The 54786-nt window shown below is 62.2% G+C and carries 53 protein-coding genes and 6 pseudogenes (2 of these 59 only partly in view); 24 read left to right on the top strand and 35 right to left on the bottom strand.

All coding sequences use genetic code 11. The features are described 5' to 3' along the window. From ACJ7Z0_RS10295 to ACJ7Z0_RS10285, 3 genes are all read left to right on the top strand, one after another. Positions 1 to 953, top strand: the 3' portion of a protein-coding gene (locus ACJ7Z0_RS10295) for an ATP-binding protein (RefSeq protein WP_434789782.1). Its footprint begins 775 nt before the window's first position; the window shows 953 of its 1728 coding nt (coding positions 776–1728); its start codon lies off the left edge, out of view; the stop codon is at positions 951 to 953. A 2-nt stretch (positions 954 to 955) separates the two neighbouring features. Beyond that, positions 956 to 2116 carry a TnsD family Tn7-like transposition protein gene (locus tag ACJ7Z0_RS10290; RefSeq protein WP_434792644.1) on the top strand — a complete coding sequence of 387 codons (1161 nt, stop codon included), beginning with the start codon at positions 956 to 958 and terminating at the stop codon, positions 2114 to 2116. Positions 2117 to 2270: 154 nt separating this feature from the next. Beyond that, positions 2271 to 5213: a trypsin-like peptidase domain-containing protein gene (locus ACJ7Z0_RS10285; protein WP_434789781.1), complete on the top strand. Its 2943-nt coding sequence runs from the start codon at positions 2271 to 2273 to the stop codon at positions 5211 to 5213. A 163-nt stretch (positions 5214 to 5376) separates the two neighbouring features. Here ACJ7Z0_RS10285 and ACJ7Z0_RS10280 read toward each other — a convergent pair whose 3' ends face one another. Further along, positions 5377 to 5580 carry a hypothetical protein gene (locus tag ACJ7Z0_RS10280; RefSeq protein ID WP_434789780.1) on the bottom strand — a complete coding sequence of 68 codons (204 nt, stop codon included), beginning with the start codon at positions 5578 to 5580 and terminating at the stop codon, positions 5377 to 5379. Positions 5581 to 5982: 402 nt separating this feature from the next. On the opposite strand from ACJ7Z0_RS10280, the gene ACJ7Z0_RS10275 reads away from it, so the two are divergent. Next, entirely contained in the window at positions 5983 to 6237 is a 255-nt protein-coding gene (locus ACJ7Z0_RS10275; RefSeq protein ID WP_434789779.1) for a hypothetical protein, read from the top strand. 86 nt (positions 6238 to 6323) lie between these two features. After that, entirely contained in the window at positions 6324 to 6797 is a 474-nt protein-coding gene (locus tag ACJ7Z0_RS10270; RefSeq protein ID WP_434789778.1) for a hypothetical protein, read from the top strand. Between the two features lie 322 nt (positions 6798 to 7119). On the opposite strand, the pseudogene ACJ7Z0_RS10265 reads toward ACJ7Z0_RS10270, so the two are convergent. The 6 genes and pseudogenes from ACJ7Z0_RS10265 to ACJ7Z0_RS10240 form a co-directional block, all read right to left on the bottom strand. Further along, a pseudogene (locus ACJ7Z0_RS10265) lies at positions 7120 to 7377 on the bottom strand (IS110 family transposase); the annotation flags it as partial. A 28-nt stretch (positions 7378 to 7405) separates the two neighbouring features. Continuing rightward, positions 7406 to 7909 carry a hypothetical protein gene (locus ACJ7Z0_RS10260; RefSeq protein WP_434789777.1) on the bottom strand — a complete coding sequence of 168 codons (504 nt, stop codon included), beginning with the start codon at positions 7907 to 7909 and terminating at the stop codon, positions 7406 to 7408. Further along, positions 7906 to 9579, bottom strand: a complete 1674-nt coding sequence (tnpC, locus tag ACJ7Z0_RS10255) for an IS66 family transposase (protein WP_434792643.1) — start codon at positions 9577 to 9579, stop codon at positions 7906 to 7908. Before tnpC ends, ACJ7Z0_RS10260 begins: the two co-directional genes overlap by 4 nt. Positions 9580 to 9660: 81 nt before the next feature. Next, positions 9661 to 9999 carry an IS66 family insertion sequence element accessory protein TnpB gene (tnpB, locus tag ACJ7Z0_RS10250; protein WP_434789776.1) on the bottom strand — a complete coding sequence of 113 codons (339 nt, stop codon included), beginning with the start codon at positions 9997 to 9999 and terminating at the stop codon, positions 9661 to 9663. Continuing rightward, the gene (gene tnpA / locus ACJ7Z0_RS10245) at positions 9996 to 10397 is read right to left on the bottom strand and encodes an IS66-like element accessory protein TnpA (protein WP_434789775.1); all 402 of its coding nucleotides are present in this window, start codon (positions 10395 to 10397) and stop codon (positions 9996 to 9998) included. The genes tnpB and tnpA overlap by 4 nt, the downstream gene beginning before the upstream one ends. A gap of 80 nt (positions 10398 to 10477) precedes the next feature. Next, positions 10478 to 11260, bottom strand: a pseudogene (locus tag ACJ7Z0_RS10240) (IS110 family RNA-guided transposase); the annotation flags it as partial. Between the two features lie 128 nt (positions 11261 to 11388). Between ACJ7Z0_RS10240 and ACJ7Z0_RS10235 the strand changes: the two are divergent. After that, positions 11389 to 11637 (top strand): annotated as a pseudogene (locus ACJ7Z0_RS10235) (transposase); the annotation flags it as partial. Between the two features lie 17 nt (positions 11638 to 11654). Beyond that, positions 11655 to 11915: pseudogene (locus ACJ7Z0_RS10230) on the top strand (integrase core domain-containing protein); the annotation flags it as partial. A 578-nt stretch (positions 11916 to 12493) separates the two neighbouring features. On the opposite strand, the gene ACJ7Z0_RS10225 reads toward ACJ7Z0_RS10230, so the two are convergent. Further along, a complete protein-coding gene (locus tag ACJ7Z0_RS10225; RefSeq protein WP_434789774.1) occupies positions 12494 to 13537 on the bottom strand; it encodes an AraC family transcriptional regulator in 1044 nt (347 codons plus the stop codon). Between the two features lie 179 nt (positions 13538 to 13716). Between ACJ7Z0_RS10225 and ACJ7Z0_RS10220 the strand changes: the two genes are divergently transcribed. From ACJ7Z0_RS10220 to ACJ7Z0_RS10190, 7 genes are all read left to right on the top strand, one after another. Beyond that, positions 13717 to 14514: an SDR family NAD(P)-dependent oxidoreductase gene (locus tag ACJ7Z0_RS10220; RefSeq protein WP_434789773.1), complete on the top strand. Its 798-nt coding sequence runs from the start codon at positions 13717 to 13719 to the stop codon at positions 14512 to 14514. A 388-nt stretch (positions 14515 to 14902) separates the two neighbouring features. Further along, positions 14903 to 16039: an amino acid deaminase/aldolase gene (locus tag ACJ7Z0_RS10215; protein WP_434789772.1), complete on the top strand. Its 1137-nt coding sequence runs from the start codon at positions 14903 to 14905 to the stop codon at positions 16037 to 16039. Continuing rightward, on the top strand, positions 16011 to 17513 hold the full coding sequence (locus ACJ7Z0_RS10210; protein WP_434792642.1) for a coniferyl aldehyde dehydrogenase: 1503 nt from the start codon (positions 16011 to 16013) through the stop codon (positions 17511 to 17513). The genes ACJ7Z0_RS10215 and ACJ7Z0_RS10210 overlap by 29 nt, the downstream gene beginning before the upstream one ends. Before the next feature lie 46 nt (positions 17514 to 17559). Beyond that, on the top strand, positions 17560 to 18774 hold the full coding sequence (locus tag ACJ7Z0_RS10205; protein WP_434789771.1) for an MFS transporter: 1215 nt from the start codon (positions 17560 to 17562) through the stop codon (positions 18772 to 18774). 87 nt (positions 18775 to 18861) lie between these two features. Further along, the gene (locus tag ACJ7Z0_RS10200) at positions 18862 to 20070 is read left to right on the top strand and encodes an NAD(P)/FAD-dependent oxidoreductase (RefSeq protein WP_434789770.1); all 1209 of its coding nucleotides are present in this window, start codon (positions 18862 to 18864) and stop codon (positions 20068 to 20070) included. Positions 20071 to 20108: 38 nt separating this feature from the next. Further along, positions 20109 to 20960, top strand: coding sequence for an SMP-30/gluconolactonase/LRE family protein (locus ACJ7Z0_RS10195; RefSeq protein WP_434789769.1), 852 nt, complete (start codon positions 20109 to 20111; stop codon positions 20958 to 20960). A gap of 52 nt (positions 20961 to 21012) precedes the next feature. After that, on the top strand, positions 21013 to 21831 hold the full coding sequence (locus ACJ7Z0_RS10190; protein WP_434789768.1) for an SDR family oxidoreductase: 819 nt from the start codon (positions 21013 to 21015) through the stop codon (positions 21829 to 21831). A gap of 92 nt (positions 21832 to 21923) precedes the next feature. Here the strand turns inward: ACJ7Z0_RS10190 and ACJ7Z0_RS10185 are convergent, their stop codons facing one another. Continuing rightward, positions 21924 to 22226 (bottom strand): SCP2 sterol-binding domain-containing protein, encoded by a 303-nt coding sequence (locus tag ACJ7Z0_RS10185; RefSeq protein ID WP_434789767.1) that lies wholly within the window; start codon positions 22224 to 22226, stop codon positions 21924 to 21926. Positions 22227 to 22281: 55 nt separating this feature from the next. Next, entirely contained in the window at positions 22282 to 23037 is a 756-nt protein-coding gene (locus ACJ7Z0_RS10180; protein ID WP_434789766.1) for a class II aldolase/adducin family protein, read from the bottom strand. Between the two features lie 50 nt (positions 23038 to 23087). Between ACJ7Z0_RS10180 and ACJ7Z0_RS10175 the strand changes: the two genes are divergently transcribed. Beyond that, complete coding sequence (locus tag ACJ7Z0_RS10175) at positions 23088 to 23855, top strand: Crp/Fnr family transcriptional regulator (protein WP_434789765.1); 768 nt, start codon at positions 23088 to 23090, stop codon at positions 23853 to 23855. A gap of 395 nt (positions 23856 to 24250) precedes the next feature. After that, positions 24251 to 24968: pseudogene (locus tag ACJ7Z0_RS10170) on the top strand (ATP-binding protein); the annotation flags it as partial. Between the two features lie 11 nt (positions 24969 to 24979). Here ACJ7Z0_RS10170 and ACJ7Z0_RS10165 read toward each other — a convergent pair. From ACJ7Z0_RS10165 to ACJ7Z0_RS10145, 5 genes are all read right to left on the bottom strand, one after another. Beyond that, on the bottom strand, positions 24980 to 26257 hold the full coding sequence (locus ACJ7Z0_RS10165; RefSeq protein ID WP_434789764.1) for a DSD1 family PLP-dependent enzyme: 1278 nt from the start codon (positions 26255 to 26257) through the stop codon (positions 24980 to 24982). Further along, positions 26254 to 27693 (bottom strand): D-arabinono-1,4-lactone oxidase, encoded by a 1440-nt coding sequence (locus ACJ7Z0_RS10160; RefSeq protein ID WP_434789763.1) that lies wholly within the window; start codon positions 27691 to 27693, stop codon positions 26254 to 26256. Before ACJ7Z0_RS10160 ends, ACJ7Z0_RS10165 begins: the two co-directional genes overlap by 4 nt. Continuing rightward, positions 27690 to 28106: a c-type cytochrome gene (locus ACJ7Z0_RS10155; protein WP_434789762.1), complete on the bottom strand. Its 417-nt coding sequence runs from the start codon at positions 28104 to 28106 to the stop codon at positions 27690 to 27692. The genes ACJ7Z0_RS10160 and ACJ7Z0_RS10155 overlap by 4 nt, the downstream gene beginning before the upstream one ends. After that, positions 28103 to 28426, bottom strand: a complete 324-nt coding sequence (locus tag ACJ7Z0_RS10150; RefSeq protein WP_434789761.1) for a hypothetical protein — start codon at positions 28424 to 28426, stop codon at positions 28103 to 28105. The genes ACJ7Z0_RS10155 and ACJ7Z0_RS10150 overlap by 4 nt, the downstream gene beginning before the upstream one ends. Positions 28427 to 28636: 210 nt before the next feature. Next, on the bottom strand, positions 28637 to 28885 hold the full coding sequence (locus ACJ7Z0_RS10145; RefSeq protein ID WP_434789760.1) for a hypothetical protein: 249 nt from the start codon (positions 28883 to 28885) through the stop codon (positions 28637 to 28639). On the opposite strand from ACJ7Z0_RS10145, the gene ACJ7Z0_RS10140 reads away from it, so the two are divergent. Further along, entirely contained in the window at positions 28794 to 29321 is a 528-nt protein-coding gene (locus tag ACJ7Z0_RS10140) for an efflux RND transporter permease subunit (RefSeq protein ID WP_434792641.1), read from the top strand. The two genes, ACJ7Z0_RS10145 and ACJ7Z0_RS10140, sit on opposite strands and share 92 nt — an antisense overlap. A gap of 163 nt (positions 29322 to 29484) precedes the next feature. Here ACJ7Z0_RS10140 and ACJ7Z0_RS10135 read toward each other — a convergent pair whose 3' ends face one another. After that, positions 29485 to 30180 carry a TetR/AcrR family transcriptional regulator gene (locus tag ACJ7Z0_RS10135; protein WP_434789759.1) on the bottom strand — a complete coding sequence of 232 codons (696 nt, stop codon included), beginning with the start codon at positions 30178 to 30180 and terminating at the stop codon, positions 29485 to 29487. A gap of 350 nt (positions 30181 to 30530) precedes the next feature. On the opposite strand from ACJ7Z0_RS10135, the gene ACJ7Z0_RS10130 reads away from it, so the two are divergent. The 4 genes from ACJ7Z0_RS10130 to ACJ7Z0_RS10115 all read left to right on the top strand — a co-directional run bounded on the left by ACJ7Z0_RS10130 (position 30531) and on the right by ACJ7Z0_RS10115 (position 34637). Continuing rightward, on the top strand, positions 30531 to 31847 hold the full coding sequence (locus ACJ7Z0_RS10130; protein WP_434789758.1) for an aminotransferase class III-fold pyridoxal phosphate-dependent enzyme: 1317 nt from the start codon (positions 30531 to 30533) through the stop codon (positions 31845 to 31847). Positions 31848 to 32041: 194 nt separating this feature from the next. Further along, positions 32042 to 32470: a DUF2147 domain-containing protein gene (locus ACJ7Z0_RS10125; RefSeq protein WP_434789757.1), complete on the top strand. Its 429-nt coding sequence runs from the start codon at positions 32042 to 32044 to the stop codon at positions 32468 to 32470. A 28-nt stretch (positions 32471 to 32498) separates the two neighbouring features. Beyond that, entirely contained in the window at positions 32499 to 33395 is an 897-nt protein-coding gene (locus ACJ7Z0_RS10120; RefSeq protein WP_434789756.1) for a TorF family putative porin, read from the top strand. 69 nt (positions 33396 to 33464) lie between these two features. Further along, positions 33465 to 34637 carry an MFS transporter gene (locus tag ACJ7Z0_RS10115; protein ID WP_434789755.1) on the top strand — a complete coding sequence of 391 codons (1173 nt, stop codon included), beginning with the start codon at positions 33465 to 33467 and terminating at the stop codon, positions 34635 to 34637. On the opposite strand, the gene ACJ7Z0_RS10110 is transcribed toward ACJ7Z0_RS10115, so the two are convergent. Then, positions 34606 to 36072: an FGGY family carbohydrate kinase gene (locus ACJ7Z0_RS10110; RefSeq protein ID WP_434789754.1), complete on the bottom strand. Its 1467-nt coding sequence runs from the start codon at positions 36070 to 36072 to the stop codon at positions 34606 to 34608. The two genes, ACJ7Z0_RS10115 and ACJ7Z0_RS10110, sit on opposite strands and share 32 nt — an antisense overlap. Before the next feature lie 187 nt (positions 36073 to 36259). Here ACJ7Z0_RS10110 and ACJ7Z0_RS10105 point away from each other — a divergent pair, with 187 nt between their 5' ends. Further along, on the top strand, positions 36260 to 36904 hold the full coding sequence (locus ACJ7Z0_RS10105) for a class II aldolase/adducin family protein (protein ID WP_434789753.1): 645 nt from the start codon (positions 36260 to 36262) through the stop codon (positions 36902 to 36904). Here ACJ7Z0_RS10105 and ACJ7Z0_RS10100 read toward each other — a convergent pair. The 12 genes and pseudogenes from ACJ7Z0_RS10100 to ACJ7Z0_RS10045 form a co-directional block, all read right to left on the bottom strand. Then, the gene (locus tag ACJ7Z0_RS10100; RefSeq protein WP_434789752.1) at positions 36901 to 37908 is read right to left on the bottom strand and encodes a helix-turn-helix transcriptional regulator; all 1008 of its coding nucleotides are present in this window, start codon (positions 37906 to 37908) and stop codon (positions 36901 to 36903) included. The genes ACJ7Z0_RS10105 and ACJ7Z0_RS10100 overlap by 4 nt on opposite strands. A 126-nt stretch (positions 37909 to 38034) precedes the next feature. Beyond that, on the bottom strand, positions 38035 to 39084 hold the full coding sequence (locus ACJ7Z0_RS10095) for an ABC transporter permease (RefSeq protein ID WP_434789751.1): 1050 nt from the start codon (positions 39082 to 39084) through the stop codon (positions 38035 to 38037). After that, positions 39081 to 40073: an ABC transporter permease gene (locus ACJ7Z0_RS10090; RefSeq protein WP_434789750.1), complete on the bottom strand. Its 993-nt coding sequence runs from the start codon at positions 40071 to 40073 to the stop codon at positions 39081 to 39083. The genes ACJ7Z0_RS10095 and ACJ7Z0_RS10090 overlap by 4 nt, the downstream gene beginning before the upstream one ends. Beyond that, a complete protein-coding gene (locus ACJ7Z0_RS10085) occupies positions 40066 to 41571 on the bottom strand; it encodes a sugar ABC transporter ATP-binding protein (protein WP_434789749.1) in 1506 nt (501 codons plus the stop codon). The genes ACJ7Z0_RS10090 and ACJ7Z0_RS10085 overlap by 8 nt, the downstream gene beginning before the upstream one ends. Positions 41572 to 41609: 38 nt before the next feature. Then, a complete protein-coding gene (locus ACJ7Z0_RS10080; RefSeq protein ID WP_434789748.1) occupies positions 41610 to 42599 on the bottom strand; it encodes a substrate-binding domain-containing protein in 990 nt (329 codons plus the stop codon). A gap of 122 nt (positions 42600 to 42721) precedes the next feature. Further along, positions 42722 to 42911, bottom strand: a pseudogene (locus tag ACJ7Z0_RS10075) (pyridine nucleotide-disulfide oxidoreductase); the annotation flags it as partial. Positions 42912 to 43170: 259 nt separating this feature from the next. Further along, positions 43171 to 43848 (bottom strand): hypothetical protein, encoded by a 678-nt coding sequence (locus ACJ7Z0_RS10070; protein ID WP_434789747.1) that lies wholly within the window; start codon positions 43846 to 43848, stop codon positions 43171 to 43173. Next, positions 43845 to 44630 carry a metallophosphoesterase family protein gene (locus ACJ7Z0_RS10065; RefSeq protein WP_434789746.1) on the bottom strand — a complete coding sequence of 262 codons (786 nt, stop codon included), beginning with the start codon at positions 44628 to 44630 and terminating at the stop codon, positions 43845 to 43847. The genes ACJ7Z0_RS10070 and ACJ7Z0_RS10065 overlap by 4 nt, the downstream gene beginning before the upstream one ends. Continuing rightward, a complete protein-coding gene (locus tag ACJ7Z0_RS10060; RefSeq protein WP_434789745.1) occupies positions 44627 to 44908 on the bottom strand; it encodes a hypothetical protein in 282 nt (93 codons plus the stop codon). The genes ACJ7Z0_RS10065 and ACJ7Z0_RS10060 overlap by 4 nt, the downstream gene beginning before the upstream one ends. Before the next feature lie 18 nt (positions 44909 to 44926). Further along, on the bottom strand, positions 44927 to 45193 hold the full coding sequence (locus tag ACJ7Z0_RS10055) for a hypothetical protein (protein WP_434789744.1): 267 nt from the start codon (positions 45191 to 45193) through the stop codon (positions 44927 to 44929). A gap of 234 nt (positions 45194 to 45427) precedes the next feature. Then, positions 45428 to 47659, bottom strand: a complete 2232-nt coding sequence (locus tag ACJ7Z0_RS10050) for a LamG-like jellyroll fold domain-containing protein (protein WP_434789743.1) — start codon at positions 47657 to 47659, stop codon at positions 45428 to 45430. 686 nt (positions 47660 to 48345) lie between these two features. After that, positions 48346 to 48744, bottom strand: coding sequence for an RraA family protein (locus ACJ7Z0_RS10045; protein WP_434789742.1), 399 nt, complete (start codon positions 48742 to 48744; stop codon positions 48346 to 48348). A 334-nt stretch (positions 48745 to 49078) separates the two neighbouring features. On the opposite strand from ACJ7Z0_RS10045, the gene ACJ7Z0_RS10040 reads away from it, so the two are divergent. Continuing rightward, complete coding sequence (locus ACJ7Z0_RS10040; protein ID WP_434789741.1) at positions 49079 to 49975, top strand: LysR family transcriptional regulator; 897 nt, start codon at positions 49079 to 49081, stop codon at positions 49973 to 49975. A 26-nt stretch (positions 49976 to 50001) separates the two neighbouring features. Here the strand turns inward: ACJ7Z0_RS10040 and ACJ7Z0_RS10035 are convergent, their stop codons facing one another. Genes ACJ7Z0_RS10035 through ACJ7Z0_RS10020 form a run of 4 tightly spaced genes read right to left on the bottom strand, consistent with a single transcriptional unit; the run spans position 50002 to position 52459 of the window. After that, entirely contained in the window at positions 50002 to 50403 is a 402-nt protein-coding gene (locus tag ACJ7Z0_RS10035; RefSeq protein WP_434789740.1) for a hypothetical protein, read from the bottom strand. A 33-nt stretch (positions 50404 to 50436) separates the two neighbouring features. After that, positions 50437 to 51663 (bottom strand): pyridoxal phosphate-dependent aminotransferase, encoded by a 1227-nt coding sequence (locus ACJ7Z0_RS10030; RefSeq protein ID WP_434789739.1) that lies wholly within the window; start codon positions 51661 to 51663, stop codon positions 50437 to 50439. Next, on the bottom strand, positions 51660 to 51797 hold the full coding sequence (locus ACJ7Z0_RS10025; RefSeq protein ID WP_434789738.1) for a hypothetical protein: 138 nt from the start codon (positions 51795 to 51797) through the stop codon (positions 51660 to 51662). The genes ACJ7Z0_RS10030 and ACJ7Z0_RS10025 overlap by 4 nt, the downstream gene beginning before the upstream one ends. Further along, a complete protein-coding gene (locus tag ACJ7Z0_RS10020) occupies positions 51794 to 52459 on the bottom strand; it encodes an RraA family protein (RefSeq protein ID WP_434789737.1) in 666 nt (221 codons plus the stop codon). Before ACJ7Z0_RS10020 ends, ACJ7Z0_RS10025 begins: the two co-directional genes overlap by 4 nt. A gap of 99 nt (positions 52460 to 52558) precedes the next feature. Here ACJ7Z0_RS10020 and ACJ7Z0_RS10015 point away from each other — a divergent pair, with 99 nt between their 5' ends. After that, complete coding sequence (locus tag ACJ7Z0_RS10015) at positions 52559 to 53482, top strand: LysR family transcriptional regulator (RefSeq protein WP_434789736.1); 924 nt, start codon at positions 52559 to 52561, stop codon at positions 53480 to 53482. On the opposite strand, the gene ACJ7Z0_RS10010 is transcribed toward ACJ7Z0_RS10015, so the two are convergent. Together ACJ7Z0_RS10010 and ACJ7Z0_RS10005 are read right to left on the bottom strand one after the other, a co-directional pair. Further along, positions 53455 to 54033, bottom strand: coding sequence for a DUF1569 domain-containing protein (locus tag ACJ7Z0_RS10010; RefSeq protein ID WP_434789735.1), 579 nt, complete (start codon positions 54031 to 54033; stop codon positions 53455 to 53457). The genes ACJ7Z0_RS10015 and ACJ7Z0_RS10010 overlap by 28 nt on opposite strands. A gap of 328 nt (positions 54034 to 54361) precedes the next feature. Continuing rightward, positions 54362 to 54786, bottom strand: partial view of an efflux RND transporter permease subunit gene (locus ACJ7Z0_RS10005; protein WP_434789734.1) — the 3' portion only. Its footprint extends 2650 nt past the window's final position; the window shows 425 of its 3075 coding nt (coding positions 2651–3075); the start codon falls outside the window, past its right edge — the gene reads right to left on this strand; the stop codon is at positions 54362 to 54364.

Below are 54786 nucleotides of genomic sequence, written 5' to 3'. Positions count from 1 at the left end.
TCGGCACGCCCAGTGCCGTCCAGGTTCTGCAGGGCAATTTCAGGCAGGGGCGCCGCTCCAGCGGCCTTGGCGCCTTGCATTGGGATCCGATGCCCAAGGATGAGGTGTGGGAGTACTTTCTGCAGAAGATGTGGACGTTCCAGTGGACGCGCAATGCGACGCCGCTGACGCAGGACCTCAGCAACGTGCTCCACGATGAATCGCAAGGCGTGACCGACCTGGTGGTCAAGATGTTCATGCTTGCGCAAATGCGTCTGATCTCGATCGGCGAGACGCGCCCCGACTCGAAGGAGATCATTACGCCCAATCTCATCCGGCGTGTTGCCAGGGAGGATTTCTGGTTGGTCGCACCGATGATCCAGGCGCTTCGTCTGAAGGACAGCAAGGCACTGGTGAAGTACGACGATCTTCAAACGTTTCAGATATACGTGGGCGGGGTATTGCAATCGGCCGCTTCGTCATCGCTGGTCGTGGGGGTGCAACCGGCATCAGACCAGGTCAAGCCCGCAGCGACTGGACCCGAGACGCCGGCTCAGAAGATGGTGAGCGCGCTTCAGGCGTTCGGAGTCTCCGAAGACATTGCAAAGGTTCTGGTCGAGAGCCTGGGCGCAGAGGTCGAGGGGGCCAATCCGTTGGATCTGCTGAAGCGGGTCGCCCAGCAGATCGAGGTGGGCACACCAGAAAAGGCGAAGACGGAAGCGGGGGGCCAAAGCACCCGGGCAGCCAAGGCGACCGCCAAGGTGAAGAGTACCAAATTGAAGTCGGTTAGCAACAAGGAGAAGGTCTCCGAAAAGGATCACGAGTCCCCTCAACCGCAGGAACTGCAGCCCACCGATCTGCGCTACATCGTCGCGCAAGGGGCGACTCGAGCCCTCTCTCCCTACCAAGCCCTGTGCGAGTCGAGGGTCGTCGTGTCCCCTGTGCTCGATCTGCAGCAGCAGCAGGCGCGTTGATCGTGCTGGCGTATTTTCCGAAACCCTATCCTGGCGAGATCCTCTACAGCGTGCTGGCTCGCTCGTGGGTTCACCTGGGACAACCAAAACCCAGACTCTTCATGGAGATGGTTTTTGGTCGGAAGAGCGCCAGGGCGGTGCTCGATCTGCCGGGGCACCTCGATCAACTCGCGATGCACGTGCCCTTTCACGCCGTGGAAGCAGACCGGGTGATCGACGAACTGACCCTGTTCCCCTACTTCACGGCCTTCGAGCCGCCAAAGATGCGCGAAGCGCTGAGGAAGGGGATGAAAACGGGACGCCTCAATACGATTCAAGCCCTCTCGGGATTGCAAGCGTACGCCGTGGGTCGCGTCGGGGAGCTACGTTACTGTCCGAACTGTGCCGCAGAGATGTATGAGAACTATGGGGAGCTCTACTGGCTGCGGGAGCACCAACTTCCCGGTGTGCTCATGTGCCATCGGCATCGCACAAGTCTCTGCCTGAGTGCGCAAAGGCGCCAGTCCCATTTCTTTCAGCCGGCTTCATGGAGCACATGCCCGGTCGAGGCGGAGCCGATCGTGCCTCCTGGCCACTGGGATGTGATGCCGCACTTGGAGCGGCTGGCGTTGCTGAGCAAGCGTCTGCTGGACGAGCCGCCACCGGCACGCACGTTGAAGGAGTGGCGCGCTCATTACTTCCAACTGCTGCATGAAACGGATCTTTCAAGGTCCGCGTTGATGATCGACCAGAAGTTGCTGAACGCCAGTTTGCGCCAGTTCTATGGTCGTGCGCTGGAACTATTGCCGGACGTCATGGACGGAGAGACGCTTCGCGGAAACTGGCTGACTCACATGGTGCGAAACGATCGGCGCTCTGTTCATCCGCTCTATCACGTGCTGCTGCAGGATTTCCTTGAGCAACGAGATCAGCACCGATCGCCGTTCGGACCTGGGCCCTGGGTGTGCGGTAGCGAGGTCTGTCCCGTCGAGGAGCGCTTGCCGATCACGACGTTCACCTGGCACCAGTTGCGCAATGCTCGGCGCATGGCTGTTTTCACCTGTGATTGTGGCTACAGTTACACGCGTTCCTTTGATGAGGCCACGGGGACCACCGGAAAACCGACCCTGCTTCTGTTCCATGCGCCCGTTGCCAAGGAACTGGAACCGCTACCGGCAACTTAGACAGGTAGGTGCGGATGTTCTTCGGTGGCCTCGACCCTGCGATCGTCACCGGCGCTCAGTCATACGCCGAGGGTTTCATGACGATGTCATGAACTTTGCGCCATGCTACGAACTACGGCCAGCTTGGCCGGAAACCCGAATGACGGAGGAACGCATGCTGATCGACCGCGACATCGTTGCCGATATCGAGCGGCGCTGGAAGACCTACGGCGGGGACAAGCTGCCGGCGCGCGACCACAGCGCGAAGGGAGATGCCACGCGATCGCCGGTCGGCGCCGAGGCGTCCTCGCCGTTCTGGGCTGCGCGCGGACTGCAGCCGAGCGCCGATGGCAAGGCCTTCAGCGCCATGGCCGCAGCGGTGCCTTCAGTGGCGGATGGCCTTTCCCTGCCGCCCGATACTCGCGCCGAGCGCATCCTCGGCTCGAGTGATCTGATGGAGATAGTGTTTCTCGAGGCAGCGCTGCGCGTGGCGGGCACGGTGGCGCGCGTGCGTGTCAACGGTTCAAGCGGCGCACTGCTCGGCTACGGCACCGGCTTCCTGGTCTCACCGCGTCTATTGCTGACGAATTGGCACGTGCTGAAGACGGCGGACATCGCCCGCGTGTCGATCGCCGAGTTTGGCTACCAGACTCAACTGGGCGATGGTGCGCCACGGCCTGGGCACGTGTTCAGGCTGGAGCCGCAGCGATTCTTCCTGTCCGACCAGACCCTGGACTTCGCGCTGGTCGCAGTGTCGGAGACGGCCACGGATGACCACAAGCTGGCATCGATCGGCTACAACCGCCTGGTCGATGACGACGAAACGTTGATCGCCAAGGGGCAGTTCTCCAACATCATTCAGCATCCTTCGGGTCAGCCCAAACAGATCGCGTTTCGGCAGAACGAGGTCATCGAAAAACCGGGTGACTTCCTGCACTATCGGACCGACACCGCGCCAGGTTCGTCCGGTGCTCCCGTCTACAACGATCAGTGGCAGGTCGTGGCGCTGCATCGGGCCGGCGTGTGGGCCACCAATGATGCGGGCCAGATTCTCGCTGTCGATGGCTCCGTGTGGCGCAACGGCATGCCCGAAGACCGCATTCGCTGGCTGGCCAATGAGGGCACGCGTGTGCCGCGTCTGCTCGCATGGTGGCGCAATCCCGGGCCGGCGCAAGGGGCCGGCGACTACCTCGATGAGCTCGTGGCACCGGACGTTCCCTCCGTCCTCGACAGGCGTGAGGCGCTGGCCGCACCCGTCACGACCCCGCCTGCGGCTGCCTTGTTCGCAACGCCGGCAGCCGCACCGGTCTACAGACGTTTGGCAGATCCATCAACAGACCCGCTCGGTTTGCGCGCCGAGGTCGCATCGGATGGCACCGCCACCTGGACCATTCCGCTGCGGGTGTCTGTCGCACTCGGCGACATCGCGGCGAACGCCAGAGCCGCAGTTCCTGATGGGCCAGCGGGACTTGCTGTCGTGCCCGCTCCCTCGTCGGCGCTTCCTGTAGCGCCCGCAGCAACCGACTTGGCCTCGGTCCTGGCGCGCGCCAAGGAGGCCCTGATGGCAGGTCGCAACGACGTGATCGGGGTCCGTGCGGGCTGGGTGTTCGACGAAAGCGGCATCACCGACCAGCGTGCACTGGTCGCAACCGTGCGGCGCAAACGCACGACGGCGGAACTGATGGCCGCTGGCGTGACAGAGCTGCCTCGCACCTTCGAGGGGTACCCAGTGGAAGTCATGGGGCCCAGCGTCGAAGACTTCCTGCGCATGAGTGTCGGGCCAGCGCGTACGGAAGCCCTGCTGGCGGCCCGGGTCACGCCAGAAGAGATTACCTACGTGCCACCGCCGGATTTGGACCTGGCATCGGTCACCGACACCATGCGTGTCAAGGCTCATGTGAGCCCCGACGCGGGCTGGCCCGTGCTGCGGGAGTTCATCCAGGCTGCCCGGACGCGATTGGTCGGGGCAATGTACGAATTCACTGCCGACCATATTCGGCTGGCTCTCACGGAGACTGCCCAGGCTCCGCAGTTCGAGGAACTGACCCTGGTGCTCGATTCAGCACGGGGAAGCATCCGTAACGCGCCGACCGTGCGCGACTCCGACGCGATGGTGCGCGACCTGCGCAACGCGCTCGGGGACAAGCTTCGTGTGGCCTGGGTCAAGCTCGGTTCGGTGCGCGGATGGGTTAATCACGACTATCACATCAAGGTACTGATCCGAGATGACGAGGCGCTATGGCTCTCGAGTGGCAACTGGAAAGGCTCCAGCCAGCCCGATGCGGACCCGGTTAACGACATTGCCGCACTGCGTGAACTGCTCGATGAAAACAACCGGGAATGGCACGCCGTCATCGAGCATCCCGGCCTCGCGCAGACCTACCAGACAGCGGTGCGCGGCGATTTCGACGCGAATCGCGACACACGCCCGGAAGAGTTCGCGGGGCTGCCGGAACTCTGGTTCGTCGGAGGCACGGTGCCGCGTGCGGAAGAGGGTTTGGCCGCAGTGACTTATTTCGCCCCGTTCGACGAGACGCGCCAGTTCACGGTGCAGCCAATCCTCACGCCCGACAACTACCTCGACATCGCCATCCCGGCGATCAAGGCGGCGCGCAAATCGATTCTCGTGCAGAACCAAAGCCTGTCGGTGCCGCCACAGCAGGCCGACGGGCGCTACATCGAGTTCTGGAACACGCTGCTCAGCAAACAACGCCGCGGCCTAGACGTGCGCCTCATCTTCCGACTGCAAGACCGGGATCCGACAGGCGGTCGGGTGATGTTCGAGGCGCTGAAGGACTACGGCTTCGACGCCAAGCGCATCAGGATCCAGAGGGGCTGTCATACCAAAGGACTGATCATCGACGGCAAGCGGGTCATGCTGGGCAGCCACAACTTGACCAACATGGGCGCGACAACCAATCGAGATGCCAGCTTGCTGTTCGACGACGAGCCGCTGGCACAGTACTTCACAGGCTTGTTCGTGCATGACTGGGAGAACGTGGCGGAACCGCTGAGCCGCCGGCACTGGCGCAATAGCGAACTGCGCACCGCGGACGAGGTGAGTCCTGAGGAAGGATTCCAACCGTTCGAGTGGAAGGCCTGGCTCGAGGGCGCGTAGCGCGTCCGACCACCCATTCTGGGAATCCTTGGTCGCGCAGTGCGCGAGCGTCGCAAAGCCCGCCCGAACAGCCGCATCGACGAACTGCTTTCCCACAACTGGCGCCCCCCGTGCTGATCTTTCTCACTCAGCCCGCGTCGGATTGTCCAGGTTGGACGGCCGACTACGTACGCTGCGGATTGCACCGTTCCGACTTTTGCAAGACGGTCGCGCCCGCTTCATATGCCTCGGAGGGCTTGTCATAGGTCCACAAGGAGGCCGCAATCTCGACGGCCTCATCTTCGGCCCCGCGCTCCAGAATCATCCAGACAAATCTGTTGCTGAAAGTCACTCGCTGGACCTGAAGGCTCAGAACGGAATCACTCATGGTGGGGCGCCAAAATACGGCTGCGCCGATCGATCTCCCGACGCGCCGCTACGCATGCCAAGTGCAACTCTTCGATGATCGACGAGCTTGAGCCACCGCCTGCAGCTCGAAGCCTTGACCCATCGCCCAGTTCGCAACTCCAGCGACACGCATCGCCCTGCTTCTGGAGCGACACGTCAACCCGAACCCCACGGTATACGAACGAATGGCGCATGAGCCTTCAAGCCTGCAAAACACGTGCCTTGACAAAGTGGCCGGTGCTAGACTGCGGCGCTGACCGGAGAACCTTGGCACTCCTCGCCTGAAAAAGCAAGAAAAACTACCTACATGGCGCCGAGTAGGCCAGCACTGCGTTTCGAGGCTGTGACAGCCGCCCTTTATCTGTTCTTCAAGAGGAATAGCATGAACGCAATCAAAGAAGCCCGCCGGATCATCACCGCCGACCCCAGCAGCGAAGAGTCCCGGACCCTCGCCCGCCTGGTCCTGGCCCTGGAATCCGAAGTCGATTTTCCTCTCACGAGTCTCTATGTGCTGAAACTTGGGACTTTCTCCCTTGCGATGGACATCCTGAAGGAATGGCGACTCGATCGCTACTACGCGCAAAAAGGAAAACTGCTGGACGTGTCCTATCAGGTCAACGTCATGGCATCGCACTGAAGAAGTTTGCTCGCCGCAGCGGAGCGCGTCGTGATGGCGGCCGCATTTCTGCTCGCACCAGACCTCAAGCCCACCAGCTACTGACCTTGCCGACGAGCGCGCAATACGCAAATGACAGCGAAAGTTTGGTGCTCACGGCATGCCGTCCTGGCGATGAGAGCTCGGTTCATGAGTACGGCGTAGCGGAAGTCGAGACCAACGAGCTTTACCCCGGAAAGAGCAATGAGAATCGCGAGGAATTCATCATTGCTGTTCCTCCGTACAGGACTGAGCGTCTGAGTAGATGCCTTCAGCGATTGACGGACCAGCCACTGGCAGACCCCGATAACTTCATTTTCTGGATTCTTGGCAGTCCCCCTGAGCCTCGGCGAAGCTTTCGTCTTGAAATGCAGCGGAAGGTAATCTCCAGTCTGCTCGATGAAATGTCGGGCCACGAGCAAGGCGTCGGCGCAAAGGTGGAGGTACTCGACGACGCCAATTCGGTGGAGGCCTCGACGTTGCATTACCAGCAGATACTGCGGATCGTGATCGAGAAGGTGGATGCCCAGGCGGGTAAGTGAGCTGGCCCCTTGAATGACAGGACACGGTCTATCGCTTATCTTTAAAGATAGGAGTAGGACTTATATGGGCGCCTCCCGGATTGCAAGAACGGACTCGCGCGTGGTCGATGAGCAGGCTGCAGTCTTATATTCGGCCTGCATTGCAGGCTGAATTGCCTGCGGGCCCTGATGGCATTCGCTGACGGAGCTTCCCATCTGTGAGTCGAGCTCGAAGCTCACTACTCCTACCGGAATGGTCCCGTCCCGGTCTTACCTGTATGACCCATCACGCATGTCGCGTCACTTGCTCTCCTAACCTTTGGTTCGTCAGCTCAACTTGGCATCACGACGTCTGCCAAGCCGTTTGCCGCCAGGGCTGCCCCTTGGCCAGGACGGCCCAGATAGTTCGCGCGATCTTGTTTGCCACCGCAGCGACCACGACGCAATAAGGCCTCCGTGCGAGTAGCCCCGCTAACCAGCCCCAGGTTGTCGCCCGTTCAGATCTGACGATGGCTCGAGCGCCATGCATCAACAGCGTTCGCAAATGTCCGTCGCCTCGCTTGCTGATGCCCAATTGCCGTATGCGTCGTGAGCGTCCAGTCATCCCATCTTGACCGGCCCCACGCGGGTCACTTGGACTGCAACTGCGCTCCGACGTAGGCAATGCACTCCACGAGGTTGAGGGCGGCCAGCAGCAAGAACTTCTCGGCGTCAGTTCTCACGCGCAGCAGGTCGTGCTGGCCAAGGTGGCCGTACACGAACGCCAACAAGTAGCGCTCGGGGTGGTCGACGCAGAACTTCGTGATCATCTGCGCAACGAGGTCTGGCGGCACGCCCTCGGTGAACTGCATCGTCGCCGTCAGCCGCTGCAAGCAGGTTTCCTGGACGTCTTCAGAGATCGTCGGCACGGCGTGCCCGCAGTGCTTCATGGCCTGGAAGGCGACCAGCAGAACGTGGATCGGCACCTCAAGCTGCAGCATGTCGACACCGTAGCGCGGCAACACGAGGATGGAGGCCAGCAGGTTGGGCTGCTGGACGTAGATTTCGTCAGCCAGCTCAACCTTTTGTTGCGCGCTCATGCGGTCGACGTCGATGTTCGCCCGGACCATCACGGCCTGCGTGAGCAAGGTCATGGTCGCGCGTCGGACGCTGGCTGCCATCGGTGCGGCAGCAAGTCCTCGATCTGGCTGGCGCGCTGCGTCGGCAGGCGCTGCAACACGTCGCGCAGGTAGGCCCAGGGGTCATGGCCGTTCAGGCGCGCCGACTGCACCAGGCTCATCACGATGGCGGCGCGTTGGCCAGCGAGTTCACTGCCCACGAACATCCATGCCTTGCGGCCCATCGCCCACGGCTTGATTTGGCGCTCGAGGTGGTTGTTGTCGATGGCGACCGCGCCGTCGTCCAAGTGACGCGTCAGCGCGGCCCAGTGCCCCAGCGTGTAGTCGATGGCCTTGGCCGTCGGGCCGCCGTCGGCTACCAGCCGGCGCTCCAGTTGTAGCCAGTGCTTGAGCTCTTCCCACAGCGGCCTGGCGAGCTGCTGGCGTTGCGCCCGGCGCTCGTCATCGCTGAGCTCTTTGAACTGTGCCTCGACCCCGTAGATGCGCGCGAAGCGACGCACCGCCTCCAGGCCCACCACGCTGGTGCCGTCGTGCGTCAACTCTTCGAAGTTGCGGCGCGCGTGCGCGGCGCAGGCTGCGCCCAGGCGGTCCGGATACAGCCGGGGATCGACCACGGTCTCGTAGGCGCCGTAGCGGTCGGTCAGCAACGTGCCCGACCATCGTCGGCCGTGTCTCCCTCGGCCTCCCAGGAATGCCAGCGGGTACTGCGCCCCGCGTCCCGGGCAGAACTCGTAGATCACACCAGGCACCTTGTCGTGCCAGCTTCTGGCGTAGGCCCAGACGTAGGCTCGGCGCGTCTTGCCCGCGCCCGGGTCCAGCAGGGCCACTGGGGTCTCATCGGCGTGCAGCACCGCGCAGCTGAGGATGAAGCGCCTGTGCGCCTCGTGCAGCGGCTCCAGCGCTGCACCTGCCTGGCCGGTGATGGACGCCAGCGTCGAGCGCGGTGTGTGCACGCCGCTGCGGGCGTTGATGGTCGCTTGCCGGTAGTACGGCATGTGGTCCACGAAGCGGCTGATCAGCGTGTGCGCGACGAAGCCACTGGCAGCGATACCGCCTTCGATGACTTCCGCCACGCTGGGCGCCTGGCGCAGCACCTGGCAGCAGCGGCAGGCCCACTTGCCGTAGATGTGACGGTGCACGAAGAACTCGGCCGGCACGATGTCCAGGCGCTCGCTGACCTCCTGGCCGATGCGCGTCATCGGGCGCCCGCAACCGGGCTCCAGGCAGTCGGTGCGCTCGGGCTCATGGTGGTGTTCCACACGGCGCAAGTGATCGGGGAACGGGTTGCGGCGCGGCCGGCGCGGGGGCGCCTTGGTCGTTGTGTCCGAGGCAGCTGCGCCGGCCGCGGCCGCGGCGGCTTCACGCCGAAGCCGCTCCAGCTGCTCGCGCAGGCCCGCCTCGTCCTCGGCCAGCGTCTCCTCGAACAGGCGGCGCTGCTCGGCGTTCATGGCCTCGGACTTGGCGCCGAACTTCCAGCGCTTGAGCCTGGCCAGCTCGAAGGTGATCTTCTCGATCTTGGCCTCGCGCAGTGCGATCTCGCGGTCCTTGCGCTGCAGCAGCGCGTCGCGCTCGGCCAGCTGTTGCTCCTGGTCTTGCACCCGCTGGAGCAGCTGAGCAACCAGCGTAGCTGTCTCGGCGGACAGTCCCGAAGGATTCGCTGCAGGAAGATCACGCACGCCAAGCATGCGTTGCATGGTGCCAGACCACGACGATGACGCCATCGGCACATCCACTGTCACGCATGCAAGGGCGGTTGTGTCTGGGCCTCAGGCCCGCGTGATGATGCTCAGCTCAGGAAGGCGCTGCCACGGCAGGCCCAGGACCAAGGCGTCGAACTGCGCAGGTGTGAGCGACAGCAAGGGCGTCGTGTGGGTCGTGCCCGGCCAGACGAAGCGCCCCGCGTTGAGCCGGCGCGCCGCGCACCACACGCCGAAGCCGTCGTGCACCAGCAGCTTGACGCGCGTGCCGCGGGCATTCGCGAACAGGTAGCCATGGTGCGCCTGCGCTGCGCCGAAGACTTGCACAACGCGCGCCAACAGGCGCTCGGCGCCGGCGCGCATGTCGATAGGGTCTGCGGCCAGCCACATCGCGTCGATGCGGATCATCGAAGCAGCTCGCGCATCCAGGCCGCGCACTCGCTGGCGGCACTCGCCGGCCAGGTCACGGTAACCGCTATCGGCCCACGTCGCAGCTCGATGCGAACGTCCGGGACATGAGCCGGCTGCCCTGGTGGCGGCAAGCTGACCGGGACGAACACTGTCTTGGCTTCTTGCGCCTTCGGGGCCTCGGCGGTGGTCGCGCTGACGACGGTGGTTCCCGAGTTCATCTCTGCGTCGCGAACCCATCGGCGCAGCAGATTCGCGTTGACGCCTTGGGCCATCGCCACGGCCGCCATCGACATGCCCGGCTGCATGCAGCTGGCCACTGCGTTTGCCTTGAATTCGTCGCTGTGAATGCGACGTCGCCGGCGTGTGCCGGCTTGTTGATCGGGGATAGTGCTCACGTGTCCACCAAGAGTTGTTGATGGGGACTAGGCTCCTATGCTCCGAGCAGGCTTTCAAGATGGTCGGACTGGACGCTCACTATGCGTCCGCCGGTGCCGGTCTGCCTCGGTACCAAGCCGATCCAGGCTGCGAACTCGCGAGCATCGGTGAAGGAAGTTGGTGAGCCCATGGCGGCGACGACTGCTGTTGCGGTCATCAAGCCCACCCCGGGGATCTCGGCGACTGCCTTGCATGCCGAACTCTCTTTTAGCTGCTGTGCCAAGCGGCGCTCGATGAGGACAATATCAGACTGAAGCTGGTTGATGCGACGAATCTGCTCGTGCAAACTTTCGATGAGCATGGACGGCAGCCGCTCCTCCGCCTGGTGAAGTGCGGTCGGCAGTTCTTTGAGCAAAGCCTTGTGGCCTTCCGGCAGGACAACGCCAAACTCATAGAGCAGCCCACGAAGTTCGTTGGTCTGCATGATCCGTGTCTTCATCAGTTGGCTGCGAATCCGATGCAGCGCTAGAACTACTTGCTGCGCAGTGGATTTCACGGCGACGAAGCGCATCCCGGGCTGGCGGCAGGCGGTCCAGATCGCCTGCGCGTCTGCGGCATCCGTCTTGTTTCGTTGCACAAACGGTCGGGCCTTCCTTGGCGCTAACAATCGGACATCGTGGCCCAAATTCAGCATTTGGCGACCCCATTCATGAGCTCCGCCGCATGCCTCCATGACGACCAGCATCGGCTCACGGTTGGCGAACCATTCGATCATTTGGTTGCGCTTCAATTTGAGACGCTCGATGCTGCCGGTCTCTTGGTCAACCCAGTGCAACTGAAAAATTTTCTTGGCGATGTCGACGGCAATGATCGTACGTTCCATGACGGTCTCCGATTCGTTTAGGGGGGACAACTCTGGCACCGTATAGGCCGGTGCGGAAGTAGCCTGGGAGGGAGGCGCCCATACCATCTGTGAGTACGACTAGGAATACGGATACCGTCGAAGTGATCATGAGGGACCAGCGCCGCAGGCGCTGGTCCCTTGCAGAGAAGGCCGCACTGGTTCGTCGAAGCTACGAACCTGGCATGAGCGTGTCGCTCGTCGCACGTCAGGAAGGCGTTGCCGCCAGCCTGCTGTTCCAGTGGCGCAAGCTGGAGCGGCAAGGGGCGCTGACGGCTGTATCGGCGGGCGAGGCTGTGGTGCCGGCTTCGGAACTGGCAGCCGCTCGTGCCGAGATCGCCAAGCTACAGCGCGTGCTCGACAACTGGGCCCGAGCCCGGTCAACACGCCCGTGTGCAGTCCCCAGAGCAACGGCATGGCCGAGAGCTTCGTGAACACGTTCAAGCGCGATTACGTCAGCCGCATGGACCTTGCCGATGCGAGAACGGCAATGGCGCAGATGGCCGCAGCCTTCGAGCACTTCAATGAGGTGCATCCGCACTCGGCATTGAAGATGAAATCACCCAGGGAGTTCAGGCAGCATCGCGCTGCCCAACAGCGTCTGGCTCACATCGAGCAGGCGCTACATTGCGAATAGCCCGTGTCCTGAAATACGGGGGCAAGATCATAAGAACATATCGGTCGTTCACATGGGCTCAAAAATGCAAGCCGTCGGGATGGCTTTGGCCTTGGCGGTGCGTAGTGAAGTCACGGTCTGTCATGCGAGGCCCGATCGATACAACGCTTCTTTGTACTCGCTGGGCATCGGACCGGCGTGGGGTGTTCGTTTCGATGATCTCGGCGAAATAGTCGATAACCTGGGACGAATCGGAACCTTGGAACTTCAAGCGAAGATCGACCGGTAGGAACGAATCGAGGTGGGGTAACTACAGCACTCACGCGCGACACGGAGCGCCGCTCGATCATTTCAAGGAGATGCACACATGACCACCAACCTGTTGCATAGCGTGGCCATGACTGCGAACGCAGACAGGGACCTCGCTTCAGGCGAACTGGGTGGACAGTTAACGTTTCGTTGACTGTTAATCCTGCGCGACCAGTCGCCCTTCAACAGCGGCTTGAGATCGCTCACCGTGCGCGAGGAGCGTTGCGACCGCTTCAATGCCTGCTCGGTAAGCGGCCATCGAATCGACATTGGGTCCGAGATGTTGCGTGTCACACAACAGAATTGGGAGCGCCTCGGGCGTCACCCGGCAGCTGACCTGTCCAGCGCTTGAACGCACGGCGGAAGTTCCTCGCGTCGCTGAACCCCGTGGCCAGTGCGATCTGGCCATGGGTCAGTGACGTTCGCTTCAGCAGATCCAAGGCGCGTTCGTGGCGCGCTTGGTCAACGAGGCTGCGATACGACAGGTTTAGGTCGGCCAGCCGACGGCGCAACGTGCGCACACTGATGTTCAGGTCGCTCGCCGTCTCCTCAAGGGCGCGCGGCTCGTCCAGATGGGCGCGCAGGTGCGTCGATATCGACTCCAGCAGGTCGTTGCGTTCCTGGCGTCGTGGCATCAGGCTCTCGAGTTGAGCGCGCAAATACGGGCAGGTGAATTCCTCATACCCGGGGAGGGAGTACTCCAACCAGCGCGCGTCACTCACAAGCCGGTTCGCCGACGCGCCGAACCGCAACGGGCATTTGAAGAACGCCGAATATGCCGCTGCGTAGGCAGGCTTGGGGTAGCTCAGTTCCAACCGAAGCGGGTTGTACTGCGGACCGATGAGACTTCGCACTACCGCCACATCGCAGGAGAAGGCCTCTTCCACGAAATAGGGCTCGAGTTCAGGATCGTACAGGCGAGGGGTGGCTTCCACGATGAACGCTTGACCCTCGACAAAATGCCTGTGGTGAAGCAATGCTCCAGCGTCCTGTTGATGTTCTGTCGCGTAGGCGATCGCCTCGCCCAACGTGCGACAGGTGAGCATTCCCAGACCCGGCAAGCCCAACGAGATGATGGTTTGGCGCGACCCCGCTGACAGGCCAAGCGCCGGGTCACCGACAGCCTGCTGGACCCTACGAATGAGGAGGCTGGTCTGCCGATACGACACACGCATGTCGGCGTTCTGGAGATCGTCGGGTGAGAGGCCCAGGCCTCGGCAAAGGCGCTCGGCCGAGTGACCGCGCAGTTTCGCGAGTTCCAGGGTCGAACGAATCACGGCCGGCGGCACATCCGCCTTCGAATATCGGGGATCTGCAGTGAGCTTGATGGTCATCGGCGTGCTCGATTGCGCTACTTTGAGTAGAGGCTTCGCAGAGTCCGGTTGAGACACAGCGGTGACCGATTTTACCCCCCCTCCCTCCTGCAGCGACTTGTACGGTGGGGGGATCCTGCGCTCGCGTTCGTCGCTGGCGCCGTCACATCTCGTACATCTAACGGCAGAAGCACCCACCCATGAGCTATGCATTGATCACCGGCGCCTCCAAAGGCATCGGGGCCGAATTCGCACGACTGTTTGCCCGCGACGGCACTGACCTCGTGGTCTGTTCGAGCCCGAGGAGCCGCGCCGAGCTTGCGGTGTTTGCCGCTGAACTGGAACAGCAGTACGGCATCCGCGTGCATCCACTTACGGAGGACCTCTCGGTGCCCGGAGGGGCCGGGCGTTTGATCGAGCAGGTGGAGGCGCTCGGCGTTGAGATCGACTACCTCGTGAACAACGCCGGCGCGGGTATCGTAGGGCTGCCGGTGCAGGAATACGAAATAGGCCAGTTCGTGGCGATGCTCGAGTTGAACGTTGTGACGCTGTCTGAACTCTCAGTTCATTTCGTGCGGCCCATGGTGCAGCGCCGACGGGGTCGCATCCTCAACATCAGTTCGTCCGCGGGCTACGTAGTGCCGCATGGCCTCGAAGGAGGATATTCGGCCTCGAAGGCGTACGTGATCAGCTTCTCCGAGGCCACGGCTTTCGATCTGCGCGGCACCGGTGTTACCTGCACGCATCTGGCCCCTGGCCCGACAAAGACCAACTTCTTCCAGGCCGCTGGACTAGTCGACGAGCGCCGCATGGCGCGGCTGGGATTCAGCAGCCCCGGGGCCATGGCGAAAATCGGCTACGAAGCCATGCACCGGGGCAAGCGTGGCGTATTGCCAGGCCTCAGCAACAAGTTGGTGACGTGGGCGGCACGCGTCTCGGTGTCCAAGACGATCACCGGCAAGATCTCGGCCTGGGTCGTCTCGCGCGACCTGGGCTGAGCCCTCTCTCGACCTCTCCCGTCTCTTCCAAGGCCCGCTTGACCGCGGTCGGTCTCACCGCCGATCGCGGCCGACTGCCATTGATACAGCCGCTTTCCGACCCGCTTGCGCGTTTCATCGAACAGGGATAACCCGTAGATGTGAGTGGCCGAATGTACCCCGATGCCTGGCCGATTCGGACCCCAGAGAAAGCTGGTCAGTCACTAATCTGTCGTGACTCCGCGATACCAAAGGCCATTCAATGCAATCCTTCAAAGCGCCTGTGGCGAGATCCCCCGCGGTCCAGCCATGCGCAGCATCCCGCATCAACGGCAGACCATTGGCCGGCCGCCCCCCCGTGCGGGACCATGCCTACTTTCGCAGCGCGCTAGCCGGTGAGAGGCTGCCGGTGGCCTTTGTCGACCTGGATGCCTTCGGCGCCAACCTGACGCTGCTACGTCAGCGTGCCGGTGGTGTGCCCATCCGCCTGGTCACCAAGTCGATCCGCTCCGTGGGCATCATCCGCCGAGTGCTGGCTACGGATCCCCTGTTCCAGGGGCTGCTTTGCTATTCGGCCGGCGAAGCGGCCTGGCTGGCCAGCCAGGGCTTCGACGACTTGGTCGTGGCCTATCCCTCGGTGGAGCCGGCGGACGTGCACGCCGTGGCCGCCCAGGTGCGAGCCGGGCGCAGCATCACGCTGATGGTCGACGGCGTTGAGCAGGTAGAGAAGCTTGCCGCGATTGCGCAGACCGAACAGGTGACGCTCCCGCTGTCCATCGATTTGGACATGTCGTCCGACTACCCTGGTATCCACTTCGGCCCGTTTCGCTCGCCGGTGAATGGTCCGGCATCCGCGGTGGCCCTGGCCGGGGAGATCGCCCGGCGTCCGGGCGTGCGGCTTGACGGCCTGATGGGCTACGAAGGCCAGATTGCCGGCTTGATGGACGACGAGCCCGGCCAGGGCTTGAAGAACCGCATCGTTCGGTACCTGAAGCGCCGCTCGATGGCCGAGGTGAATGCGCGTCGGCGCGACACCGTGGCGGCGCTTGGCCAGGCAGGGCACCGTTTGCGCTTCGTCAACGGCGGCGGCACCGGCAGCTTCGAGAGCACGCTCCAGGACACGAGCGTGACCGAGCTGGCGGCCGGCTCAGGGCTTTACGTGCCCACGCTATTCGACCACTACGCCGCGTTCCGTGCGCAGCCGGCGGCCGGCTTCGCGCTAGCGGTTACGCGCATGCCGAAACCGGGAATGGTGACATGTTCGGGCGGCGGTTATTGCGCTTCGGGGCCGGCGGGTAGGAATCGGTTGCCGCAGCCTTGGCTGCCCGCCGGCTGCAGTCTGCTCGACAACGAGGGCGCCGGTGAGGTGCAGACGCCGGTGGTGCTGCCCCCCGGAGTACGACTGGAGATCGGCGATCCGGTGCTGTTCCGCCATGCGAAGGCAGGTGAACTCTGCGAGCGCTTCAATGAACTCGTGCTCATTGAAGACGGAGCCATCGTAGGCCGAGTGCCCACCTATCGCGGCGACGGGCAGTGCTTCTTCTGAACTCCCGCACGGCTCAACCACAACAGAACGGAACAACCCCATGTCTGCCATGATGTCCCTCCATCACACCGCCGAGGCTCAGGACGAGGCTTGCCGCATCTTTGCGCTGCAGCGTGCGGCCGTCCAGCAGCAAGGTGCCCCCACCTACCAGGAGCGAATGGCCGCTCTGGAGGCCCTGTTCGGGTCGGTGAAACAGCATCGCCATGAGTTGGCGGCAAGCATCTGCGCCGACTTCGGCAACCGCTCCTCCGCCGAGACAGATTTCGGCGAAATCATGCCGGTGCTCAACTCGATCAAGCATGCGCGCAAGCACCTGAAGGGATGGATGAAGCCGGTGCGCCGCAGCGTAGGCATGGCGTTCCGCCCAGCCAGCGCGCGCATTGTCTACCAGCCGTTGGGCGTGGTGGGAGTGCTCGCGCCCTGGAACTATCCGCTGACCCTGACGCTCGTGCCACTCGTCGAAGCGCTGGCCGCCGGCAACCGGGTCATGATCAAGCCCTCTGAGCTGACACCCAGCACCTCGAAGCTTCTGGCTGCGCTCCTGTCGAAAATTTTCCCGGAAGACCGAGTCGCCGTGATCCTCGGCGGGTCCGATGTGGCCGGTCGCTTTTCGACTCTCCCCTTCGATCACCTGTTCTTCACGGGTTCGACCTCGGTCGGACGCAGCGTGATGACTGCCGCCTCCGCGAACCTTACGCCCGTGACGCTGGAACTGGGCGGCAAATCGCCGGTGGTAGTGTGCCGCGACTACCCTCTGAAGAAGGCAGCCCGCCTGATCGCGATCGGCAAGCTGTTCAACGGCGGGCAGAGCTGCGTCGCGCCAGACTACGTTCTCGCGCCAGAGGACCAGGTCGACGCCTTCGCCAAGGCATTCCTCGAAGCGGCTGCAGAGATGTACCCCCGCGTTGCCGGAAATGCGGATTACACCTCGGTCATCTCGGATCGGCACCACCGTCGGCTGGTCGACATGATCGAAGACGCCCGAAGCGCAGGTGCGCGCGTGCTGCAGCATGATGACACCCGCGCTGCCGGTGAGCGCAAGGTGCCGCCCACGGTCCTGCTTGGTGTGCCGACCAACGCCATGGCGATGCGCGAGGAAATCTTTGGCCCCATCCTGCCCGTGATCGGATACCGCGACATCCAGCAAGCCATCGAGCTCATCAATGCCCGCCCCAAGCCGTTGGCGCTGTACTGCTTCTCGAACGACCATCGTGCCATTGACGCCGTGCTCGACAACACGCGCTCAGGTGGCGTGACCGTCAACGGCACGCTGCTGCATGCCACCCAGGAGGACCTGCCGTTCGGTGGTGTCGGCGAGAGTGGCACCGGCGCGTATCACGGCCGCGACGGCTTCATTCGCCTCTCGCACGCCCGCGGTGTGATGACGCTCAGCCCATTCAACAAGTCCGACCTTGTCGCTGCGCCCTACGGGAAGCTGTCCCGGTTTGTCGCCCGATTGTTCCTCGGCAACTAAGTCTCCAGCAAGATCTTCGCGGCGGCCCGCTACGCAAACCACCCCTATGGACAACACCACTGCACATCGTTCCGACCTCTCGACAGCCGCTGTACTGAGGCTTGCGCTCGCCTACGCGGTGGCCATCAACGGCATGATCCTCACGCCATTCATCGTCTCTGCGGTAACGACGCGTTTCGGCCTGACCGACAGTGCCGCCACGCAGATCGCGGGAATCGAGATATTCGGCATCGCTGTCAGCTGCGCGTTGTTCCCGCGGTGGATTGCCCGGGGAGCTCACACCTTCTCACGACTCGGCCTGATCGGAGCGGTGCTGGCGCAGGCGGCCAGTGCTTTGGCGCCCAACGTGGAAGTGCTTAGCATTGCACGCGGACTGGCCGGCCTGTTCGAGGGCATGCTGTTTGTTGTCGTTGCTGCCAGCGTCGCGCACCGCGCGTCCACCGACCGCTTGTGGGGGCAGATCAACTTGGCCGCCGGCATCCTGGACGGAGCCATCCTGGTGGGCATCTCCTTCTTGCCCGAGGCCGTACTGTCACGATGGATCTTCCTACTGCTGGCTGGCCTGATGGTGGCCGCGGTGCTCGCGCTCAGGCACATTGGAGAGTTCGCCCTCCATCAGCGCCCGGCTCACGCGACCGGGTCCGGTGCTAAGGCACCGTTGAAGCTGGTGCTGGCCGTCTGGATCGTCATCGTTCTGCTCTACGGCATCCAGGCCTCGCAATGGGCGGTCGCTGGCATCGTGGGTGCACGCGTCGGCCTGTCGGGCTCAATGATCGGCATCCTGTTGTCGTTGTCGTCGCTGCTCGGATTCATTGGGGCCGTCGTTCCGTCGCAATCGGCCAGTCGCCCGCATCGCCTGTCGATCATCTGGACCTCGCAGCTCGTGATGGTTGCGTCATTGGTAGCCTTCTTCAGCTCGGCAGGCCCGCTGTGGTATCTCGTGAGTCAGGTCGTGATCAACGCGTCACTGTTCGTCGTGATCCCGTTCCTCACTGGCATGCTTTCCGAGGTCGATACGGACGGTTCCCTCGTGTCCCGAAGCGTCGTGATCACGTTCCTGGGGGCAGGGGGCGGCACGGTGCTGGCAGGCTCCGCGTTCAGCGAACTGGGCGGCATGAAGTTCGCCTATGCCATGTGTGCCGCCGTCATGGCCGCCGCGCCATTTGTCTGGCTAGCACTTCGAAGCGCCACCGCTCATGAGACGGGTGAAGCGTGCCGCCCCCGTCCGCACGAGCTCGACACTCCTGTGGCCCCGCGGTGAGGCGATGGCGTCGATCTGTCCATCCCTCTGTCTTGCGAGCTGTTGAAAGTGGGCTTGCCGATCGTGTCTCAATCATGAGTGAATCGAATGACCGATAACGTCGATGTGGTGGTCATCGGATCGGGTCCGCTCGGTTCCAGCACCGCTTTCTACCTGGCAAGCGAAGGGCGCAATGTTGCGCTCGTGGACAAGGCCGAGATCGGCTCGCAGATGTCATCACGCGCCGCCGGGCTCACTAGGCAGGTTCGCAGTACGGAGATGATGACGGTACTGGGTGGGCGCGCCATCGAGAAGTTCGAACGGTTCACCGAGGAAACCGGCGAGCCGCTGGAGTTCATCCAGGCGGGGAGCCTCACCCTGGCTCGTACGCCTGAGCATGCTTCGCTGATGCGCGGTGCCACAGAGAGAGCCCAATACCTTGGCCTCGACGTCAAGGAAATCTCACCTCAGGAAGCCCGCGCAATGATGCCGCTGCTCGAGACGCAGGGCATCCTCGCGGTCGGCTTTGCGCGCAAGGACATATATACAGAGCCGGCGCAACTGGCGCCGGCCTATGCCCGGGCTGCGGCGCGGCGCGGCGCGATGTTGTTGCCGAACACTGAGGTACATGAGCTCGTCGTGGAGAGCGGCGTCGTCTCTCGCGTAGTGACAGGCCGCGGCGAGATCCGCACCACTGCCGTTGTCGATGCAGCGGGTGGCTGGTTGCGGTTGGTGGCTGGCTTGGCAGGCGCGTGCGTACCGGAAGTAGCCAGGCTGCACCACATGATGATCAGCGTGTCGCTGCCCCAGGCGGTATCACCGCAACCGGTCGTGCACATTCTGGATGCCAACGCCTACGTGCGTTCGGATCAAGGCGGCCTGATGTTTGGCGGCTACGAGGACCTGCCCCGGCAACTTGGGCCGGGAGAGGCGCTGCGCAATCTGAGCGGCGAGCACCTGCAGGCCGACCTCTCTGCAGCGCGTGCACTGGTTGGCCGCATCCACGGCCAGTTCCCTGTCCTGCGCGACATCGCGCTGCGGGAATGCCGCAGCGACCTGACGACCACGACAGTCGACTGCGATCACATTTTCGGCCCGGCACCGAGTGTGAAGGGCTTGTACGTGCTCGGCGGACGCGATATCGATGGATTCTCGATCTCACCTGTGCTGGGCGAGTTGCTAGCCCATTGGATCGTGACTGGGCAGGCACCGATGGACCTCTCGAGCATGAACCCTGCCCGCTTCGCCGCCAACTTGTGCGACACCGAGATGATCAAGCAAACCGGCCGTCTCTATGCCAACTACTACGCCGCCTGATCGCGGCTTCAACACACGATGAAACCAAAGGTAATGCCATGACCCGCAAACTCGAAACGATCCTTGAGAACCTCGCCTTCGGCGAGAGCCCGCGCTGGCATGACGGTGCACTCTATTTCTCTGACATCCATGCAAACGAAGTGGCACGGCTGATGCCAGACGGTCGTCGCGAGACGATCGCGACGTTCCCCGGCCCGGTGTCAGGCATTGGATGGCTGCCCGACGGCCGCATGCTCGTCGTCTCGATGGAAGACAAGAGAGTGCTGCGGTGCGAAGGGGACGGAAACTTCGTGGTGCACGCCGATCTGTCTGCCATTGCCACAGGCCTCGCAAACGACATGCTCGTCCGTGAGGACGGCGTGGCGTTCGTCGGCAACTTTGGCTTCTCGCTATATCCGCCCGAGGATCCCTGCCCGGCGGTGTTGGCGCGCGTCGATCCGGACGGGACCGTGCACATCGCCGAAGAAGAGACGTACTTTCCTAACGGCATGGTGATTACCGCCGACGGCAAGACCCTCATCGTCGGAGAGAGCGGAGCAGCCTGCCTCACCGCGTTCGACCTCGCGGCGGATGGGACCTTGTCCAACCGGCGCGAATGGGCTGAACTGCCCAGCGGCGCGGTACCGGATGGCATCTGCCTCGACGCGGAGGGCCTTATCTGGGCCGCATCGCCGTACACGTCCGAAGTGCTGCGCATGCGTGAGGGCGGCGAGGTGGTCGAACGCATTCCTACCGGGCAGTTGGCCGCTGCCTGCATGCTCGGCGGCGAAGACCGCAAGACGCTCTACATCTGCACCGCAGACAGCACCGATCCGGCAGTGTGCCGCAGCAACCGCACGGCGCGCATCCTGGCGACGCGTGTGGAAGTGCCTGGCGCAGGCCAGGCTTGAGCGCCGTCGTCCAACTCCCCACATCAGTTCACTTGTACTGAAAGATCGAAGCATGAAAGTCAAAAAGCCGAGGATTTTTTTGGTGACCGGCGCAGCTAGCGGCATTGGTGCTGCCTTCGCAAGGTTGGCCATCGAGCAGGGTCACCAAGTGATGCTGGCCGACATCAACCTGCGCGGGGCCAAGGCGATGGCGGCACCGTTGGGTGACCGCGCTTGCTCTGTCGCGCTGGACATCCGCTCTCCGCAGGCTTGGGAGCAGGCGCTGGACGCCACCGAGCAGCGCTTTGGTCCCCTCGACGTGTTGGTGAACAACGCAGCCATCGTGCACACAGGCAATGCGCGCGACGTGTCGATTGAATTGCACCAGCACACCATGGACACCAATTTCATGGGTCCAGTGACAGGCATGCTGGCCACGATGCGACGCTTCCGTGAGCAGGGCCACGGTCACATGGTCACTGTGTGCAGCATGACGGCGTTCCTCCCGTTCCCCGGCATCGCGAGCTACGGGGCGTCGAAGCATGCGCTGCGTGCATTCCATCACGCCCTCGCCCTCGAAGAGCGCCGCGGACCCATCGACTTCACTATCGTTCACCCCACGTCAACACAAACGCCGATGCTGGAGCAGGAGAAGAACGACGACGCGACCGCACTAGCGTTTGCGAGCGAACCAGTCACACCGGAGTTCGTTGCCGAGACCATCATGCGTGCCGTCAAGCGCAAGGCGCTCGAGGTCTTCATGCCGCCGGAGCAGGCTCGTGCGGTGCGCTTGCTCGGTACTGACGCCAAGAAGCTGCGCGGCCTGATCGACCAGATGGAGATGATCGGCCGCGATGCTCAGTTGGCGGCGCGTCAAGCGACCTCGGCTTGAGGCGATGCTGAGAGGCCCCTGACGCATCGGCGCCGGGGCCTTCTGACGTGAACGTGAGTGGCGCGATCCGTACGGATGCGCCCACGTTCTGTTCAGGTGGCTGTGCGCTGGATGACGGGTAGCCACTGCAGCGCAGCCGTTGGATCGCCTTGGATCTTGATCTTGCCCTGCATGAATGCGACCGGAGCTTTCAACTTGCCGGCCACCAGGCCTTCGAAGTCCTTGCGGGAGATTGTGATGGTGGTGTCCGCCTGTACGTCATCATTCGTCACGGACGAGCCGTTGACCACGACGACGCCGGTGTCCTTCAGGTTGATCCTGAGGCTCTTGTCGGGCGTGGGGCCAGCCGCAATGGCTGACCTGAACTTCGATGTCACTTCTTCGAGGTATTTCATGATGATGATTTGATGAAAGATGATTGTGGTTGGTAGCGGGAGCTGGATCGTGTGGTCAAGTGTTGTAGGTCGGGTCGGTGCGTTCGAGGCGGCGCAGCAGTGCCGGCCAAACAAAGCCGCCCCCCATGCCGCCGGTCTGCACGCGCGACGCATGAGCCACGCCAGCGATGATCTTCGGGTCCACTGTGATGAGTTCTCCACCGGCCTGCGCGGACAACTGGATTTGGCAAGTGATTTCGAACACATACATAGCGAGAAAGGCGTCCGCAATGGTGGCCCCCACTGTGAGCAGGCCGTGATTGCGCAGCATAAGGAAGCTACCCCCACCGAGGTCATCCTGCAGGCGGGGCTTCTCTTCGTCGTGCAGGGCCACGCCCTCATAGTCGTGATAGCCGAGCGCAGCAAGGACGAACGTCGACTGCTGCGAGACGGGAAGAACTCCGCCACGCTGGGCGCTGACGGCCACGCCTGCGCGCGTATGCGTATGCAAGACACATTGGACGTCTTCGCGCACCGAATGAATCGCGCTGTGGATCACGAAACCGGCGCGATTGACCGGGAAGGGCGACTCGCGGACCTTGTTGCCTTCCTGGTCCACGAGGACGAGCGACGAAGCGGTGACTTCGTCGAACAACAAGCCATAAGGGTTGATCAGGAAGTGATGCTCTGGCCCTGGGAGGCGCGCGCTGATGTGCGTAAAGACGAGATCGGACCAGCCATAGTGAGCGACCAATCGGTAGCAAGCCGCCAGATCGCAGCGCAGCTGCCATTCCTCGGTGCTCACAGTCTCTTTAAGCGATGGGATGTTCATTGGAATTTCCTGCAGTCATGGAATAGACATACACGGTACAGGCGCGGTCGATGCAACACAGTCAAGAAATCGACAATTCACGGGCTTTCGCTGCCTTTGACAACAAGGTGGGAGTGGGGATGCTGACCGACCCGGCTCTGATGAAGCAGATGGCGGGCAACCGTTGGTTCAGTTCGCTGCCCATCGAGGATCGCAACGAACTGCTGCAGGCTGGGCAGGTACTGCGTCTGCGGCCGGGAGAGATCCTATGCCGGCGCGGCGATCCACCGCGTGCCTTCTACGGAGTGATGGGAGGGACGCTTAAGGTCTCGACCCTGTGCGAGGACGGGCGGGAAGCGGTTCTCTCATTCCTCGACGCCGGAAACTGGTTCGGCGAGGCGTCGCTGCTCGATGGCTCCCGACGATCCCACGACGTCATGGCAGTGGACTCTTCGCTGGTATTGACAGTGCCATCCATCGCGTTCGCAGGCCTGATGCAGCATGCCGCCTTCTCCACAGCCATCGCGTTGTTGCTGGCCGGACGCGTGCACCGACTCTACAGCGCGGTCGAGGATGCGATGCTGAGATCTATGCGTGCACAGGTCGCTCGCCGGCTGTTGCACTTGGCGCAGGGCGATGTCTCATCGATAGCCCCGACGCAGGCGCGGTCAGCCGTGCAGGTATCTCATGAAACGCTCGCTGCAATGCTCGGTATCACGAGGCAGACCGTGGCCAAAGAGCTTCGGTGGCTCGCGGCAACTGGTTCGATCCACCAGCAATACGGCCGCATCGAGATCACATCCATTGCGAAGCTGCGGGAGACGGCTGGTGCGAGTTGACCTGTGGTCAGCATTTGCTTCACGCCCGCAAGAACACCGGTGTAACTGCTTCGGAACCATGTGGAAAGTCGCCGCGCCAAGCGCAGTTTTGCCTCTCAGCACAGATCTACTCACTCAGCGCCTCCTGGCGCCGCTGGGCCTACCCGATGCAAGCCTTGAAGCGGCACGCCGAATCGGTCAGCAGCCTGCGAACGAGTGCATTGCCGGTCTCGCCAATGCTGCAGTGCGTGACATGATCGTTCCCGGAGCATTCCAATGACGCCAAGCCAGGTAGCCCATGGCCTTGCGCGGCTTTTATCACTGCTAGCCGAATCGCCGGCCTCTGCATCAAAACTGACCACAGCACATTGGGACTGATCAATCGCTGTGACTCGTGCTGAGCGCATGCCCCCTTAATGTCAGGAACGTCGCCCGAGGGCGACTTCGAATTCTCCTGTGTTCCGCGTCGTTCAAGGTTCGCGCTTGCGACGCTCGCGATCTACTCACGCGAGGACCGGTTGGCACTGCATCGATTCAAAGCCGACGAGAGCTACCTGGTCGGTGAGGGTAAGAAGGCACTGGCGGCATACCTTGGCATCGACGATATCCTGCGCGTGGCGCGCGCCGCCAAGGTAGATGCCATCCACCCAGGGTATGGCTTCCTGTCCGAGAACCCCGAGTTCGCGCAAGCCGTGATTGACGCCGACATCCACTGGGTCGGCCCCAGCCCCGAGGTGATACGCACCCTGGGCAACAAGGTGGCTGCGCGCAACGCCGCAGTGGCGGCCGGGGTGCCAGTGATGCCCGCCACCGAACCGCTACTGCTACATCGCGGAATGCAAGAGCCTTGCGGACGAAGTCGGCTACCCGGTAATGCTCAGGGCCAGTTGGGGCGGCGGCGGCCGCGGCATGCGAGCCATTCACCACGAGAGCGAGCTTGAAGACGCATTGGCTGCCGCCCGCCGCGAAGCACTAGCGGCCTTCGGCAACGACGAGGTGTACTTCGAGAAGCTGGTGCAGCGAGCACGCCACGTCGAATTGCAGATCCTCGGCGACACGCATGGCAACATCGTGCACCTGTTCGAGCGCGACTGCACCGTCCAGATCCGTCGCATGTCTTGTTTCAAGGGGGCCTTCGATGACTTTCATCCCGTTTGTTGATACACCGGCCAGTGATCCTGGATCTTGCCGCCGCGTAGCGTGACGAGGTCGCCGAACTGCAGCAGTACGCCCTCGACAATAACCGGACGCAGAAACACTTGGTCGTCCACCTTCAGGCCCACCGCCGACGAGCCGGTGACGTTCTCCTGGTTCGCGCTGTGTCCCAGGATGCCGTTGAACTGCAGCCCCTTCGGCGACTCGTATTTGGCCAGCCAGTAGCCGCCATAGACATAGAAGGTCTCGCGCTGGTTCACGTCCCACCACGAGAAGATTTTCGACTTGCCGTCGAGTGCCGGGATCATCACCGGCCCCCCGGCCTTGATGACTGGCGTGGCGATGAAGGCGGCCGGCACATGCGCGGCCAGCGTGTCGATATCGTAGTGTGTGGGCTTGAGCAGGGCCGTGCCGGTGCTGACTTCGGTGCTCAGCTTCTCAGTCTCGTGAAGCTTGTAGCTTGGGCTGCCGCCAGTGTTGAGCGTGAGACCGTCGTTCCACAGCGACGGGTAATACCTGCGCACATGGTCGACAAAGCCCTGGTAGATCGCCATCGCCTTGGCCAGCAGTTCCTGGGGCGAGCCCAACTGCTTCGGCACACCGAAACCCACGTGCGCGTCGTAGCCCATGAAGCCCGAGAACTCCAGTTGCTGCGGGTTGGCCACGACGAGGTCGAGCATGCGGCCCAGCGTGGCGTTGTCGGCGATGCCACCGCGGTGCAGGCCCACGTCGATCTCGATGTTGATGCGCATCTTCGTGCCCAACCCCTTGGCGAGCGAGAGGTACTGCCGCAGCCGTTCGGGCGTGTCGAGCAGCCACTGCAGCTGCCGCGACGGATCGAAGGGGCCCGTGTGCTGCCTGTAAAACAGGGCCGCCGATGCCACGGGCAACGGCTTGCCCATGAGAATGTCGAAGCTCGGAAAAATCTGCGCATCGATGTTCAGAAAGGGCTGGTGAAACGACATCAGCCGCTTCGTGCCCGAGCGCTTCGCGACGTAGTCGATCAGCGCGTGCGAAGGCAGCGACTTCTCGACGATGCGGTAGTGCTTGCCGCCTTGCCTGAGGCTGCGCATCACAAGGTCGAGGTTGCGGTCCATGCGATCGAGGTCGACGACCATGCAGGGGCGCATCGGGCCGTTCTTCTTCAACTCTTCGTTGAGCGCGCCGAAGTAGTCGTCATACGGCGCTCCGTTGTCGCCGGGGCGCAGTGCGAAGGCCCCCACGGCGGCCACACCCAGGGTGCCCAGCACGATCTTTCGGCGGCTCATGCATTCACTCCGAACAGTTGACGCAGATAGGGGTTGAGCATGCGCCCATCGGGATCGAGTTGCGCACGCAGCGCCAGGAAATCGTTCCAATTCGGGTATAGCGCGGCCAGTTGCGCGGGGCCGAGGTCGTGCAGCTTGCCCCAGTGCGGGCGACCCTGGTACCTGCGGAAGATTGGACCGATTTCCGACAGCAGGTAGTCGTAGGGCTCGCCTTGGGCCGCATGCACTCCGATCGAGCAGCTGTCGCGCCGGTGGAAGGGGCTCAGCCATGCGTCGTCGGCCTGTACGAAGCGGAATTCGAGCGGAAAAAACACGTCGTTGCGCCGTTCCAGCGCGGCGATCACCTCGCGCACACAGGCGAGCCCATCGGCCTGGGGCACATGGCATTCGGTCTCGTTGAACTTGGTGGCTCGCTGGGTCGAGAGCAGCTTCCACGAGCGGTTCTTTGCCTCCTCGGTCTGGTCGGCGTCGATTAGCTTGGCGGCCACCCAGCGGCGCAGCTGCGGAAACCAGCCGAGCCAGTCGCGCAGGCGGCGCAGATCGCGCAGCATGTCCTCGTCGGCCGAAGGCGACTGCACGGTGTCGGTGCCGGCATACAAATCGTTGACGATGCCGGCGGCATAGCCGGTGTGGGGCAGGTAGTAGAACTCGAAGTTGCGGTGCTTCTGCGCCAGCGCGGGCGCTTCATCCAGCATCGTCTGCAGCGGTCGCAGGAACACCCGGCGATGCAGATTGAAGGCCGGCACCACGCGCACCGTGGCCTGCGTGATGACGCCCAGGCTGCCGAGCGACACGCGTGCGGCGGCAAGCAGTTCGGGGTTGCGCTGCCCGCTGCATTCGAGCACCTCGCCGTTGGGCGTCATGAGCCGCAGCGCGAGGACGTCGGCGTGCAGTGCGGGAAGCGTCTTGCCGGTGCCGTGCGTGGCGGTTGCGATGGCGCCCGCGAAAGACTGCGTGTCGATGTCCGGCAGGTTGCGCAGACCGAAGCCCTGTGTGTCGAGCTGGCGCGACAGCAGCGCCAGGCGTGCGCCAGCCTGCAGCGTCACGGTCTGCGCCTGCACGTCGACGGTCGCGATCTCAGACATGCGGTCGAGCGAAACCAGTGTGGCGCCGGTGGGCACCAGTGCGGTGAACGAATGGCCGGCGCCGACGCAGCGCACTCCGGCCGAGCCGGCCTTGCGCAGCACCTCGGCCAGTTCAGCCTCGTCGCTCGGGGTTTCGAAGGCCTTGGGCGTGCAGCGCTGGATGCCGGACCAGTTCGTCCAGCCTACCTTTGGCGTCGGCATCGGGGGCTCGGTTGTCGTTGCCGCGGCTGCTGTCTCGGCCGCCCGGGCTTCAACGCCCCGGCCGGCCAGCGCGGTGGCCACCGCGATGCCGGCGCCGGCTTTCAGCACCGTGCGGCGGCTTCCTCGATCTCGTCGGGACACGGGATTCATGGCAGTGCCTCCTTTCCCTGGCTCATGAATACGATCAGCGCGCGCATATGGGCCTCATCGCAATCCGCGCACAGTCCCCGGGGCGGCATGGCATTGAAGCCTTCCATTGCATGCTTCACCAGCAGGTCTATGCCCTTGTCCAAGCGGGGCTTCCATTGCGCGACGGCACCGGTCAGCGGCGCCTTCGCGTCGATGGACGTGTGGCAGGCCATGCACGATCGCTCGTAGCGCGCACGCAGATCGGCCGACGCGGGTCGCAGCGATTCCGCCTGCCGGATGTCCAGCGCAGAGAGTGCAGGTACGGGTCCCTCGCCGCAGGCCGAGACCGCCAGCAGCATGGCCAGCAGAGCGACGCGCGGTCTGGTACTTCGGCGTCGCGGCCATGCCGCGGAAAACATCCAACGGATCGTCATTCGTGTCTCCTCTTGTGCTTCGTTGCTGGGGCCGTTGAGCGCATCCGCCCAGCTTCTGCTGGGCAGCGGCGGCATCGACCTGCGGATCGTTGTAGCCCAGCAGGTTCAGGCGCGAAGGCGCACATGAAATCGATGTACTCGTTGCCGTCGACGTCCCAGATGCGGCAACCCTTGCCGCGCTGGAAAAACTGCGGGAATTCGTGTGGCAGCGGCCCGGTCGGCATGCGGCTATACATGCCACCCGGGATCAAGCGCTGCGCGCGCTTCTGCAGGGCGTTGTTGCGCGGGTTGTTCCAAACCATCCGGACTCCTTTTTCCATGCTGAAGTTGATCGTTCCTGCGCCGAATTTTTGAGGGCCTGGCTTCTTAAATGCGATATTTATCGTGTTCCATGGAAATCGTAGCCAGCAAGGCGCGTTTTCGCATTAGGGAAATCGATTAATATCTACTATTGATGCTGATGCACATCGCACGGGTGTTGAGCCCAATGCGCCGGAATTTGGTGTGTTGGATTCCGCCGATCTCTGACCCTAGGGGGTCACTTCCAGATGGAAATCAACAGACACAACCCCGGCCTGACCGCCAACGACATCGTGGCGAAGTTGTCCGGCACGGTCGCGGCGCTCAAGCTGCCTGCCGGCTATCGCATCGAACTGGGCGGCGAAATCGAGGACGCCGAGCAGGCCAATCAGGCCGCTGCTGCAGTACTTTCCGCACGCGCTGGGAGCGATCCTGCTGCTGTTCATCTGGCAGTTCAACTCATTTCGCAAGCTGTTCATCGTGATGGCCAGCGTGCCATTCGTGCTGATCGGCGCGGCGCTGGCGCTCTTGCTCACGGGCTACCCATTCGGCTTCATGGCCACATTCGGCCTTCTTGCGCTGGCCGGGATCATCGTCAACAACGCGGTGCTGCTGGAGCGCATCGAAGTAGAGTTGCATAAGAGCCTGGAGCGCAGGGAGGCCGTCGTCGCCGCGGCTGTGAAGCGCCTGCGGCCGATCGTGATGACCAAGCTGACCTGCATCGTCGGCTTGGTGCCGCTGATGCTGTTCGGCGGGCCATTGTGGACGGGCATAGCGATCACGATGATCGGCGGCCTGGCGGTCGGCACCCTAGTCACGCTTGGGCTGATTCCAGTGCTCTATGACCTGCTGTTCGCCTCGCGTGCGGGCGCTCGGAGTTGTCGGTTGGCTGATGAGCGGGCGCGGGCCGAATGAAAATCGGTCAATCAATGCCCACGCCATTCTTCAGATGGCTGCACGACAAGGGCGGCCTCTATGCGGGGTCGCTGACATTGGTTGCGGCCTGGCTTTTTCTCTGATTCGGGCCGTAGCCCAGCTCTATCCGCCTCCCCACGAATAGGACCCTAGGAGCGCCACTTCAACGAGGATCAACTGCCCGCTTCGCCGCGCGCAACTCGATTACTTCCGGCAAAAAGGTACGGCAGTAGGCGATGGCAGCCAGTGCTGCTTCAGCTTCAAACTCCGCAGTGATGGTGCGGTGCTTGGCATAGGACAACCTCATGACTGCATCCAGCAGTGTCAACATCACCAAAAACTTCTGCTCGATACCTGTGATGACCGGCATGTGGAAGAACTGGTCGTAGAACGAAACAAAGCGCTGAGCGAGCATCTCGTTGAAGCCAACCTCGGAAGACGCCATTTCGTGGTTCGCGTGGCTGCCCAGGAACAGCTTCTGCATCGTCGGATGGTGGTTGAATATCTTTACTGTTGACGACAAGCGCTGTCTCAAAAGCTCCTGCCACGTCGGGCTGCTGCCCGGCTCGACATAGAGGCTCACGTCGGCAACCTTTTGGTGATACCGCTCAGCCAGGGCAATGAGAACGGCCTGAGGGGACGGGAAGAAATGGTAGACCGATGCGGGAGGCGCGCCAGCTTCCTGTGCGATCTGGTAAAGCCCCACTTCATCCAGTTCGTGCGTCGCCAACAGCGTGTCTGCAGCGTCAAGCAGTTTGTTGAACCTCGCGATGCCGCGCTCTTGCTTGGGGCGCTTCGGTGCGCTGAGCGTGCCTCGCGCGGCACTCACATTGGTTTTTGTCGAATCCTTGATTTTCATGGCCTCTGACCTTAGAGCAGCGGGTCACCTTGACGCCAACGCTGCGGCGCTACATGCACGGCAACACATCTTCCCGCTCTCAACGAGCCATCCGCGCTACCCCGATAAATATACAAATTATGCAGCTGATGCGGATGCAGCTCTTGCGCACCGATCTGCGGCACCGTTTTGGGCGAGAACCGCAGAAATGTTGAGGTTGTTGCACCAAAAAAGCCACTTCCAATGCCTCCGAATGGTTGAAAAATCCCGGCACGGAACATGCATTGCACCTCTCATAACCAGATAAATATTGGTTATTTGGCGCTTGGCGATCCGGCTGAGCAGATTTCTAAACCACAGAAGGATTCGATATGGTTGGCAACAACAAGCGCGAACTCGCGCTACGCGAGCGCGCTCATCAAGTGATTCCCGGCGGCATGTACGGCCATCTCTCGACGGCGCTACTTCCCGAGGAGTTCCCTCAGTTCATCCATCGCGCGCAAGGCGCGAGAATTTGGGACTACGACGGCAACGAGTACATCGACTACATGTGTGCCTGGGGACCGAACCTGCTGGGCTACAACCACCCAGTGGTCGAGGCCGCCGCGGACGCGCAGCGCAAGCTCGGAGACACGACGACCGGTCCAAGTGAAGTAATGATCGAGCTGGCCGAACTGTTCGTGTCGATGGTCTCGCACTCGGCTTGGGCCATGTTTTGCAAGAACGGAACGGACGCAACAAGCATGGCCATGGTCGTGGCCCGTGCACACACGGGCAAGCGCGTCATTCTTGCTGCGCGGGGCGCCTACCACGGTGCAGCGCCTTGGTGTGTGCCTGAGCTGTTCAAGATCGGCACGTTGCCGGAAGATCGAGCCAGCATCGTCTACTACGAGTACAACAACGCTCAGAGTTTGGTGGACGCATTCAAGGCCAACGAAGGCCAGGTGGCGGCGGTATACGCCACGCCCTTCCGGCACGACAGTTTTCGCGATCAAGAAAGCCCAGATCTTGAATACGCGACTACCGCACGCAAGCTCTGCGACGAGACCGGCGCATTGCTTGTGGTCGACGACGTACGCGCAGGTTTTCGCTTGGCGCGCGACTGCAGCTGGTCGCTCATCGGCATTCAACCCGACCTCAGCTGCTGGGGAAAGTGCTTTGCGAACGGGCATCCCATCTCCGCGCTGCTCGGATCAGAGCGCATCCGCGCCGCCGCCGCCAGCATCTTCGTCACTGGATCCTTCTGGTTTTCGTCGGTGCCGATGGCCGCAGCGGTTGCAACGCTCAAGCAGATCCGAGACACGGACTACCTCGAAAAACTCAAAGCCTCCGCAGAGGCGCTTCGTGAGGGTCTTCGTCAGCAGGCAGTCTCACACGGGTTCGGCCTGCGCCAAACCGGCCCGGCGCAAATCCCTCAAGTCTTGTTTGAAGACGACCCTGACTTCCGCGTCGGCTATGCCTGGGTAACGGCCTGCGTACAGCGCGGGGTCTATTTGCACCCATGGCACAACATGTACTTCTCGGTGGCGCACGACCAAAGCGTCATCACACAGACGCTCGCCGTCACGGACGAGGCATTCGCTGCGATCGCGCGTGATCGCAACGCCATACCGCCGGCCTCGCGCCTCGCCCCGCTAATGCAGCTCGCGGCAGCTCACAACTACCCCGGGGCCGTTCAACCGGCCTGAGCGCGAGCCACCGAAGAACGTCGCATCCTGGTTTCTGTTTGATGGCAAGCGAGCCCGTCGGGCTCGTCTGCCAGTTCAATCCATGCCCGCTCGCCCTCGTGCGGCATCTGAATTTTCAGGCTTGCACCAGCGATCTTCGGCGTGTGACAAGCCGAATAACACCTACTCAATCGAGTTTCCGAGGAATAGATGTCATGAATCATCGCTATCACTTCTCACTGGCCCTGGCACTCATTTCGGCAGCCTCACTCGGCAACGCGGCCGCAAGCCCAGAAGACGCCCAAGGGCTTTGGCTGACCGAGCAGAAAGATGCCATCGTCGAGTTCAGGGATTGTCCCGACAAGCCCGGAGCGCTCTGCGGAAAAATTGTCTGGGACGTCGATGCCGGCAAAGAAAAGGACACCTGCGGTGTTCGCATTGCACAGCTCAGTCGGTATGAGAACGAAGCATGGCGAGACGGTTGGATCTACGACCCCCGGGACGAGAAAAAGTACAAAGGGACAGTGCGCGTCAAGACTGACGAGATGAGGATTCGCGCGTTTGTCGGGACCGAAATACTGGGCCAAACGGAGCGACTTTCAAAGGTGCTGGCAATGCCCTCAGCACCCGCGTGCAAGTCGTAGGTGTTCATCAAGGTACCCAGACATAACCATGATGACGACCAACTTTACCTCGCCCCCCGCATTGGGCGTAATTCTTCTTGTCTATGCAACTGCATCATTTGCGGCTGAGTCGGAAGACGACGGTGTAGCCAGCTTTGCGATCGACACGAAGGTGACATTCACCTCCGATTCCCGCAATCGGGGGATTTCAGATTCACTGAAGGGCCCCGCTGCACGGCTCAGCGTGCAAGCGGCGCATGCATCAGGCTTTGTCGTCTTCGCCGACTTTGCAACGGTCAACAAGAAGCAGTTCCCCGAAGGCAACGGCGTTAGCGCAACATTCGCCGGCGGGTACCGATTTGGCAACCCCGACGGCTGGCACTTCGGAGTTGGGTTGGCGGCGGAAGTCTTTCCCGGAGCGAAGTTCAGTGCGCCGCAGTCGTACGACGCTGGAAGCTCCACGCCCGGCGACTTCCGAACGAGCAACTACAACACGAACTTCGCACTCCTGGAGGTAGGTTACGGCGCGTTCGAAGCCCGCGTTTTCAACGTGCTGTCGCGCACCTATCGGGGGGCCGATACAGGTGGTGTGTGCGGAAGCATTCTGCAATTTTCCGCAGATCCGCAAGCCGCGGCCTCCTGTTATGGTCGAGGCAACCATGGCACCAGGGGGACCTTGCTGCTTGATCTTGACTACAAGTACGAGCTCACCTCGACGACCGTTCTCAACCTGCATGCCGGTCATCAGCGCATGGCAAATTTCTCTGAGGGCAATTTCACCGACTATCGCATCGGCCTGACGCACAAGCGGTGGGGTTATGAGTGGAACGTCGACTGGGTCACAACAAGAACCAAGGCAGTCGAGCTGTACCTGGTGCAGGACGGTGATCGCACCCGCCGTCTAGACAGAAGCGCAGTCGTTCTTTCCGTCTCACGTAGCTTCTGACTAACCATCTGCAGCACTGCCTGCGCGCGTATGTCACTTCCGACAGCCAAAACTAACTTTGAAACCGCTATGCAAACGCATCAAGACCTCAATGTCGGGAAGATCAACACACTGCAGATAGTCGCCGCGGTAATCATCGGTTCGATTGCTGTTCTGATCGCCGGCTTGCAGCCCATACTTTTGGGAGAGCTTGCCAACTCAGGCAATGTCTCAATGGAGGGGGTGGGCCTCGTGGCAATGGCCGAGATCATCGCGATTGGCATCGGCGTAGTCATTGGAAATGCGCTACTTCCATTGCAGCACCTCAGACGCAGTATTGTCGTGGCATCGGTTATGACCGCATCGCTGGACGCTGCTACGATCTTCTGTATGGGGGATTCCGGCCTGACGACGGTGCGCGCGGCGGCAGGCCTGTCGGAGGGCCTTCTGATCTGGGGAATCACCAACGTGATCGTCCGGTCCGAAAACCCAAGCCGCATCGGCGGCCTGTATTTTATCGCCCAAACGGCAGCACAGGCGACCGTAGCTGCCGTGCTGGCGTCAGCCGTGATTCCACTCGCAGGTTGGAGGGGCGGATTCATACTTCTGGCTTGCCTGTCCTTGATTCCCTGCGCATTGGTCCGGATGTTGCCGACTCACATGTTTCCCTTGGAACGCGATCCCGCATCGAGTTTCTTCTGGTCGAGGCTAGAAGCCTCGGCTTTGATCGTTGTCTTCCTCCAGCTGGCGGCGATCGGGTCATTCTGGGCATACCTCGAAGCCCTTGGCCACGCAATCGGGTTCGCGTCGAAGGACGCACAGTCAGTGGTTTCCATGTCGCTGTTCATGCAGTTGCTTGGCTGCTGTGCAGCGACGTGGGCAGTGCGTTTCGTGCGTGACGTGCTGATGCTGCTCAGCGGTACGCTTGTGATCGGGGCAGCTGGGTTTGTTGTCTACTGCCTTGTGCCAGGGAGCAGTGTTCAGTTCGTGTTGGCATGCGGCACCTTCGGATTCGCAGCTATCTTCTTGCTGCCATTCCAGATCAGCCTCGCTTTTCGCGTGGATCCGACTGGACGGGTGGCCATGGTCGTTCCTGCGTTGCAATTGCTAGGAAGCGCATTCGGGCCGCTCGTCGCCTCCCTGTCCGTGCATGGTGACAACGTTGGCTCAGTCCCATTGATCAGCGCAGGATTTGCGGTGGCGGCACTTGCCTTCTTACCCAACGACAGGGTCAGATCTCGTGTTGGCGGGACGTCAACCTGAGCCACTCGTCACATTGATCTCCGCCGTCAAGCCGTTTGGCTGTTACAAATGGCGTCGCGTCCGGATATCGCTCGAGCACTTGAGCACGCCACGCTGTTCGGTAGGACTGCAGGGCTCGTAGGTCGATACCGTCATGCCGGTGCTCGTGCATCAACGGAGGCGACGAAGGTCGAGCGCCCGCCAGGTATGCAGCGCCGATGAGCGTCCCGTCCTTCGCCGAAGAGAAGAGCACGCGGCGCCCCTCGCGCATCGCGGCGATCAAGGAGCCAAGGCTTTCCTGCGCAGTGATGTTGCCGTCGACGACGATGTCGCCACGATCCGGATACGTGTCGAGCGACAGGTCAGCGAGCAGGGCGTAGTAGACGAGTGCGAGTGCGGCACGGTCGATCGCGCCTTCGCGAGGCGCTCCCACCATTTCCCCGCGTCCACCCGAACCCTTCAAGAACCCCTCCACGGGACCAAAGCTCGGAAGCGCGAAGACTCCGGAGTTGAGCACTCCGTTTACTCGGTCGAGGTCGATGCAATCGCGAGCATGGTGGCTCAACGTGTCGAAGTCTCTTCCAGCCATGATCCGGACGCTCCAGAAGGGAGTACGGCTCGCGGATACGTGAACTGTGTAGTCGCGACGGACTTGGGCCAGGACTGGGACCATGTCGCTCATGGACACGAGCCACGTCCCGCTAGAGAGCAAGGTGAAATCCTCGTAGCCGGAACTCTGGTATCGGAAGAAATTGGCGGTGCTGTCGTGAACGCCGCAATGGACACGCGTGTCGAGGCCAACGCCGATCAACGTGGCAAGCCGCGCTTCGATCTTGCCGAGCACGTCTCCAGCGTGCCTGACCGCGGGCATCAGGCGCTGCCACCCACGCCGGTACACCAGGGATGTGAAGCGATCCTCGTGAGCATTCCACAGATGAGTTTGTGCAGACAGGGCTGTCAGCTCCGTCGCCATGACGCCCGACAGGCGCCACGCCCAGAATTGCGCGGCGGGAAGGATCGCAATCGCTTTGAGCAGCGCGTTTGGCGTGATCCGCTCGACCCAGAACAGCTGTCTTGCAAGATGCCCCGATCCGGGACTTATTCCACTGCCGCGCTCCTCGAGTCCGTCCGATTCTGCAATGTATGCCTCCTGCACAGCGTGTGGCATGGCGCTTTCATAGTCAGGAAGAGGCGTCCAGGTCCCATCCTCATTCACGAGGTAGCCTGACGAGCCGTGGGTGCTGACGATGATGTCGGATATCGGTTGTGAAGCCTGCGATCTTGCGAGGGACGCAAGGAAAAACTCCCAGGTTTCCCGGTGATCGGGCTCCAGATAGAAGACGCCGGGTATTGGTCGATTCGGGGCTTCGAAGCTAGCGAGCTTCGCTCCAGTCGACGCATAGATCCCAAGCTTGAGCGTGGTCTTCCCTATGTCCAGCACTGCTATCGCCGCCATTCCTTCGCTCCCCGATTGTCATCCTTGCGATTACGATGAGAAATTGAACAACCGATTGTTCAACTCTAACGGATTGCTTTTGAAAGATCAATCGTGGAAGTAATTTGGTAATTTGACAAAGAAGATGAGGCGGGAATAAACTAGAACAACCGATTGTTCAAATATCTGGTTCCACCAAGGAAAATGAATGGAAGAGACAGAAAAAGCCGCGAGAGCCGACCTCGTGGCTTCGTACAAGAGAGTGGTCGATCTAGGTCTGACGGAGCTCTCTTCCGGCAATCTCAGTGTCCGTTTCGGCGACGGGATGTTGATCTCGCCCGCCGGCGCCAACGGGTCTGATATCTCCGTGGAGAACGTCGTCTACGTAAGCACCGCTGGTGAATGGCGCGCGCAGCTGCGTCCATCGAGCGAGTGGCAGCTACATGCAGCGATTTACCGCGACAACCCAGAGACAAATGCGGTGGTCCATACGCACTCGGACAATTGCGTAGCTGTGGCCTGTCATTGCAAGCCGTTGCCTGGGTTCCATTACTTGGTGGGACTGTTCGGCGGCGAGGAAGTCCCCTGCGTCCCTTATTCGACGTTCGGCAGCTCGCAGTTGGCTGAAGACGTTGCGGGGGCGCTGCGCACGACGTCCGCCTGCTTGATGAGCAACCACGGCATGACGGCACGCGGCCAGGACATGAACGAGGCGATCAAGCTGACGCACCGGCTCGAGATCGTCTGTCGGCAGTACATTCTCTCGCGCTCGCTGGGCGAGCCGCGCATTCTGACCAAGGCCGACTGGGAAGCTTTCTTCGCGCAGATCAACAGGAACAAGTACGGGGCCTAGCAGACCAGTTCTGGCGTCACATAGTGGATGCCCGCCTGGACGTTTTCGGATTCGAGGGCATCCATGGCCATGTCGACCATGCGCCGGGCATCCTGACGGATCATGAAAGTCTCGAACGAGCAGAAAGACGCGAAGGGGTCGTAGTCGAAGCAGCCGACAACCACGCTTTCGGCGGCAACCGAATGAGCACGGGCGAATCGGCAAAACCCCTCGAAGACAGGAAGGCCGTCAATCAACAGTCCTTTCGGTACGTTCTTGCCCTGGCCGTACAGCGCTGCGAAGTTCGCTTCGGCGATGGCCGCGTCATAGCCAATGGTCTGGATCGCGTCGGCTTTCGGCTTCATGCGGCGGCTGACCATGGACTGCTTGAAGCCCTTGATTCGGTCTCTCGTTGCCAAATTGCTCAAGCCGCCGACGAAATGGATATCGGCAGCCTGCAATTCCCCCTTCGCGAGCAGGCGCTCGAGGACAGCGTCCGTGAGGCTGGTTCCCGCGAGGACGTTGTCACTCACGATGGACATTGCGCGCTTGCCGGGCAGATCGATGTTGACGTGCGGGACGCCGAACTTCTCGCATATGTCGTGGACCCCGTCAGGATCGGTCGCGCCGCAGACGACCAACGCGCCAATCGAGTAGGAGATGAGGGTCTTGGTCGTCTCCCTTTCCCGCACCGGGTCGCGCGCGGCGCTGACCACGACAGGACAACGTCCGCTCTGACGCACCCGCTCCTCGAAGGCGCGCGCAACAGTGGCGAAGAACCGGCTGTCGTGCGTCGGGATCAGCAGTCCCACCATTGTCCCGGCGCTGCCTCTCAGCGACTGCGCCTGGCGGTTCGGCATGTAATCGATCTTGCTTGCGTGCCTCAACACGATCTCGGCGGTTTCCCGTGAGATACGGCGCTTCTGCCAAGTACCGTTGAGCACCACGCTAATAGTCGGCGCAGAAATTCCCAGGCGCTTGGAGAGGTCGTAGATGGTGGTGCGACGCGGCTTCGCTTCAGTCATAGGATGCTGGACCCTCCGGTCGGCATTGGAAAACGAGGGCGATCCCCGCGGTAGCGGCGAGGCCCGCCAGGCGCGCTGAATGATACGCGACGGCCGAATGCGCCCCTCCTCGGGGGTTGCAGGCCGCTACGCCGGTGGCACGATCCGCGCTGGCCCGACCGCCAACGATTGCGCCCGCTTGAACGACCGCTTAGCGCGGCGCTCGGAGAACGCGGAAGCCAGCCAGCGCACCCCCATCACGACGATGAGCAGCATGCCCCAGAAAGCCGTCGCGAGATGCTGATTCGCGCCGATAGCATTGGCTCCGGACGTCAGGACCTGGAGCAGCAACAAAGCGATTGCCACCGGCAGCACTCTTCCGAATCCGCCGTGCGGATCCACGTTTCCTAGGAAGCACGCGAGGATGGTGATCAGCAGATAGGATTCCCCGTGGCCCACCCGCACCGAGTTGAAGCGGGTCATCATCACGATGCCGGCGATGGCGGACAACACTCCCGAAAGCGCGTAGGCGGCGACGATGACGAAGCGCGTATTCACGCCCGCATAACGCGTCGCCTCGATGTTGGAGCCGGCCATGTAGGTATAGAAGCCAAGGCGAGTGCGGCCCAAGAAGACGTGGGTGCCGACCAGGCATGCGAGCAGGAGCATCGCCGGGATCGGTATGCCCCAGAGGCTGCCTTGTCCCAGGTGACTGACAAATTGGGGAAGGACGGACATGTCCCCGCCCTTGGTCAAGAACTCTCCTACGCCCCTCAGGAAGATCATCATCGCGAGCGAGACCAGGATCGGATGCGCGCCGGTGAGCGAAATGGAACTGCCCATGATTGCACCACACGCGCCTCCAACGAGCAGTGCCAGAACGCAGGCGACGGCGAAGACACCGACGCCTGCGTCTGTGCCGCCGTTGATTAGAACGATCCAGGCGACGAACAAGGCCGCAATGTTGGCGGTGTAGGTAATGGCGAGATTCAAACCGCCCGTGAGGGTGGGCAGTAGCATCGCGAGAGTGAGGATTCCCAATTCGGGCAGCTGGAACGCGGCGGATTGCACCACGCGGAGAGACAAGAACTGCGGCTCGATTAGCGCGAAGGTCACTATCGCTACGGCGAGCGCCGCCGACAGCGTCTTGGTTTCCGTCGAGACCGCCCAAACGGGCTTGTGTTGGCGCGCGGTCACGATGGCAATCCTTTGAGCGGCTTCCGGGCCGTGAGCTTGAGACTGGAAAGTGTGATGGCAATAATGATGATGAGTCCGGCAACCATCTGAAACGCGAAAGGGGAGACGCCCATGAGGTTTAATCCGTTCTGCGTGATTGCGATCAGCAGCACGCCCAGTACGCAACCCGAGACGCTGCCTTTTCCGCCGCCGAGCCGGGCGCCGCCCAAGACGACCGCGGCCAGTACGTCGAGTTCACGCCCCACCAGGGCTTGGGGCACGACCTCCTTGGTGTAGTGGATCTGCATCAGTCCAGCAATCCCGGCCATCATTCCCAACCATCCATAGGAAAAGTATTGGATGGCGCGGATGTTGATGCCAAGCCTATTCGCCGCCTCGGCGTTGTCGCCGAATGCGAAGATCTGGCGCCCGATTGTCGTGCGAGTCAACAGTATCCAAGTGGCGGCGACGCATGCAACCATTGCCAGCACCGGAAGCTTGATCTCTAGCCAGTCGCCGCCCTCGACTTCGCGTTCGAAGACCACGACCGTCTTGGCGAGCCAACCGGGCAGATCGAAGAGGGAGTGGCCCTTGGTAAAGAACATCAGAAGGCCGAAGTACACGTTGAACGTAGAGATAGTGATGATGATCGAGATGACGCGAAACTGTCGTATTAGGAACGCGTTGATCGACATCAAGGTGATGCCGAAGCCGATCGCGAAGAGCAGGCCGCACAGCCAGTTCAGTCGGCCGAGCGACACGACGGCGAGGACCGTCAGGTACTGGGCGACCGATGCCGCGACGCTGAAAGATATGTCGACGCCTCCGGACGCGAGGACTACCAGGAGCCCGACGGCGAAGATGATGTTCACCGCGCTGATGTTGAGCAGGTCGAGCGCATTGCCGAGCGAAAAGAAGGTCTTCGTTGTCGCCGACAGAAAAAGGCTGATGACGGCAATGAAGGCAACGAGGGCCAGTTCGTTTGAGTGGTTGGCGAAGATCCTACGCATAGATTGACTCTTCAAGTTCCTTGAGTGAAACCGTCGACGGGTCGTAGGTGCCTACGAGCCGCCCGTGCGCCATGTGGAGCACCCGGTCGGAATGCGCATGGATCTCAGATACCTCGTCTGAGATCAGGATGATCGCCAGTCCCGACTGGGCAAGTTCCTCCACAATCTCGAAGATGCCGGCACGCGCACCGACATCCACGCCCGCAGTGGGCGAGTCGAGGATCAGGATCCTTGGATCGGTGGCCAGCCACTTGGCGATTGCCACGCGCTGTTGGTTTCCTCCCGACAGGCTGGAGATTGCGTTGCCGAATGCGCCGGATTTGATGTGCAGGCGGGAGATCCAGTATGAGACGGCACTGCGCTTGCGCAATATGGACAGAAACAGGCCCCTGACAGTTTTCTTCAGCGACGCAAGCACCAGGTTGTCCTCTATCGCCTGGACCTGGATGAGTCCGAGCGAGAGCCGGTCCTCGGAGAGGTAGGCGATGCCACTGCGAATGGCATCGCGATTGGATCGCAGGTTGAGTTCGACTCCGTCGAGGCGGATCGCCCCCTTGTCAGGCCGGGCCATACCGAAGAGCGCTAGCGCGAGTTCCGTGCGCCCTGCGCCCAGGAGCCCAGTGATCCCCAGTGTCTCGCCCTTGGCCAGCGTGAAGGAAATGTCTTCAAACTCCCCGCGCCGCGTGAGCCCGGAAACCTCGAGGACCGCGCGGCCACCCGGCACGCGCCGAGCCGTACGCAACTGCTGCAGGGGATGCCCGGTCATTAGGCGGCTGACATCGGACTGGGTCATTCCCTTCGTAGGGAACACGCCGACAAGTTCTCCGTCCTTCAGGACCGTCATGCGGTCCGCGATCTCGAGAAGTTCAGCCAGGCGGTGACTCACAAACACGACCGCCACGCCGGACGCTGCAAGTCCACGGATGATGCCAAGGAGGTAGTCGGTCTCGGATTGGGTCAACGAGGCCGTTGGCTCGTCCATGAAGATCAGCTTTGCCTCTCCGATGAGGGCGCGCGCGATCGCGACGATCTGGCGCTGCGCAATCGGGTGGTTGCGCAGTGACCTGTCCAGGTCCAGTTCGACACCAAGCCTGCCGAGCGCATCGCGGGCGACGTCCCGCATTCGAGCGTGGCTCACGAAGCCCGGCCTCTTGCCAACGAACTCTCCGATCGCAATGTTCTCGGCGACCGTCATCTCCGGAAAGAGCGCGAGGTCTTGCCAGATGACTCGAATGCCTAGTTGCTGCGCCAGTCTCGGGCTGATCTGCGGATGCCGTTGACCATCGACTCGGACCGAGGCACCATCGAGAGGCTGGTAGACCCCTGCAACGATCTTGATCAGGGTGCTCTTGCCGCTGCCGTTCTCTCCGGCGAGGCAGTGCACCTCGCCGCGGCGGACCTCGAAGGCGACATTGCGCAACGCCACGACGCCGCCGAACCTTATGCTGACGTTGCTGAGCGAGAGAAATGGCGATTCGTCCGAATCGATTGAGGGCATCGGGCTCTCCGTTTCGCTAGTGGTCGAAGTCGAAGCCCTCAAAGGCCCTGGGCCGCCATCTCGTCGACGGTCGTCTTATCGAGCTTGATGAGCCCGTCCACGGTGATCGTGTGGTTCTTGAAATCCGGCCTGACGACGCCGAGCCCTTCGATGACGTCGCCGTCCTTGACGGGGACGCCTTTGATGAGGCGATCGGCCAGAGTGACGAAGACTTGGCCCGATGTCCGGGGATTCCAGCGAAACCCACCGGCGATCACGTCGTTCTTGATCAAGGAGATTCCCTGGCGCGGCGAGACGGAGCCGACCACGATGAACTTTCCGACCCGGCGACGTTCCTCCACCGCGCGCCCGGCGCCGATCGGCCCCTGCCCGCCGAAGCAAAGCACGGCCTTCAGTTCGGGGTTCGCCGCCATCAGGTCGAGCGTCGTGGCCCGGCTCTTGTCGGCATCCTCCGAAACGCCGTAGCGCTCGCCGGCCAGCTTGATGTTGGGATGGTTCTTGGCGAGGTAGGCGACTGCGGCGTCGGCCCACAGGTTGTGCAAGGGTACGGTGAGTGAGCCGACGTAGACGGCGTACTGCCCCTTGCCATCCATTTTTTCGGCGAGCAGCTTCGCGTGGGCCTCGCCGTAGCCTACGACCGTCGCGAGTTCAAAGTCCCAGTCGGCGTTGGGATTGTTCGGCGATTCATGGGTGACGACGAAGATGCCGGCCTGCTTCGCTTTGGCCAGGACGGGTCCCAATGCCTTCAAATCGTTGGGCACGACCCCGATGGCCTTCACACCTTGGGCAATGAGATCCTCGATCGCCTTGACCTGCAGAGCGGGGTCCGTGCCGGTGGGCGCGACCATGAAGGCGTCGTAGCCCAACACCTTTCCGCGTTCCTTGATCCCGACTTCCATCGCGTTGAAGTACGGGATGCCACCGATCTTCACGACCACACCGATCTTCGGCTCTCCCGCGGCAAACGCGCTCCCGGACCTCACGACGGCTAGGGCGGCAATGGAAAAGATGGTTTCTCTGCGGTTCATATGCATCTCGTGGTTGTGTGGTTCGAAGTACCGTGGGATGGCACTGCTGAATTCGGGATTGGTATGAAGGTTAATCCTAGAACAACCGGTTGTTCATAATGGTTTAACCCTATAAAGACCGCCGCGCCGGCCCAGAAGCCAGACAACAAGGCCCAGGCCGCGTTGTGGCTGCCGCCTTTGAAGCCGCCGGAGATCGCCTCGCGTTGTCGCATCCCCCGCGGCGTAGAGGCCGGGCACGGAGGTGGCGCAGTTGTCGTCCATCAGGTGCAGGCCGCCCGTGTCGCGCACCGCGCCTTCGAGCCGCAGCGTCAACCTCGGCCGCCATCACCTGGCCGTCGCCGGCGAGCACGTTGCAGCCGAGCGCCCCGGCTCAGGAAGGCGCACGCCGTGCGGTGTTGCTCGCGCTTAGGGCGGCGAAGACTGGTGAAACGGTTGCGTGCCATCGAGAAACCAGCCCAGAGCAATGCCATGGCCCAGCACTGAGGTCTTCACCGACGACACCCGCCAGCACGGCTACGTCGTAGTTCAGGTCCTTCGGAACTTCGAAGGTCTCGAACTCCGCAAAGCAGCTTCACAAGTCACCACCTCCAGCGAGAGGTTGCACATCGATGACCAGACCCGGATCGAATACCTTGTTCTCGATCCTGCCTCTCCAGTTCACGTAGCCGCGCGGGTTGCACACGACCCGGCAAGAACGGACTCGATAGTCGAACTGCTGATGCGTGTGACCGTGGACCCAGAGCACGGGAACATCGAAAAAGATGTCAGGAAGCTCGTTCACGAATGCGCCCGACGCCCAGTCATCGGCGTAGCGCTGCGCCAGCGAACCGCGATGAGGTGCATGGTGCGTCACGACCACCGTCGGTCCGGCGAACGGTTCGCCGAGCTTGTCGCGCAGCCAGGCTCGCTGCGCCTGATGAATCCGAAGCGTGTCGGCCGCCTGGAGCTTTCTTCCCTGCTTGTCCCGCCATGTATCGGGTTCGGCCGACTCGTCGACCGTGCGGATCAGCGCGTAGTCGTTCAGCAGATTGGTCGCCATCTTCATGGCACGCCCGGCATCGCTGATCAGCCCTTCAGGCGTTTCGATCGTGAGCTCGAAGTCGGTCCACAACATCACGATCTTCACGAACGGGAACTCGCGCAGCAAAGCCTCCAGGCGGGGTAGGAAGCAGAAGTCGACGCCGCCGTTGAGGATGTGATCTTCTCCCTCCGGATGCAGCACGCCGTCGAAGTCAAGGAAGAGGATCACCCTGGAGGAAGAACTTCCGATCCAGTCTCCTTTTGTGGATCCCGCGGCCACGCCAGATGCGAGCCCAAGTCGACGCCGAAGGCGCGGAACGGTGCTGCAGCACTCTGCATCCCTTCCGCGAGATAGTCGATGCTCTGGTGATGGTGACCGTGGACTACGAGCTGGACGCCGAGCGTCTCGGCGAGCTCGTCGATCGCCTGCCAGCCGTGCGGATGTGCTACAGGCGCCTCGTGCGTCACCAGAATGTCGGCGGGCGGGCTGCGCAGCAGTTGCAGATAGACGTCCGGGAAGATGGTGGAGCGGTGTCGACGGCCAACGCCGCCCCTCCACCGCTCCTCGGGACGCATGGACCGGCGCAACGCGTCAGCCGAGGCGAATGCGGCTTCCTTGAGCGGTTGTCGAGGGTCCCAGATCTTGCTGCGAAAGATGCCGCCCAGACCTGCAACCTTGAAACCGGCGATCTCGACGATGCGTCCATGCAGGTTGCGGTCGGCGAGCTCCGATCCCCACAGGTTGTCGTAGTCGGCATCGGAGTCCGTGTCGTGGTGGTTCCCATGGATAAACCAGACCTCGGTGAGAACCAGGATCGGGCCCAGCGCGATGTGCAGAGGCCGACGTGGCTGAATGTCGCCCAGCAGGATGATCGCCTCGGGCCGGAAGCGCTCGACGGCGGCGATCATGGGTTCGAGATCGCCGTGGGGGTCTCCAAAGAACATCAGCTTGGGCGCCGACGGCTCGCGCCCGGATTGCGCGTGGAGGTCCGACGCGATATGAGTTTTCATCTCATGTGCGTCGAAGTGACGACGGTGCATCGGCCAGCCGCGAACCGAATGAAGTGCGAGCGCAGCTCCTGGAAGCTGTCCTGATCGAACGCGCGTTGGGGATCGGTGAGCACGAGCCGCGCGAAGCTATCCAGGCCCATCATCTCGATGAACTTCGCCGGCGACAGAATCTGACGCCCGTCCACCACATCCGAAAGCCGTTGGGTCAGACGTCGGTGGTCTGCTGTGCCTTGGCCCGCCGGATCGGACAGTGATCGTTGAGTTGGAGCCTGGTCCATGGCTTTCCTTCGACGGGCCTAGGAAGCGATATTGAGATGCCGCCGATTCGGCCGAATGGCCTGAACCCCGGGCGTCGCCGCCAGCTCTCGAATCTGCTCGGCTGTGGCCTCCACGACAAAGGCGCCACTGAGATCATTTCGACGGACCAGGCCGTCAAGGCCCAGGCGTTTCAAGGCTTGCTCGATATTCACCATGGCCACCGGCGCTGTAGTGCGGATCTTCCTGGCGCGCTGCTTGAGCAATGTCGCTGCGGGCGGAGGCAGCATGCGTCGGGCAGACACCATGCAGGCGTCGTGCGTGTGGTGAATTGCATGTATTCGATGTCGTTGCGGCCGAAGGCGAAGCCGCGCAGGCAGCTGGTGGTTTTGGCTTCATCAGTCCAGTAGACCCACGGGGATGGGCTGTGATCGCGGCACCATGCGCCGCCGCGGTATTTCGCTGAGGTGCCGGTAGTACGCCCGTGAAGGTCTATCCGGTGGAACTGCCGATGACCCGGGGCACGCTCGCTGGGTTTGCAACTACCTTGCCATGGCAGCGATATCGATGCTGCCGAGGGCGCCGACGTAGAGCCGCAAGTCCTGCACCCTGCCGTTGAAACCCGGGTGGCTGAACTGCGAGCGCCCGACCCAGGCCTGGCTGGAGTTGACAATGTTGTACGGCGCATAAGTCAGCGTGTTGCTACTGGCCACCCGCGCACCATCCACGAACAGCGTTCCGGTGATGCCGGCCAGCGTAAAGGCCACGTGCACCCAGCGCCCGGTCGGCAGTTGGGGGGCTGCAACGCTCTGCTCCCCGCGAAAAGAAGTACCGCTGATCGTGAACTGCAGCCTGCTGTTCGCATCGCGCGGCACGAGCGCCATGTAGGAGATGTCGTCGGATCCGATGTCGACCAGCCGCGCGTCGGTCGCGTGGCTGTTGACGTACACCCAGGCCGCTAGCGTGAAATCCGACAGGCCGGAAGCCAAGTCGGCTGGCAGCGCGACGTGCGCACCCCTGCCATCGAGCAACAGCGCCTTGCTGCCAGATGTGCGGCCTTCGCCCCAACCGGCACCCGAGGCCAATGTGGCATTCCGGCGAACCACCATGTCGGCGGCTGTGCTGCCGCTGCCTTCACCGAAGGCAATGCGCATGCGCAGGCTGCCGGGCATCGTGACGCCTTTGCGATTGGATGGGCCGACCTCGTTCCCCTTGATCACCGAAGTGATCGCATAGAACCAGTTGCCGTTGCCGGGAGTGTCTGTGTAGGTGCACAGACCGGAAACGGTGGCAATGGTCTGGTAGGCACCGTCCAGCGATGTGGCGCGTTTGACGATGTAGCCCGTAGCACCCGCGCTGCCCCACCAGGAGAGCTGGACGCGGCCTCCTGCGATCATCGCCGTCAGTTGGGATGGCTTGGCCGGAGCTACCGGGTCACGCGAGAAGGTCAGCGTGCCCACGTTGGGGTCGTCGCCCATCCACTGGTCGGTTTCCGGCCTTAGCTTCGCCGACATCGCGCTGACCCACGGCGCAGCAATACCCTTGCGGTTCACGTAGTGGTTGTAGAGAACTTCCCAGATCGGGCGCAGCGATGGCTTGTCCTGCTCGGCCACCGCCTGCGCGCTGCCGCTGAAGTTGGTAAACGGCACGAACGGCATGTCATAGGGCCTGCCGTTGGCGTCGGACAGGTTGGACTTGGCCACGTATTCGGCGGCGGCCAGCACGCGATTGTTCAGGTTGCCATACAAGTCATCGCCCTGGTTCCAGGCCATTTCGCACAGCGCGCCTGCCAGGCCGATGCTGAGCGTGCAGTGGCCGGCGTCGCGGCCGGATTCCTGCCACTGGCCCAAATAGCCGGGGTGCATGGCGTGCACGTTGTGCAGGGCCGAGCCGCTGGCCCGGCCGCTCTTGTAGTACGTCATCGCCTCGTCGTAGATGTCTGAGCGATCGCAGAACACGCCGATGGCCGCCAGGCCGCAGGCGGTCAGTAGCGTCCAGGATGCCCACGCTCCGATCGCGTACTCTGCGCTGAACGAGGTCCAACGGCTGCGGAACTCGCTGCACACCGGATAGAAGACGTTCAGCATCATCTGCTGGCAGCGTGCGACGCCTGTGGCGCTCCAGCCGCGGTAGGTGCGCATGATCTCGGCGGCGTTGGCGAACTGGTAACCGTACAGGCCCGCCGCGATGTACTTGTCATTGTTGCCGTTGATCGTCTTCAGCGTGGCGGACCAGGCATCGAGGTACTTCACGGCCAGGTCGGCGTAGGCCGTGTCGCCGGATACCTTCCAGCGCAGGGCGAACTGGTAGGCGCGGCGCAGGTCCTCGACCAGCATGCGGAAATTCTCTCCGTCGCCCCCCCTGATGACGGTCGCCACGGGATTCGGCGCCGCGCTTGCGGACAGCTGCGCGCGGCCGCTGCGCAGCAGCGCATTCCAGCCATCCGTCCAGGGCTGGGCCCTCACGGCCAGCTTGTCGCGCATGCGCTGGAAGTCGGATTCCGTGTGCAGCAGCCCAGGGTGTGCGAAGGTACGGGGGACGCTCTTGTCGACGGCCGGCACCGGTTCCGCGGCGGCGTCATCGAGTGCCTCCTGGGCGAGCGGCGGCAAACTGTCAGCCGGACCGGCCGATTCGTTGCTGCCACCGCCTCCGCCACAGCCGGGGAGCCAGGCCGCCATCGCCACCATCCCCAGCCCCAGCAGAAGTTCGCGGCGCAGGAGGCTCTCGGTACAGTCGTCTGGGGCAGGGAGCAGGGAAGGTTTGTCGTTCTTCATTGGGGTAGGTTGGTGCTCAAGTGTGCGGTTGGTTGTCGAGCGGAGGCGACGCTCAGCCATGCCGCCTCCGTGGGAAGTCGGATCTCTTCGGGTGCCCGGGCAGGGCCTTGACCGAATCGGGCCACGTCGTTTGCAGCGTGAGGAAATGCGCGCGAGGCCATTCGATGAATGTGCTTACCTGCGGCGCGATGCGTGGTGATGTCCAGGTACTGCGGTACGACGGGGACGAGCGTGCCCGACGCCATGCCGGACACGGTCAAGACCGATGGCAGCGCGGCGCTCCTGAGTCCAGCGCGGGCAGCCAAATGCTGCGCATCCTGGGTGTTGCTGGTAAAACACCCACTCACCTTGACGTCAATCTCTGCGTCATCGGGGCCGTGCAGGCACCAGGTGGCGCGGTCAAGCGCCAAGCCGCTTCGGCGAAGCCGTCACAGCACGCAACTTCCACAAACACCGCCACATCATTGAGATCGAGCACTGGGGACTTTCAGCTAGGCACCGGTTGGCTTTCAATCCATCAACGCACACAAGCACGTAAATTCCTTTGCCACGCCATATGCGCGCTCAAGCGCTGGACTGGGGTACGCCCTAGTTCACTGCACCAAGCCCGAGCCAGTTCAACCAATTCGCCCCGCTTCATTAGGGTTTGCGAGTGGGTGTCGCATAAGCCAATATGGTAGTCATGACTATACATTAGTCATGACTACTTCATCTCCGAGTAGTTGCGATGAACTCATCCGCGCGCCTCCTTCGCACTGCCGTCTTACTGGTGCTATTTGTTCGGCCCGCCTTGGCAGTTGGGGCACCACCACCACACCGTCGTCGTCGCCGATCAGTAGGTCGCCATTGCACACGCGTACGTCGCCCAGGCTCACCGGTTGCTCGTAGGCCTCGACCTGGACGCGGTCCTTGCCGGTCCGCATGAACCTGCCGAGCGCGTACAGGGGGTAGCCGGCCTCATCGGCTTCTGCCGTGTCGCGGCACACGCCGTTGATCACCGTTCCGCCGATCCGCTTGTGCGCGGCAAGCCGGCTCAGGATGCCGCCCCAGACCGTGCAGTCGAGCCGGCCGGCGTTGTCCAGCACCACCACGCTGCCGGGCCGCAGGCGGTCGATGTAGTCGCCCCACGGTGCCCGGCTGGCCGCGTTCGATCGGCGCGAAGCGGATGGTGAACGCCTGCCCGAAGAGCTTGGCCGGGCCCGCGATCGGGCGGACGCCCAATGCGCTTCCCGGCAGGTTGAAGAAGTCCAGTGCGTCGGACACTTCGGCCGTCGAGAGCGAGCGGGCTTGCGAGAGCCATTCCGGCTCATTCACATCGGAAGTCAAGGTTGTCTCCTGGGGAGTTGAAACAGGCCCTCAATGCTCAGTTAAGAAAAGAGCGAATGCAATCGGCGAGTTTTGGCTCTAAGATCAGAAGATATGAATCTGAGAGCATTGCGCTATTTCTGCGAGGTGGTCGAAACGGAGAGCGCCAACCTTGCGGCCAGCAGGTTGCATGTCGTTCCCGCCGCAGTCAGCATGCAGATCGCCCAGTTGGAAGAACAACTCGGCGGGAAGCTCTTCGACCGGGCCACACGACCGATGAAATTGACGCCGCTCGGGCGGTTTCTCTATCCGAAGGCGAAGGCGTTGCTGTCCGATACGCAGCGGATGCTGGAAGAAGCGAAAGACTTGTCGCTTGGCCGCTTCGGGTGGTTGAGCATCGGATTCACACGCTCGACCATCTTCTCCGTGCTGCCGGATGCCGTGCGCACGATGAAAGGAAGCGCGCCGAAGGTGCGCATCGACTTGACGGAGATCCTCACGGAGCACCAGGGTGAAGCGTTACGCAACGGGCTGATCCACGTCGGGCTGGCCCGGACCATCGGACCCTATGTCCTGGAGGACGATCTGGAGTGCATTCCGCTCTTCAGCGAGCCGCTGCTGGTCGCTTTGCCGTCCACCGATCCCCTGGCCCGCCGCAAGGTCCTCAATCCGCAGGACCTGGCCGACGCTTCCTTCATCAGCTATCCGAAAGACCCCAACAGCAGCTTCGCCCGGCACACGATGCAGGCACTCGAAGCCGCGGGGGTCAAGCCGCGAGTCGGCTATGAGGCCAAGGAGATCCATACCGCGTTGGGCCTGGTCGCGGCAGGACTGGGCTTCACGCTGGTCGGCAAGTCGGTCGCGGACAGCCACCGCAGCGATATCCGGTTCCTGCCCGTGAGGGGAGTCAAGACCACAGCCAACGTCTTTGCGATCCGCCGCAACGGCATTCCACACCAGTTGGTCGATTCATTTCTCGACATCGCGTTGGCACAGTCGCTCGCCCGCTGACGAAGCGGTTCATCCGTCGATTGGCATCAATCGACGATCAACGACGCCTTCACACAACGTGCCCGGTGATCCACGTAGTAGCCGCCGTACTCTGTGTACCGCAGGACCACTAGCTTGCAGACGACACAGCGATAGACGTTGCACCGGTTGAATGGAAAGAAATCGACCGCGACTGGTGCATCGGGTGAGTCGTAGCGCGTGCCGGCGGGATGGAACTCTTCGAAAGTCGGCTCCTGGAGTTCCTCGTCACGCAATGTACCTTGCAACTCCATGAGATCGACGGGCCAACGTTCGTCGGAAATGCTTTCCCATCCACCGGCATGCCGCATCCGGCAAACGCAGTTTTCGTTGGCGCTGAAGCCCTCCGCCTCAGCTGCCAGTTTTCTGAGCTCGGCGACTCGCAGTCGACCGGGAGTTTCATGTGCCATAGATTCACTCTAGCACCGGCCCCCTGAGACAACTCAGCTGCAGGCCGAGGCGAATCGGGAAATGGCATCGCACGCTTGCTGCAGTGCGTGGTCGTCCAGTGCGTAGGCAATACGAATGTATGGGCCCAGGCCAAACGCACTGCCATGAACGACAGCCACATCCGCTTCCTCCAGGAGCGCGAGCGCAACATCCTCGTCGGTGACGAGTGGTGTTCCTGCGGGCGATCTCTTGCCGATCAATCCTTCGCAGGATGCGAATGCGTAGAACGCGCCGGCGGGAGTGTCGCAGCGAAGGCTCGGCGTGGCGTTCAAGGCCTTCACCATCAGGTTTCTCCGCGTCTGAAAAACCTGGCGGCTGGCCTCGATGAACTCCAGTGGTCCGGTGAGCGCGGCGAGGGCGGCGTGCTGTGAAATCGAGCTTGCGCCGGATGTCTGTTGGCCTTGCAGCTTTTCCATGGCATCGAGCAGCCAGCGCGGTGCGGTGCAGAAGCCGATTCGCCAGCCGGTCATCGCGTAGGCTTTCGATACGCCGTTCATGGTGACGGTCCGCTGCGCCAGGCGAGGCTCGACCTCTGCGATTGTGCAGAACTCGGCATCATCGAAGATCAGATGCTCGTAGATGTCGTCGGAAAGAATCAGGACGCCCGGGTGTTTCAACAGCACGTCGGTCAGCGCGCGAAGCTCTTCGCGCGAGTAGACCGCTCCCGTGGGATTGGACGGTGAGTTGAGTATCAGCCATCGGGTCCTGGCACTGATGGCTTGAGCCAGCCTGCCCGGCGTCAGCTTGAACCCCGAGGTGTTGTCGCACGTCACGACGACGGCCCGACCGCCGCAGAGTTGGACCATCTCGGGATAGCTGACCCAATAGGGAGCTGGAACGATCACTTCATCGCCGACGTTCAGCGTCGCGGCCAATGCGTTGTAGATCACCTGTTTGCCGCCGGAGCACACGATGGTGTTCTGCCACGTGCAGTCCAGGCCGTTCTCGATCTGGAACTTGCTGGCAATGGCTTCGCGCAGCGCGCGCATACCGGCGACCTGGGTGTAGCGGGTGTGTCCTGCGTTGATGGCGTCGATGGCTGCAGCGCGAATATGCGCCGGCGTGTCGAAGTCGGGCTCTCCGGCGGACAGGGAGATCACCTTCGCGCCGGATGCCCGCCTGGCAGCGACGCGATCCATCATCTTGTAGGTTGCGGAGGGCTGGACGCTGGCCAGATGAACGTTCAGCCGCTGAAAGTACTGTTCGTCGCTCAAGGTCATGACGGGTCCCGCTGCTGGAGGAAGTCGCGGCATGCACCATCGATCACTGTGCGCGCAATCTTTCTTGCATCGGAGACGCCCGTTACTTCGAGCCCGTGAAAGACCGCGACCAGTTCCTTGTCTTCGGCGTTCATTTCACAGTACCTTGATTGATGGCTTCGAATTCCTTGTCGTGCATGACGTCGGCGACCGACTTGCCGCGGCGCACGGCGCTGACCATGCCGTCCTGTCGGCGCGCGATCTTCTCGCCGAGCGCCAGAACCTCTTCAATTCGCGCGGTGGGAACGAAGACTGTTCCGCAACGATCCGCGATCAGGTAGTCGTCTTCGTCGACATCGACGCCTGCCACTTTGATGCGCGTACCCGAGGCGATCTGGATCACTCGATTGCGTGCGCTGATCATCGTGACGCCGCGTCCATAGACGGGGTAACTGATCGATTCACTGCCATCGATGTCTCGGCTGAGTCCGTCGATGACCGAGCCTCGAATGCCCCGGACCTGTGCTGCGTTCGCAAGGATGTCACCCCAGCAGGAGATGCCGTCCAGGCCGCCCGCGATCACGAGGATGCGGTCGCCCGTTGTGATCTCGGAAATCACGGGCGAGATCAGGTGGGCTGTAGGCTTCGCATCGGTCTTGGGGCCGAGCTGGATGGTGCTGGCGCGACCGACGATCTTGGGGCAATCCCAGAGCGGCCGCAGGCCGAACGTGGCGCCTGGAAGGTCGAGGAAGTCGAGTGCATCGGAAACCGTGTTGGTGTCCAGGGCTGCGAGGCGGTCAAGTAGGGAAGCGGTCATTCGCTGCAATGGGCAGATTGAAGAAGACATACTTTCCGTCGAAGCCTTTGATATGTAAATTCCGGAATCTGGATGGCATCCATACGCCAAGCCTATGAAATGAATACGATCAACTTCCGTCTCATCCGTCATCTCTGGCTGTTCCTCGCGGTGGCCGAAGAGCAGAACTTCAGCAGGGCGGCGAAGCGCCTCGGGATGTCGCAACCGCCCTTGACCGAGCAGATCCAGGTACTTGAGCAATCGCTGAAGCTTAAGTTGTTCGAGCGTTCGCGCCGGGGCGCCCAACTCACGCCAGTTGGCGCAGCGATCCTGCCGGCGGTGCGAAAGTTCGCGCAGCAAGTCGAGCGGCTGGAGCTCGCGATCAGGGAAGCCGCGGCGGGACAGACTGGCGTGCTGACGATCGGGGCCATCAGTTCCGCAATGCTCGATGTGCTTCCGCCCTTGCTGGAGAAGCTGAGGGAGCGCTATCCCCATCTCACGGTGTCGGTCAAGGAGATCGACAGTGCGGAGGCCATTCCATCCCTGGAGTCGGGCGATGTCGATCTGGCGTTTGCCCGGCTCGAAGGCGACATGGGCGAGTCCATTGGCAGCATTCCCCTGAAGCAGGACAAACTGGCCGTCGCCCTGCCCAAAGGGCATCGCTTTGCGCAGATGGCACGCATCGGGCTCGCGACACTGGTGGACGAGGATTTCGTGATGTTCTCCAGGCAGGTCAGTCCGGTCTACTTCGATGGACTGACGGCCGCTTGCCTGGCTCACGGCTTTTCGCCCAGAGTGCTCCATCAGACTTGCAGCGTCGCCTCGCAGGTCGCATTCGTCGGCTGTGGCCAGGGGATCGCGCTTGTGCCCGCATCGATGAAAAAGCTTGCCCCGGAAAACGTGATGCTTCGTCCGCTGAAGGAAAACCTGCATGTCGTAACCACGGCCGTGGCCTGGAGCCGGACAAGGAGCACGCCGCTCGTGCAGGAAGTCGTGGCGCTGCTCGGCAGCGCGCGTCAGCCGGCGTCCACCAGATCCCAGTGATTCGCCAGGTGCATGAGATGGGCGCGCGCGTACTCGGATTTGCTCAGCGCGCCATAGGCGAAGTGCGGCGCGAGCGCCGCATTGTGTCGTTCGAATCGATTCAATGCATCGATCAGATGCTCCACGGCAGAGTTCAGCGGCTGGCCCGACGCAATCGCCGGCGCGCCGGGTATCGGCTCCTCCAAACCATGGCTCATCTTGCCGCGCGCCGAGAACACTGCAAACGCCATGCTGCCCAACGAGGCGCGGAACCACGCAGGTTTCAACTGCGGAAAGCCGTCCAGGGAGTATTCGATGCTTTGCGCCGCGTGGTGCAGCACGTGGGCCAGGTCCCAGCCCGAGCGGGTATGCAGCGGCGCTTCGCGCAGGCGCTCGAGCGTGTGCATCGCGCGGACAAGGTCGGAAAAGCTGTCCATGGCAACCGGCTGATTGGTATGAGTGGCGACGTATCCGATACCTGCGACAGCGGAGCCCGCCAGTAGCGCGCTGCCAACCAGCAGGGCGCGTCGTGGGCGTGAGACCGGGTGGACGTTCGCGAGTTGGGTATTCATGTGGTGCCGGATGCTATGTCTCGGCCGCCTCGAAAACTGTCAAATTTGCGACGATCTCTGATCATGCCGCGGCACGGTCTGTCGCATGCCGATTTCATATGGAAGAAATGCCTAAATTTTTATTTGGACCTTCCATCGCACTGCCTTTCCTGACTGGCGCTTCTGCTATCGCCTGGAGCATCACCGACAAAACCACAACCACAGCCATAGCGCAACCAGCCCGAGGCATGCCGTGAAAGCGCCACGCTCGTTCAGCAGTCGCCTGAAGAAACGCACCGTGGGCCTCGATCGTTGTCCGTCGCTCTTGGGCCACGCCGCCGGATGCGCCTCATGGGCGAGCCAACATCTCGCGTGCTTGCATGCGAGACGAGAACAGCAAGTCGTAGAGCACCGGAATGAGGCCCAGAGTCACAAGGGTACCGAGCGCCAAGCCACCGATCATGGTAATGGCCATGCCGGTCCACAGCGGCCCGGCAAACAGCATCAGCGGGACCAATCCAACAATGCAAGTGAGTTTGGTCATCACGATCGGGCGCAGTCGCTTCACAGCTGCAGCGACAACCGCCTCTCGGCGCTCCAATCCTTCGCGCAACTCTTCTTCAATGCGCTCAAGCAGCAGCACTGCGTTGTTGACGATGATTCCGGCCAACGCGAGGAGACCGAACGTGGCCATGAACCCGAACGGGTACCCGGTGATCAGCAACGCCAACGCCGCACCGATCAGGACGAACGGCACACTCGCCATCACGATGA

This window comes from Variovorax palleresanus (assembly GCF_051144945.1).
Taxonomy (GTDB): domain Bacteria; phylum Pseudomonadota; class Gammaproteobacteria; order Burkholderiales; family Burkholderiaceae_C; genus Variovorax; species Variovorax paradoxus_S.
The sequence above is the reverse complement of the archived record's forward strand: the minus strand, read 5'-3'. Positions and strand labels throughout refer to the sequence as shown.

What these genes read in the sequence shown, in the direction of transcription:
- ACJ7Z0_RS10285 (WP_434789781.1), top strand. Translation starts at nt 2,271, where the DNA reads ATGCTGATCGACCGCGACATCGTTGCCGATATCGAGCGGCGCTGGAAG.
- ACJ7Z0_RS10280 (WP_434789780.1), bottom strand. Translation starts at nt 5,580, where the DNA reads ATGAGTGATTCCGTTCTGAGCCTTCAGGTCCAGCGAGTGACTTTCAGC.
- ACJ7Z0_RS10275 (WP_434789779.1), top strand. Translation starts at nt 5,983, where the DNA reads ATGAACGCAATCAAAGAAGCCCGCCGGATCATCACCGCCGACCCCAGC.
- ACJ7Z0_RS10260 (WP_434789777.1), bottom strand. Translation starts at nt 7,909, where the DNA reads ATGACCTTGCTCACGCAGGCCGTGATGGTCCGGGCGAACATCGACGTC.
- tnpC (WP_434792643.1), bottom strand. Translation starts at nt 9,579, where the DNA reads ATGCTTGGCGTGCGTGATCTTCCTGCAGCGAATCCTTCGGGACTGTCC.
- tnpB (WP_434789776.1), bottom strand. Translation starts at nt 9,999, where the DNA reads ATGATCCGCATCGACGCGATGTGGCTGGCCGCAGACCCTATCGACATG.
- ACJ7Z0_RS10225 (WP_434789774.1), bottom strand. Translation starts at nt 13,537, where the DNA reads ATGACCATCAAGCTCACTGCAGATCCCCGATATTCGAAGGCGGATGTG.
- ACJ7Z0_RS10220 (WP_434789773.1), top strand. Translation starts at nt 13,717, where the DNA reads ATGAGCTATGCATTGATCACCGGCGCCTCCAAAGGCATCGGGGCCGAA.
- ACJ7Z0_RS10205 (WP_434789771.1), top strand. Translation starts at nt 17,560, where the DNA reads ATGGACAACACCACTGCACATCGTTCCGACCTCTCGACAGCCGCTGTA.
- ACJ7Z0_RS10200 (WP_434789770.1), top strand. Translation starts at nt 18,862, where the DNA reads ATGACCGATAACGTCGATGTGGTGGTCATCGGATCGGGTCCGCTCGGT.
- ACJ7Z0_RS10195 (WP_434789769.1), top strand. Translation starts at nt 20,109, where the DNA reads ATGACCCGCAAACTCGAAACGATCCTTGAGAACCTCGCCTTCGGCGAG.
- ACJ7Z0_RS10190 (WP_434789768.1), top strand. Translation starts at nt 21,013, where the DNA reads ATGAAAGTCAAAAAGCCGAGGATTTTTTTGGTGACCGGCGCAGCTAGC.
- ACJ7Z0_RS10185 (WP_434789767.1), bottom strand. Translation starts at nt 22,226, where the DNA reads ATGAAATACCTCGAAGAAGTGACATCGAAGTTCAGGTCAGCCATTGCG.
- ACJ7Z0_RS10180 (WP_434789766.1), bottom strand. Translation starts at nt 23,037, where the DNA reads ATGAACATCCCATCGCTTAAAGAGACTGTGAGCACCGAGGAATGGCAG.
- ACJ7Z0_RS10175 (WP_434789765.1), top strand. Translation starts at nt 23,088, where the DNA reads ATGCAACACAGTCAAGAAATCGACAATTCACGGGCTTTCGCTGCCTTT.
- ACJ7Z0_RS10165 (WP_434789764.1), bottom strand. Translation starts at nt 26,257, where the DNA reads ATGAGCCGCCGAAAGATCGTGCTGGGCACCCTGGGTGTGGCCGCCGTG.
- ACJ7Z0_RS10160 (WP_434789763.1), bottom strand. Translation starts at nt 27,693, where the DNA reads ATGAATCCCGTGTCCCGACGAGATCGAGGAAGCCGCCGCACGGTGCTG.
- ACJ7Z0_RS10155 (WP_434789762.1), bottom strand. Translation starts at nt 28,106, where the DNA reads ATGACGATCCGTTGGATGTTTTCCGCGGCATGGCCGCGACGCCGAAGT.
- ACJ7Z0_RS10150 (WP_434789761.1), bottom strand. Translation starts at nt 28,426, where the DNA reads ATGGAAAAAGGAGTCCGGATGGTTTGGAACAACCCGCGCAACAACGCC.
- ACJ7Z0_RS10145 (WP_434789760.1), bottom strand. Translation starts at nt 28,885, where the DNA reads ATGAACAGCTTGCGAAATGAGTTGAACTGCCAGATGAACAGCAGCAGG.
- ACJ7Z0_RS10135 (WP_434789759.1), bottom strand. Translation starts at nt 30,180, where the DNA reads ATGAAAATCAAGGATTCGACAAAAACCAATGTGAGTGCCGCGCGAGGC.
- ACJ7Z0_RS10130 (WP_434789758.1), top strand. Translation starts at nt 30,531, where the DNA reads ATGGTTGGCAACAACAAGCGCGAACTCGCGCTACGCGAGCGCGCTCAT.
- ACJ7Z0_RS10125 (WP_434789757.1), top strand. Translation starts at nt 32,042, where the DNA reads ATGAATCATCGCTATCACTTCTCACTGGCCCTGGCACTCATTTCGGCA.
- ACJ7Z0_RS10120 (WP_434789756.1), top strand. Translation starts at nt 32,499, where the DNA reads ATGATGACGACCAACTTTACCTCGCCCCCCGCATTGGGCGTAATTCTT.
- ACJ7Z0_RS10115 (WP_434789755.1), top strand. Translation starts at nt 33,465, where the DNA reads ATGCAAACGCATCAAGACCTCAATGTCGGGAAGATCAACACACTGCAG.
- ACJ7Z0_RS10110 (WP_434789754.1), bottom strand. Translation starts at nt 36,072, where the DNA reads ATGGCGGCGATAGCAGTGCTGGACATAGGGAAGACCACGCTCAAGCTT.
- ACJ7Z0_RS10105 (WP_434789753.1), top strand. Translation starts at nt 36,260, where the DNA reads ATGGAAGAGACAGAAAAAGCCGCGAGAGCCGACCTCGTGGCTTCGTAC.
- ACJ7Z0_RS10100 (WP_434789752.1), bottom strand. Translation starts at nt 37,908, where the DNA reads ATGACTGAAGCGAAGCCGCGTCGCACCACCATCTACGACCTCTCCAAG.
- ACJ7Z0_RS10090 (WP_434789750.1), bottom strand. Translation starts at nt 40,073, where the DNA reads ATGCGTAGGATCTTCGCCAACCACTCAAACGAACTGGCCCTCGTTGCC.
- ACJ7Z0_RS10085 (WP_434789749.1), bottom strand. Translation starts at nt 41,571, where the DNA reads ATGCCCTCAATCGATTCGGACGAATCGCCATTTCTCTCGCTCAGCAAC.
- ACJ7Z0_RS10080 (WP_434789748.1), bottom strand. Translation starts at nt 42,599, where the DNA reads ATGAACCGCAGAGAAACCATCTTTTCCATTGCCGCCCTAGCCGTCGTG.
- ACJ7Z0_RS10065 (WP_434789746.1), bottom strand. Translation starts at nt 44,630, where the DNA reads ATGAAAACTCATATCGCGTCGGACCTCCACGCGCAATCCGGGCGCGAG.
- ACJ7Z0_RS10060 (WP_434789745.1), bottom strand. Translation starts at nt 44,908, where the DNA reads ATGGACCAGGCTCCAACTCAACGATCACTGTCCGATCCGGCGGGCCAA.
- ACJ7Z0_RS10055 (WP_434789744.1), bottom strand. Translation starts at nt 45,193, where the DNA reads ATGGTGTCTGCCCGACGCATGCTGCCTCCGCCCGCAGCGACATTGCTC.
- ACJ7Z0_RS10050 (WP_434789743.1), bottom strand. Translation starts at nt 47,659, where the DNA reads ATGAAGAACGACAAACCTTCCCTGCTCCCTGCCCCAGACGACTGTACC.
- ACJ7Z0_RS10040 (WP_434789741.1), top strand. Translation starts at nt 49,079, where the DNA reads ATGAATCTGAGAGCATTGCGCTATTTCTGCGAGGTGGTCGAAACGGAG.
- ACJ7Z0_RS10035 (WP_434789740.1), bottom strand. Translation starts at nt 50,403, where the DNA reads ATGGCACATGAAACTCCCGGTCGACTGCGAGTCGCCGAGCTCAGAAAA.
- ACJ7Z0_RS10030 (WP_434789739.1), bottom strand. Translation starts at nt 51,663, where the DNA reads ATGACCTTGAGCGACGAACAGTACTTTCAGCGGCTGAACGTTCATCTG.
- ACJ7Z0_RS10025 (WP_434789738.1), bottom strand. Translation starts at nt 51,797, where the DNA reads ATGAACGCCGAAGACAAGGAACTGGTCGCGGTCTTTCACGGGCTCGAA.
- ACJ7Z0_RS10020 (WP_434789737.1), bottom strand. Translation starts at nt 52,459, where the DNA reads ATGACCGCTTCCCTACTTGACCGCCTCGCAGCCCTGGACACCAACACG.
- ACJ7Z0_RS10015 (WP_434789736.1), top strand. Translation starts at nt 52,559, where the DNA reads ATGAATACGATCAACTTCCGTCTCATCCGTCATCTCTGGCTGTTCCTC.
- ACJ7Z0_RS10010 (WP_434789735.1), bottom strand. Translation starts at nt 54,033, where the DNA reads ATGAATACCCAACTCGCGAACGTCCACCCGGTCTCACGCCCACGACGC.